Genomic DNA, 57,671 nt, shown 5'->3' with positions numbered 1-57,671 from the left:
ATTACACAGGCTACGGGTACCAAAGAGGGAACTTATACAGTTAAGCTTAGCGCAAGTGATGGAGCACTGACTGGTTCCAGTCCGATAACCTTTGATCTGGCTTCACCACCAGATAAACAGCCTCCAGCAATTGGCCAGGTGACTGCGGTTCAGGATGTTAGTAATAACAGTATCGTGGTTTTGTCTGGTGAGGCTATTCCCGATCCTGTGCATGGTGAGGCAGAAGAATTGAAGTTGAACTACACTTGGGCTGTGAAGCAAAAGCCTGAGGGTTCCGCGGATATTTCGTTTGTGGATGGTGATAAGACATCGGCCTATGCGCGTGTAAGTAAGGCAGGCACTTACGTGTTTACTTTCAGTGCGGCAGATGGAGACAAGAAAGCCAACAAGGATGTAACTCTTGAGATTAAGGAAGATACAGCTGATGTTTACCGGGCACTCAGTGTAGTGACCAAGAAGGATATTGCACCAGAACTCCCAAGACAAATTTATATTCTGTCAGAGGAAGGTTACGCAGAGCAGGGTATCACTTGGGATGCTATTGATCCAAGAAGCTATGCTAGTCCAGGCCAAGTTGAAGTCAGAGGCAACGTCAATGGTAGTGTTCTAGAGGTTTGGGCTACTGTATATGTGGTGGATACAGGAATACAGAATGCTGCTCTGACAGCTAAAGCTTCTGCCAGTTTCTCAGGTGGCGACGGATACCCGGAAGCGATGAATAACGGTATTGAACCTAGGAGCTCAGCAGATTTTTCACCGAACCGCGGTGCCCCCAACAGTGCATGGCATAACTGGGGAAGAGAAGGAGATCCGGCATGGGTGACGTATGAATGGGATCAGCCATTCCTGGCCACTTCAATGGATGTATATGTATTTCAGGACAACGGCGGCAACTTCCGTCCGAAGGATATACAACTTATGGTTCGCGGTGCAGATGGGAAATGGTACGCCCCGCGGGACATAAAGGGGCTTGGCAATGAACTTAATAAATACAATACAACGACCTTTGAGCCTCAATATATTACAGGTGTCCGTATGGACATGAAGCCTTCCGTTAATGGTATCGGTATTCTGGAGTGGAAGGTAAATGGTTATACTGGCGCTGTAGAAGATAAGTTAGAACTGATCAAGGTCTATAACTATGTAAATACACTAAATGATTCGAACTTTATAGATCCTGGCCTGGCGCCCATTGAAGCGGCGAAGACAGAAGCTTCTGCTGTAATCAAGAATATGAATGCCACAAACAGAGAAATAAAGATAGCGCTGGAGAAACTGCTAACGGACTTACGTCTGCTGAGCCCGAGAGATGGCAATATGGCCTTCCTCGCCAATGCTTCTTCCAGCTACACGTCTCCTTGGGAGAGTCTGGCGGCAGTGAATGACGGAAAGAAGGAAGGCAACAACATCCCACATTGGGGAACCTGGGGTCATGAAGGCGTAGAGGAGTGGGTGCAATATGAATGGCCACAGGGTGCCTCCATCCGGAGTTCTGATCTGGTGCTGTGGTCAGACGCAGGTGGGATCAAGCCGCCTACCCAAATTAAGTATTCCTACATCCCAGCGAATAGCGCTACCAATGAATGGGTAACCGTAGGAACGATTACGGAAGGAATCAAAGTGGTTGAACATTCTCCCGCAGAATCCTCCAATCCGTACACGTTTGATCCGGCGCTGGAGGTAAAGGCACTGCGGGTTACCCTGACCAAGCAATCTCGGGCAGGAGATAATGGTGTTGGCCTATGGGAATGGGAAGTTCTCCAGGCCTTATCCATGCCTGATCGTGAGGCTCCAGTAACACCAACCGGGGTGGCTCCGTCCATGCCCGGTGGAGATGACGGCAAACTAATTGGTGTTACAAGTGAATGGAGTATAAAAAGGAAGGCGACGAAGATTATACTACAATTGCAACAACTGAGGTTACAGGCCTCTCCGCAGGTAAATATTATGTCCGGTATATGAAGACCGATTCGTTGAATGCCAGCCTGGATAAGGAAGTCGTTATACCAGAAGGGCAGATACAGGAGCAGGCTGCACCAGATGCGAGTGGGTGGGTAATCTCACATGCCAATACGGATACCGAGACGAAAGGTAACATTGAGGGTTTAAATGATACGATGGAATACCGGAAGCTCGGGGAGGCGGACTATACGCCTGTAACAGGTACAACGATTAGCGATCTGAACTCTGGTAGCTATCAGATCCGGTACGCAGCGACAGTTAGCCTAAAGGCTAGTCCGCCGGTAAACGTAGATATTCGCAAAGAAGCCAAGGAAGACAGGGAGCCTCCAACAGCGGAAGGACTGATCATTACACCACCTACAGTGGCTGGCGGAAATGATGGCAGAATCGAAAATGTGACTGCCGATATGGAGTACCGTAAGACAGATCAAGGTGATTATATGCCTGTCAGTGGAACCAGCATTGAAGGCCTGGAGGCCGGAGGATACGAGCTTCGATACGCTGGAACAGATACGAGCAATCCAAGTCCTACCATTCTAATCGTTGTGCCTGACGGAACCAAACAAGAGCAGAATCCGCCGTCCAGTGAAGAGGTTAAAGCTGTAAATGTTAGTGCATCGGGTGTTAAGGACGGTAAGATCATTGGTGTAAGTCCTGCGATGGAATACCGACAAGATGGTAGTGAGGCTACGAGCTGGGATGCCATTACAGGATCAGAGGTTAGAGGTCTTGGCAACGGAATCTACGAAGTGAGATATAAAGAGACGGCAACTCATTATGCGAGCCAATCCCTTACTGTCGTTATCAACAATCCAGTTGTCAATCCAGAACCACCGACGGAAATACCGCCGTCAACAAATGCACCTGTGTCAGTCACCACACCTACTTCGACTCCTACTCTTACTGCGACTCCTGAAAACATAAAAGTCGAAGGTAACTTAATTAAGGTTTTGGTACCAAAGGTAGATACGAAAACCGGTGTAGCGAAAGGAGCACCCATCCGGCAAGAAGATATGAATACGGCTCTTGATCATGCGCAAGCGAATGGCAGCAAAGTTAAAACGATTCTAGTGGAAATACCGAAAGCAGAGGGAGTCAGTTCCTATGCAGTTGAGTTTCCAGCAGCAGCAATAGCCGCTGATCATGGCAACATGAAGATAGAGATTCATACGGGATTTGGCACTGTTACCGTGCCTTCCAATACGCTGAAGTATGTATCAGGTATGAAGAATATAGAACTGGTACTGAGCGGGTTAGATCCTGCAAAGCTGCACTCAGGTGTAAAATCAGTGACAACCAGCAAGCCTGTTATTGCATTAACTGTCCGCGTAGATGGAGTAGAAGTAGTAGCCCTGAATACACCAGCTGAAATCAGAGTGCCATATACTCCTGATGTTGAAGAATTGGCTAATTCCAGATACCTTACCGTTTCATATGTGGCTGCGAACAGTACGTTTGTACAGCTACTTGATGGCAAATATGACAGCGAACTACAAGCTATGGTCTTTACAACTGCAAAAGCAGGTGAATATGCAGTTGTGTATACTAAGAAGCACTTTAATGACGTCATCAAGGATTCGTGGTATGCGCAAGCTGTTGAAACAATGGCGTCCAAAGGATTCATCGAGGGAACATCAGCTACAAGCTTTAGTCCTAGCCAACAGGTCACAAGAGGTGAGTATCTAGCCTGGCTAGTAAAGACACTGGGGCTTAAAGCGGAGGTTAACACCACATTCGGTGATATCGAGCGAACGGATCTCTATTATGAGGAAATTGGCATCGCCAAAGCACTCGGAATCGCCATGGGCTCAAATGGTAGCTTCTATCCGGAAACGGAAATTACTAGACAAGATTTGGCTGTGCTGACCATGCGAGCTTTGCGGGCAGTGGAGAAAACCGAGCAAAATAGTACAGCAGAGGATCTCAAGAGATTTACAGATGCTGTAAAAGTAGCTAATTACGCCGTGAATGATATGGCTGCGATGGTTAATATGGGCTTCATCAATGGGCGAAGCAATGCCACCTTGAGCCCTAACGTAACGACAACCAGAGCAGAAGCTGCTCAGGTTCTGTATAAGATTTTCTTGCAATTCTAATCACATAGAACGATCTTGATCCTGTTTCTTATAGGGTCAAGATCGTTTTATTATTCAGGGAAGGTTGTTTTTAATCAACAAAACACGTGTAATAAATGGTTCGACTACTTTGAAAGCAATATCTTAATGTTTGGCTCTATTTCAAATGGTTCAGTTGTTGTCTCATATCTACCTTGAACCTGACCGTTACGATCGATCAAAAACTTCGTGAAGTTCCACTTAATCCCGTCACCCATATATATATCAGGGAACTTCTCGTTTAGAAAATTCTTCATCCATTCCCCGCTGGCGGTTTCAGTATCAAAACCTTGAAATGGCGCTTGCGCTGTTAAAAACTGATAAATTGGATGGGCGTTTTGGCCCCTAACTTCAATCTTTTCGAATAACGGAAACGTTAACTTAATCAGATTCTTACAATAAGCTTTCACTTCCGAATTATCCCCAGGTTCCTTCTCATTAAACTGATTACACGGAAATGCGAGAATTTCCAAACCATCTCGATGGTACTTTTCATACAACTGCTGAAGAGACGTAAATTGACGAGAATAGCTACATTTACTTGCGGTGTTAACAACAAGTAGAACTTTCCCTTGGAATCTTGTTAAATCAGCTGTCGTACCATCTATGGTATGGATTTTCATATCATAGAAAGACATCTGAATCATCCTCCTTATATATTCAAATTGTTACATACCCATCTTAATCCGAATAAACCCCATTGGAGAAATATATAATATCAATTACTTACATAGGTAAAGCCTATATCGAAATATCGCATTTACTTGGCTCATTTTCGATTGAGGAACGTATGTTCTTTTCATGCGAGGTATATGGGGTTCATAATACTAACGTAACGGAAACGGAGATATGCTTGCTTAATTAAATAATGAAGATTTTTCTATTTTACAAGCAATTATAGATAGCTTAATTGGGAGGAGTATGTATGCCATTTTGTAAAGTTAAGAATGCCAATATATATTACGAGGAAACGGGTACAGGTAAACCGATTATAATGATACATGGTTTTTCACAAGACCATCGTTTATATACAGTTTATTGAAATACTCGTCCCAAACCAAGATTATCTCATTGCAGGCAAATCATACGGTAGATATATTACAAGAGGTGTAATTAATAAACATAAGGATCGTATTGGTGGCGCTGCACTGATTTGTCTATTAATTATTCTCGAACACCAGAGAAGAGAAGTTCCCGAGCATTTGGTTATACATAGTGATCGCGAATTTATGGACACCTTAACTGAAGAGCAAATAAGTAATTTTAGCGCAAATCAAGTCGTTCTCAATGAATATAATTGGAAAAGGTATTCTGAAGAGATCGTTGAAGGTTGTGAGATCGCTGACTACGATTTTCTTAACGAGCTTAAAAAAAACTATGGATTTTCCACAAATGTAGATGAATTAGTTTTTGATAAACCAACAGTATTTACACTCGGGCGACAAGATGCAGTCGTTGGTTACAAAGACGCTTTTAGAATATTAGACAATTTCCCTAGGGCAACATTTGCCGTTCTAGATCGAGCTGGCCATAATCTTCAGATTGAACAGGCTCTATTATTTGAGTCACTTATGTGTGAGTGGCTTGAAAGAGTAACAGAGTTTGGATTTTAATTTTTATGATATTCCATAATACTAAGAGGAAACGTTAGTGAAATATAATAGGGATCGTTGCATTTTAGGCTTCTTCCTTGTTTTTATTTGCTATATGTTCTGCAAATGAAGATGGAATATTTAATGATAAGATTCGGGGAAACATCTTAATTAATACAAGGTTCCCAGAGTATCTAGCCGGAAATTATGGGAGATTCATTGCTAGGATGTCATCAAATGTGTCTGAAGTAAAGCAAACTTTTTCAGTCAGTCCGGTACACTGCGAACCTTTCGCCAAAATAATTTGTTTAAATTGAGTTTACATTGTGGCTTTATCATGAGGGGTGTCTTGGAAGAGTTCTATGATTTTTATAAAGAATGATGGGGAGGGGGAGTATGATGGGAACTACCTATACGGATATATCATTCCATGAATTACAAGCGAAGTTGAATAAAAGAGAGAACCTGAAAATATTTGATGTTCGCACAGCTAAAAGTTTTGGACGCGGCCATATCAAAGGATCAATCAATGTTCCCTATTCAGCATGGTCGACTATACCAAGGATTTCGGCAGAAGAAGAGGTTGTGATCATCTGTTATTTCGGCATGGCAAGTTCAAGGGTGTCAGAGCAATTAGCCGAGTCCCATGATAAAGTGTTTAACTTTAAAGGTGGAATGGCTCAATGGCAAGGCGAGATAGAGACGGAGACGATCCGCCATAAATGGAATACAGAGAGGATTTATACGTTGGTTTTAGGATTTTTGTTTCTGTTGTCAGTGCCTATATCGTTCTTAAATTCTTGGTGGGGGTTGAGCTACTCAGCGATCGTGGCAATAGTAGTGCTTCTCTCTGGTATCACGAACCATATCTTTATTACGAAATGGATTCGTTCCTTCGGTTTCAAGTAACAGATCACTTTAGTTACTCCAAGAATATATAAAAAGGAGAGCTGTATGAAACCTTCTCAAGTTAATCGATCGCAATCAAAACAGCAAAAAAAGTGGAGAGACTTGGTCATTGGGCTGAATGAAAAGATTCCTATAGCGGATGGACGTTACATGAGAGGGATCTATTTGGACAATGCAGCTACCACGCCGCCATTTAAGAGTGTTTTGAAAGAGATAGAGCGATTTGCGCCATGGTATTCCTCTATTGGCCGAGGGCAGGGGTATAAGTCTGTGCGTTCAACAGAGATCATAGAACAAGCTCGCTCCAATTTGTTGAATTTTGTAGGTGGGAACGAAGGTAGCCATACGGTTATTTTCACCAAGAATAGTACAGAGTCCATCAATTTACTCTCACATATTTTGAATCAAGTCGTGGATAAACGCTATATTTTAGTATCCGAAATGGAACATATTTCGAATGACTTACCTTGGAGAAATAACTATGAGGTCGAATATATTGCTGTTCATGATGATGGTCAAATAAAATTGGAGGATTTAGAATTAAAACTTTCGGCATTACAAGAGCAAGTCGCGTTAGTCTCCATAACAGGAGCCTCCAATGTAACAGGCTGCATCAATCCTATTTACGAGGTGGCTGAACTTACGCATCGCTATGGTGCAAAAATTCATGTGGATGCAGCACAGTTAATTCCTCATGAAACGATCCAAATGAAGCGACTGAATTCGGCAGAAAATATTGATTATCTTTCCTTTACAGGACATAAATTGTATGCTCCGTTCGGCACGGCTGTTTTAATTGGAGAGACCGAAGTATTTAATGCTGCACAGCCGATGCTGCAAGGTGGGGGCACGGCTCAGATCGCTTTGAGATCATCGGTTCAATGGAACGGGGCACCCGAGAGGTTTGAGGGTGGAACGCCTAATGTGATGGGTATCGTCGCATTAAATACAGCAATTCGTACATTGCAGCAAGTTAATACGGAAGCGATACATGAATATGAGAAGCAGTTAATGAATTATACACTTGAAAGGCTGCGCATAGTTGAGGGCTTAACCCTATTCAGTGCCTCGAACGATAATCAGCCACACGTGAGTGTGTTTTCGTTTACAATAGATAAGTTACACCATCAGGATATTGCTCAGGTTTTAGCGAATGAGTTTGGCATCTCGGTTAGAGCCGGATTTTTCTGTGCCTATTCCTATGTGCAGAAACTCTTAGACTTGAGTGATGAGAGGATCGACGAGCTCAGGGAGGATGCAACTCTTCCTTCACCGGGCTTGGTTCGAATTAGTTTAAGTTTTTATAATACATTTGCAGAAATCAATGACCTTGTCGAAGCGCTACAACAGATCGCTCACAAAGCGGAATATTATACGAAGAAGTATGAGAATGTACCAAAAGGGATTTGTGGTAGACCGAGATCAGATGGATAAACAGAAGCATCTATAAAGAAGGTGGAATGGAATGGCAACGTTATTAGTTGTGGATGACGATCCTTCAATTCGCGAGTTGGTTACAGTCATTTTGAAGCAGGAATATTTTATAGTGATAGAGGCTTCTGATGGGCAAGAAGCATTGGATATAGCTAAAGAGCATGAGATTGACATGGCCATCATTGATATTATGCTTCCCAAGGTGGATGGTTGGGACCTTTGCAAGGAGTTTCGTCAATGGTATGACTTCCCTATCTTAATGCTGACAGCAAAAGGGGAATCCATTCAGAAGATAAAGGGCTTTAACCTTGGTGCAGATGATTATATGGTGAAGCCATTTGAACCACTTGAGCTGCTATTAAGGATAAAAGCCATTCTTCGAAGATATCAAATCAACCAGTCTCATACCGTGCAAATCGGTGAGTTATGGATGAATAAAAACACATATGAGGTGTCATTAGGCCAGAAAAGCTATACCCTGCCGTTGAAGGAGTTTAATTTGCTTTTTAAATTAGCAGAGAACCCTGGTCGGACGTATACGAGAGATCAATTAATTGAATTTATTTGGGGCATGTACTTTTCGGGTAATGATCGGACGCTGGATGTACATATTAATCGACTTCGGGAACGTCTGAAGGAACAATCTTCTTTTCAAATAAAAACCATTCGGGGATTAGGTTATCGTTTAGAGGTGTTATCGTGAATAAAAAGATATGGAAACATCTTGTTATGGTTGTAATTTCATTACTCTTAGTCAGCTTTCTAGTTGGCTATCTGCCATACGTGCTAACCTCATTTTTGTACAAGATGTGGAAGTTCAATCCTTCCGATTGGCTTGCAGCAACGATTAACGGGCTGCTCGGTTTTATTCTGGCGATGATACTCATGTCTGTGCTAATGATGTTACTTCGCCCCCAAAGAGATCGGCGATTACAGCCTATTATTGATAGCATGAAACGTATCAGCAGTGGTGAATATGATCGCGCACATCTGAACGAGAGCAGGATCAAAGGCTATTCGATGTCCTTTTTATCAAGGAACGTTAATCGAATGGCAGAGGAACTGACTTTACGAGAAAAATTAAACCAGGAGTTTATTTCTAACGTGTCTCATGAGATACAGTCTCCACTCACAGCAATAAAAGGCTTTACTCATGTTTTGAGAAATCCTGAGCTAACGATCGCGGAGAGAACTCATTATCTTGATATCATCGAAAGAGAAAGTAATCGACTGTCCAACCTAAGCACGAATATGCAAAAGCTGTCGTGGTTAAAAGAATTGAACTTGGATATGAAGATCCAGAACTTTCGTCTGGATCAGCAATTAAGAGAAGTTGTATTAACGATGGAATATCATTGGAGTCAAAAAGACATTGAGTTATCCGTCCATCTGCAAGAGACTCAATGCCTGGCGAATGAAGAATTGTTAAACCAGGTTTGGATGAATCTACTGGATAATGCTATTAAATTCACACCGAATGGTGGACAAATACGGATCGACTTAACTAATACACACAGAGGACTGGTTGTGGAGATTAGGGATAATGGAATCGGTATGACAGCTGATGAACAAAACCGTATATTTGAACGGTTCTATAAAAGTGACCGCTCACGTAATCGAGAAAAGAAGGGCAGCGGTCTTGGACTGTCTATTGTCCAAAAAATCGTAGAATTACATCACGGAAAAATATCCGTTTCAAGTGTACCCAATGATGGCACAACGTTCACAGTCCATCTTACGAATGGAGAGCTAGAAACAAATGAAAAGTAGCAAGGGTCTAATGATTACGCTATCTGTTATTGCTGTCATGTGGATTTTGCATACAGCCTCCAAGAACTTTATGGTCGACCCATCCTTCTCGACGTTCCTTTCGAACAAGGATATTCAACTTCCGAATATTGATTTATGGTTCGTTATGATTCGAATGCACATTGTTTTGGCCATTGTGGCTTTGCTTACCGGCCCATTAGGTCTTTCAAAAAGGATTCGGATGAAGAAACCCATGCTGCATCGCTGGAATGGACGAATCTATGTCTTATCCATCTTGTTCAATATCATTCCAGGTTATTATGTATCATTTTATGCGAGTGGAGGATTTTGGAGTGTCACTGGCTTCTTAGTCTTGAATACATGTTGGTTTCTAACTACGATGAATGGTTATCGGTATATACGAAAAGGACAAGTCAAACAGCATCGAGATTGGGTTCTTCGGAGCTTCTTTTTAACCTTTGCGAATTTGACAATCTATATCATTGTCGCCATTGTTCATAATGGTGTGGGTCTTCCATATGGTTTATCTTATACATTTGCCGTTTGGTTGGCCGTTATTCTCAATTTGTTATTGGCAGAATTGGTCATAAGAAAATCGAGCATCTAAGGATAGCGATGAAGTCAACTATGTAACGAACGGAGACAACTAACACAATGTGAGTACTGTCGAGGGACAAGAACATGATGCCATTGAAGTCGCTATTTTAGCGGCTTTTTTATTTTATCGGTATAAGTTGTAAAATGGGAGTTTCCGATATCCACAGGATAAATTGTTTCTTTTTAGTGAAATCACATGGCCATTTAATAAGTGTTGTATCGAATACAGCAACTCATAAGTGGTATGATGGTGTGACTGATGTCCCTACGAAGGTCATGTTTGATTTCGTTTGTAAAGCTGCAGGCAGAGAGTTAGCTAATTCTAATAAAACGAGCTAATACAGGTGGGACACGCTTACTTTCCCAGTCCGGAAGCGTACGCTGGCTTTTTAAAGGAATAAGACAGCATGATATATGCACTGAAAAGAGGAGGGCATGCAAAAATGGAATTCAAATTTGGGAACACTGCCATTCTTATTCCCCTTTACAGATATTTAAGGAAATAAATTCTTGTCCCAAACTAATGAAATGACAAGAGCATCGTAGCTCCGATCAGATAAACAACGAATTGAAACATGATAACAGTTTCATTAAACTAACGGGCAGGATAGTCTAAGATTATCCGAGGTGAACCGTATCACAAATTAAAAAGGAAGTAATGACCCAAGATTGGCAAGCAAAAATCTAAGGCAGCCTTGCGCGAGATTATTCATGAGACTGCCTAGATTTGTGAGGTTACATGCTATAATTGATGCCTTCACCAGCGCCTGTACGGGCGTTGATGTAGACGCGAGAAACGCCTTCGATCCCTGTGATGGGAAATGCATATACGAGCTTGTCGTTGTGGATTTCCAGTTTTGGCTTACCGGAAACCTTTACTATTGAGCTAAGCTTCATGGAAGCTTGCTCCATTGTCAGCTTCGGGTGAAGCTGGAAGGTTTTATTATAATGGTAGAAATAACGATATGCATCAAAGCTCTTCAACGCACCATTACGCGAATCAAATTGCCATACAACTTTCATCTGCGGAATGGGAACGTGCTCCCGAACCGGAATATACGTGAGATAAATGGAGGTATCATTTAACTTTTTCGCTACTAATGTCATCCTTTCGTCAGACCAACGCGACATCCAGTTGTCGGCAACTGCGATAGCTTGCTCGAAGTCCATAGATTGCTCTACAGCTGCTTCATTAGAGATCGAGCCGTTGCTTGTTACTTGCAGCACGTGACCGCTTTTACTCAGCGTTGCAGTATAGGAGCTGGTTGATTTCCCATTGTTGTCCGATAAATTGAAATCCATGACTTCTCCGTACTGGGGGCTACTTCCGCCAGAGGACATGTGGACGAATTGCTTACCTGCGCCTTTATTCCATGCCTCGCCCATGAAAATTTTTGCTTTGGCCGCAAGCTCTGTTGCCTTATAAGTGGTTTCACCAGCGAACACGGTTCCAGGCTTCGGAGGTATGTAAGGATTCTGGTTGTACAGGAACTCGTTAAAAGCTTTATTGCCATACGTAGAGACCGAGTCGAGTTGAGACAAGGCCTCTTCCATTTCGGTCGAGACCTGTTGTACATCTGATATAGAGGAATCAACAGATTTATGTCTCATTTGTTCGATATACGGCAGAGCGGTCTTTGCAAACTTTCTCAGACGCTCAATTTGTTCTAATTGATCCGCGTTGAGTGAAATTTCCTTTTCACTGGCTGGATATTCCAAATAACGGCTGGCATCCGTGATAAACGACTCAAATGACCAAATTTGAAAGTTCATTGTAACGGATCCGATCCTTACATATTGCAAGATATAATTGGCGTTTTCAATCGCAGATTGAAGTGCTAATTGACGATCTGTAATTGAAGATGCTGCCAGGGACTCCGCAAGCGCATAGTCAAATTCTCGCAAGTAGATCGACTGCATATGCGACCAGTATTGCGTATTGCTCTGTTGCTGCTGCTCAAATTGTCGATTACTCTGATGCTCTGTAAAGCTGAAATACGCGCCCGCTAATGTCGTCACACAAAGCAGACTAATGATGGATTTGCTGAGAACGTTCATGTCAATTAAAACTCCTATCTTTGTCTTCATAATGCTTATAAACTTTAACAAAGATGAGAACACAGTTTAATGAGTAAATTTTACCAATACAAATCGTTAGTCTAAGGAACCGTGTTTTAGATACTTAGGAGGAACTATGAATCTGTGATAGGGGGATAGGGATGAGAAGGCTTGAGTCTGGAATGTCAGTAGACAGCGAATGGTTTACTGATATTGTCAGGTATGAACACGAAACGATAAGTGGATCGACCATAATAAACTCGAATGTGGGCTCACCGATATTTTGGAGCTGTAACCTGCAGCATCTAGTATTTGATACCTGCGATCTTACGAATGCGAGATTTTTTGCCGGTAGTATGATTGATCATTGTACATTTAATCGTTCCGACTTGCGCTCAGTTGGCATTGCCCAAGACGAAGCTATTTTCATCAATTGCGAATTTTCCTCCTGCGATATGAGAGGCATGACATTGGAGAATGCTACGTTTATCGACTGTACTTTTGTTAAATGTAGATTCAATGACCGGATTTTACAAGTGGCAAAAATCATCAATTGTTCCTTCACGGGTAAGCTAGTGGATATCACGTTTGAGGGAAATGGCAGACAAAAGCTAATCGCCAATTTTGAAAACTGTATCCTTGATGGTGTTCGATTTGTGGGCTGTGACCTGACACGATGTATTCCACCAAAATCCAAAAACCATCTGTATGTTGAACAGGTATCTGCACGTGTGAAAAATGCTTTGACGAAGATTGAGGATGACAACAATCTATCTGACGATGATCGGAAGGTACTGGTACGCAGTCTGCGCAAGCTTGAGCAGATGGAACAGTATATTTTCAACACGGCACATATGAAGATAATATATGGTGATGTTTTTGTTGAGCGATTTTTCAGTAGTCTGGAATGTAACAATGCGTAAACCCCAAAAATAGAAATTATATGTGATAGTGCCGGAAGAAGTGATGATTTGAAAGGAGTTCGCTAGAGAACATACTCTCACAGATTACTGCATGGTAGTTGAACGGTGTATTGTCATACTACTTTGAAAAGAAAGAGCACCAACTGCTGTAACTCTGCTGATGCTCTATTTCATACGCACATAATCCACATCCGCCTTGGTTTTATCTGGTACGAGAATGCGCAACAATAGAGCACCCATCGTGGTGCTTTTTCTTTTCCCATCATCTGGCGGAATGAGAGCCATTCTTAGCTTCATCATATAAAAGCGTCCGATTGCAGGCTGGATAAGCTCATATTGTTCCCTTTACCGATTAGATGGCTCCCCTACCTTGTTGGCTCGGCATAAGCACGGATCTCAATAAGCTCCGCATATCTGGTGCCATGTGTGGCCTCAATGGTCATCCTAAGCGCTTTTGCATGCACAGGTACATCCAGAGAATGGATGACTTTTCTTCTGCGGTTTTCCTTTACACATACGATTTCGATCCATTCGCCAGACTGAGCCAAAACCTCGACTTGATAATCGCTTATAAGTTCAGGCATGACACGGGATGTCGTGTGATGGTGATGCAAATTGACGAGATCCTCGTTCACATCATCATTGAACGTCAAGTGCACTTCAGCCAAGATTTGTGGATCTTCCCACGTCAGTTGCACCCATTCCGGCGTGCCTGGCTTCATCCGCTGTGACATCCACTGCTGCGGCCCGCCGAAAGGACGATGATAACCGTTTATCGTATGATTCGCCGAGTAAGCATCACTCAATGAGAGCGTACGACAGCAGAATGGCTGGCGTGCCAGCCCTTGCATGGACCATAATACGACAGGTTGATCCGTGGCGTGATCCTCAAGATTTTTGGACACGTGATTTTCTTCTGTTTTGAAGAAAATAAGTACACCACTGTGTGCTTCAGTGGAATGGTGGAGTGAGATGGATGTATTAGCCCGGAAGATAATAAATGCATTCTGCGGTTCTTCCGGTCGCCATTCGAGTGGAAGCTTCACCCACTGAACGCTTCCCGTTGTAACGTTAACGGTCACCGTAACTTGTAACGTATGCGGCACGTAATTCTCCTTACGCCCTGTATCCCACAGCTCTACCGTTAGTTCGGTATCGCTGGATGCATCCAGTAGCAGCTCTAAGCCGCTTAGCATTGGATGCACAGGTAGCAGCAGGGCGGCATCCGTATCCAGCGGATACATCTCGCCAGGCTGCTCTATAGCGATGCTCGTCAGCGTGCTGGAGGCTGTAGCCTTGGCACGCCGAGCCAGATCCAGCTCATCGTTGCTTCGCACGCCAATGATGGAAGCATCCTGTCGCAGCAACGTCTGCTGCAGCAAGGCAAGATGCCTCGCGTACAGCTCGCGCGGCGGCACATCCATGGTCGCGCAAAGCGCCGCGCCCGTACCTGCGGCTTCGCCAATGACAGCGCATGTTGCCATAACGCGGGTCGTGCCGAAGGCGACATGCGATGCGCTAATGTCGCGTCCGGCCATGAGCATGTTCCGTACATTCACGGAATACAACGAGCGGAACGGCACATGATATACGCCATCGGCATGCATATGTTTCGAACCGCTCGCCTCCGCGTACATACCCTGCGGGGGATGCAGGTCAATGGACCAGCCGCCAAACGCAACGGCATCTGGGAACTCACGCTGGCTGATAATATCGTTCTGGGTGAGCACATAGTCACCCGTGAAACGGCGGTACTCTCTTTTGCCGGGCAGAGAACCGATCCACTCCAGCGTCATATGCTCTGCATCGAACTTGCCAGAATTCTTGATATAGTCCCAGATGCCGTAGATCACAGCCCACAGTTCATCACGAATCAACTCATTATCATGAACGGTGTCATGTTCACCACCCCATTCAATCCACCAGTAATGACAACCTGAGTCCCCGCTGCGTATGACCCGGCGAATCGGAATGCTAGTCTGAGTGATATCCTTGGCAAAAGAGGGCGGGATATAACGGATAGGTGCACCAGTATCCTTGGTATAGAAGAGAAGTGTACTGCCCAGCGTGATCTGATCGGCCACCTCTGGTGCCCATTCTTCACCATATTCGCTGCGGGCTTCCCGACCTAACGCAAACTTGGCTCCAGCTAGGAAGCCCACCAATCCATCCCCCGTACAGTCGATATAGATCTTACTTTCGAATCGCATTTTGCGCTCAGAACCCATCATCCATCCAGTAACGGAGGTAATCATGCGCTCATCTTCATCTCCTGTGGCCTCTACTTCATGGACATCCGTATTCAGGTATAGACGGATGTTGGATTCTGCTCGAACGGCTTCCAGAATGATTAAGTCCCAGAGATAAGGATTACCCTCCGGATTGCGATACTGATTCTCTACAAACAGTTCGCCCATGATGCCAGTCTCGCGGGCATAGCGGTTAATGCCGTGCGCTGTAGCGCCACAGACCCATACGCGTACCTCGCTGCTGGAATTGCCGCCGAGTACGGGACGATTCTGCACTAGCGCGACCTGTTGGCCGAGTCGTGCCGCGGATATAGCTGCGCATACACCAGCAAGCCCGCCACCGATGACGGTGATATCCGGTTTAACAAGTTCGTGCTTCATAAGAACACCTCTCTCTTGGAATATGGAGGAGCCTAAGCTCGCAATTCATATCTATAATTTCATATTAGTTCTATATATTTACTTTTTAAATACACTATATTATCATCGAGCATATACTTTATTTCACATCAAAGGCAGGTGTATCATGGACCTCCTGAATCACATCTACTGGAAGAAGAAAGCGGAGTTTGCCTTGGCAGAGGATATATACGACGCTTGGGTAGTCTTTGCTGTGGAAGAGGGCGTATTTCGTTATGAGATTGGGGGGCAGACGGGAGAGGCGGGTTTTGCTGATCTGGTGTTATGTCCGCCCCGCATGCTTTTTCGCAGAGAGACGGTAACCCCGCTAACGTTTCACTATATACAGTTTCGTTCTAACTCCTTAGAGGATGAAAATCTTCTGCCGCCGGTCGGAAAATCCCTAATTAATGATACAAAACGCCTGGCTTCAACGTATGCTTATCTGCGTCAGGCGAGTGAAGACAATGATGGGGATTCAGCAAAATGGAAAACTCATTTGATGATGGATTTGTGGCAGTTGTTTCAGTGGGAGCACAGACAGAACAAGTTGATGCAACGAAAGTTTACGGAAGATGCTCTGATGGCTGAAGCGGCGGTTTTGCTCGAGGAATGGGCAGGAGATGCGGTCAGTCTTCGAACGTTGGCAGAATACTTGGCTTTGAGTCCAGTCCAACTAACCCGGCGTTTTCGTGATGCTTTTCAAGAAACACCTTCGGATTATCTGAAAGCGATTCGTCTAAAAAAGGCTAGGGACTTACTGGCCGATAGTGGTCTGACCCTTACCCAGATTGCAGAAAGATGTGGATATGAGAACGGATTTTATCTGAGTCGGGTGTTCTCATCCACCATGGGGATCAGCCCTTCGGAATACCGGAAACGACATCAGGTGTAAGAAAAGAATCCGATCTGTTTCTTGCTTGTACGAATAGAACATATCTACGCATTTCATTTCGATACGGGCAAGGGAGTATCACAAATTCATGCAAATCATTCGACTTCGGCTATAAATTGTAGGTAGGTGCTATAATGGGTTCATTAATTGTAGGGGAGCGAGTACAAAGGAATGAACATGCCACACTGGAAGAGATTATTGCCACAGCGGCTGAGGTACCAACTGTTCGGTGCTTTTGTGGTGTTGATTCTCTTGCCGTTCAGTGCGTTGAATGTCTACAACTATCAGCAGATTGAATCGCTGGTCGAGCAGAAAATCAGCGAACAGAGTCATGAACAACTGGTACAGATGTACCGTTCTCTGGAGGATCAGATGAGCATTGCTTTCAAAACGCTCATTTTTCTGGAACAGGATTCGGCGGTAAGAAGTGTGCTAATCTCTCCAGACAGTCGTACTCCTCTTGAGAACAAATCGCTCGTGGAAGAGAAATTCAAGATGATCAACAACAGTTTCTTTCTATATAATCCTTCAGTCTACTTTACTCTATTGGATTTTCATGATAGCGTTTACACTTCGTATTTACCCCAAAAAGCGTTATCTTATGATCCCTATTTAGAGCAATTCAGCAAGCGTCTAGGCGAGATCCCTCTGGTAAAGGGCGGTACAGATTCGGCTCTGTTTCAACAGGAAGAACTTTTTTATCGCTGGGATGCCCGAGATACGAACTATGTGTTGCGGGAGTTATCCTCCAGCCCGTACTTATTGTCACTTTATGCTTACATGAAAGATAGCGGAGGCCAACGGTATGGGCTGGCACGAATTAGCATTGATTACTCTTACTGGTTTCAGACCCTGTCGAAGGATTCTCAGAGTAATCAGGAATATTATCTTATTACGGGGAGTGGAGAGACCATTGCCCGTTCCACCAAAACTGCTGCCCTCTCCTTCGAGGTCACTCGTGAAATTGCTCGCCATCCGGCAGAGGCTTATCTGACCGATCCAGCTTCAGATACACTAATTAACTATGTGTATATCGAATCACTGGACTGGTATATGGTCAATCGGATTCCGCTTTCGATCCTCTTTACAGAGATATCCGAACTCAAACAGCGTTACTTTCTGACTTTTTTCGGGTTCACAGGAGCGTTTGTACTGATGGCTTTTATAATCTCGGCGACGTTCACGCGCCCTTTGTCCCATCTACAGAAACAAATGAAGGAGGTTGTCCGCAAAAACCTCAAGATTCGTATTCCCGAGGGACATAGCCGTGGCGAAGTGTTAGAACTAACACGTACGTTTAATACCATGTTGGACGATGCTAACCAGATGATTGCCAGACTCAAGACGGAGGAACGCCAGAAGGAAGCGGTCCATTTTCATATGCTTTTGGCTCAGATGAATCCGCACTTTCTCCTGAATACGTTGAATACCATGAAATGGAGTGCGATCCGCAGCGGGAATGAGGAAATCTCCGAGATGTGTGTTTCCCTGGGAAAATTACTGGAGGTCAGCCTGAATTCACAGGTCGAATTGGTATATCTTAAGGATGAGATTGAGTTAGTTCAAGCTTACATTCATATCCAGCGGGTTCGCTACCGTGACAGCTTTGAAGTGACTTGTGAATTGGACGATACACTGGAGTATGCGCTGGTGCCCAAGCTGAGCTTGCAGCCGCTGGTAGAGAATGCGATTCATCACGGTGTCGGACCACTAGAGCAGCTTGGTCAGATCTGTATCCGAATTTACAGGCAAGACACAGGAACACTGATGCTTGAGGTGGCAGACAACGGAATTGGAATTGAGGAATCACTGCGTTTGCAGGTAACCCGGACGCGTCCGGGAATTGGCCTATCTAATCTCAGGGAACGATTGAGGTTATTGTTCAAGGGTCAAAGTAAACTTGAAGTGATCCATACCTATCCGGGGACACTAGTGAGATTCAGCATTCCTTTTTTATTGTCAACGCCTTATGTAAAGAAGCAGTCTGACTAGCCGACTGGAAAGGGGAATCTGGAATGTGGAAAGTACTGCTTGTAGAAGATGAGGTATTTGTACGTGAGTCGGTGCGTGAAATCATTTCCTGGGAAGAGTTGGGCTTCACAGTCATCGGGGAGTCCGGTAATGGTACCGAAGCACTTGCAATGATTATACAGGATGTACCCGATCTGGTGCTGACCGATATTGTCATGCCGGGTATGGATGGTCTTGAATTACTCAAACAGACACGTCAGGCTGGGTTAAAAACCAAATTTGTGATGCTTACCTGTATGGGGGAGTTCGAATATGTACGTCGTGCGATGGAATACGGAGCCTCAAATTATATTCTGAAACTGTCCATGAGTGTGAATTCACTGCGTGATACTCTACGTAAAGTAAGTGCTGAACTGGGAGATTCGGCTGAAGTCCCTACAAAGGCTAATCATCATGAGGTGTCGCCTCCTGCAACGGTTCTCACACCAACACCTGCTTCGCCATCTCTTACGACTTCTCATGCAGCCCTAACTGAGACTGATCTTCCATTCACACCTGTTCGTGAGCCGATGGTGAAGCATCCGGAGATTAGCAAGATTATTGAGTATATCGGTCAGCATTACGACCAGGACATTACCGTCAAATCCATGTCACGATTTGTGATGATGGGTGAGAATTATGTCAGTGCTTTGTTTAAAAAGAAAACGGGTCATACACTGATTCATTATCTGCATGGGGTGAGGATGGAGAAAGCGACTGAATACCTGCGCGAGACGAATCTTCCCGTACAGGAGATTAGTTACCGAGTGGGATTCGGAAGCGATAATTATTTTATCAAAATCTTCAAGCGTTGGACCGGTTGCACACCCAGCCAGTATCGCCACCGCTCGTGACTCACAGCATGAGTAGAAGGAATATGTGTACCGAGTGCTCAAGCAGGAGGAGATAAATCCGTATTTTTGTTCAATCCGAATCATGGATATGTATCTTATGAACTGCGCATGATCCCTGCTACGATGTAACGGAAGGTACATTCACTTCAATTCAGGGAGGTCATGTGACCAGATGAGAGCCAAAAGAGGATTAACCGGATTGATCGTAGGCGTGCTGATGTTGGGCTTGCTTGCCGGCTGCGTAGGCAAAAGTGAGACGAACGGTGGTGGAGATAACGGAGGCGGATCTGCCGCAGGAAAGGTGAAGTTGACCATGTGGGGCGCGGTGCCACCTGAGAATGGTCCACAGGAAGTGGTGGATACCTGGAATGCGGAGAATCCAGATATTCAGGTGGAATATGTACGGTTTGTCAATGATGACGATGGCAACTTGAAGCTGGATACGGCACTGTCCACAGGGCAGAATGTTGACCTGTATGTCAACTATACCCTCACGAATCTCGATAAACGCATCAAGGGCGGGACAGCATTGGATCTAGGCGAGTTCACTGATTATAATATTGATGAGAAAATGGGAGAAGATGCAGCATCCTGGAAAGTAGATGGCAAATATTATGGGATGCCGACCAAGAAAAATGCAGCTTTCTTCGCTTTAAATATGAAAGCGCTTGATCAAGCGGGACTGAGCGTACCCACAGCCTGGACTTGGGATGAAGCCCGTGAATATGCGCTTAAGCTGAAATCTTCTGGTTTCAAGTATGGATTGGTACAGCATACTGCTTCCTATGTAGACCCGCTTGATTCTGTTCTGGTGAAGAATGGTTATGTCAAGGCAGACGGCACTTCCAACCTCGATGATCCATTGGTCACCAAATGGCTCGAGACGTTGAATGGAATGATGAAGGAGGATGCAACTACGCCTCCACTCGGCGAGCAATTGACTTCTAAAATGCCAGTGGAGAACATGTTCCTTGGCGGCGAATCTGCCATGATTAATATTGGCGAATGGCTGATCCGCACTTCGAACAACATGACCGAGTTCCCTCGAGATTGGAAAATCGCCTTTGCACCTGTACCGAGACTGGTTGCACAGGAAGCGGATATGGTGAAAAGTGGAGGTCTCGGTGACTTAATTGCCATCAATTCCAAGTCGAAAAATAAAGAAGCCGCATGGGAGTTCCTGAAATGGTATGCTGATGGGGGAATGATGCCAATGGCTGCTGGTGGACGTCTGCCTTCCTCGAATGCGGTTGATCAACAGACTGCCATTGATCATCTGCTCGGTGATTATGCTGAATCTTATGACAAAGAGTCACTGGAATTCGTGTTATATGGTGACGAGACACCTACGTTTGTCCGCAGCATTGCACAAGAAGTGGTCGATCTGCGTGCACAGGAGTATGAAAAGTACTTCCTTGGTAACCAAACTGCCGAAGTTACTGTCCAGAACATGGTCAAACGCCATAATGATTGGTTGAAGCAGAACCAATAGAGTGCAAATGCACTTAGAGCAAGAGCCGTCCTCTCGTGGGGCGGCTTTTTTTGTGAAATAATTTGTTTGGCATACCAATTAACATGTGTTCTGTACAAAGACCTCAATGAATTCATTCAAGTCGTTGGTGCCAATAGAACAATTCCGTGTTATTTCCCTCTCGGAAAATATGGCTGAAATACATATATCTGTGATATCAGGACCATGGTTATGTTCCTTAAATGTTGCAGGACATCTTGTTATGCTTGAGTCAAGAGAAATGCAGAACAGAGGTTAAGGAGTGGGAAGAATATGCATAAATCCTGGATGAAACGGCAGAGCAGGCTCGGGTATCTGTTTATTGGGCCTAATATGATTGGCGTGCTGTTGTTTTTTATTATACCGGCTATCTATTCGTTCTATCTCATGTTCACCGATTACAAATTCATGAACCCGGAGACCCATTTTGTAGGATTGGATAACATCCGGCGAATGTTGAATGATGAGTTGTTTGGCGTGGCGCTGCGGAATACATTTATATTTCTATTAGCTGTTCCGATATCAATGGGTTTGGCGTTTATCGTGGCGGTGGCGCTGAACAAATCTGTGTACTGGCAAAAAACACTGCGTGCGCTTTATTTCATGCCCTACATCACCAGCGGTGTAGCCATCGCCTTTGTCTGGATGCTGCTGTTCCAGCCGACATCGGGACCCATTAACGGCTTCTTGCGGGGAATCGGTATTACGAATCCACCGGGTTGGTTATCGACAACCGAATGGTCGATGTATGCGATTGATATCATCTGGATCTGGTTCATGCTCGGTTACAATATGATTATATATCTGGCAGCTTTGCAGGAAATTCCGGAGGAATTGATTGAGGCAGCCCGTATAGATGGTGCCCGCCCGTGGCAGACAATACGCAGAGTCATATGGCCACTTGTTAGCCCGACAACTTTTTTACTGCTGATTACAGGACTGATCATGACTATCAAGAACTTCGGCATCATTCAGGCCATTACTCAGGGTGGACCTGGAAACAGCACAACAGTATTATCACTCTTTATCTACCAAAATGCATTTCGCTATTACGAGATGGGTTATGCCGCCGCTATTAGCTGGGCACTCTTTGCCATCATCATGATCTTCACCGTGCTACAGTGGCTCGGCCAGAAACGTTGGGTTCATTATTAAGGAGAGGAGGGATCATCATGGAGAAACCAAGTGCCTCGAACGCGCAGCCCACAGCTCCGCATTCGCCTAAGATCCGTATGGAGTCCTTGACCCAGGTTGGGAGGATTCTACTGACACTTCTGATGTCCGGTTTTGCCTTGCTGATGATTATGCCGTTCATCTGGATGATCAGTACGTCATTCAAATCTGCTGCGGATGTCTTCACCTATCCCATCCAATGGATACCCTCCAGCCTGAACTGGGAGCATCACATCAAGGTCTGGAGCGGAGTGGATACCTTTGCAACATATTACCTGAACTCGTTGAAAATATCGCTAATTAGCACCATTGGAGCTGTATTTCTCTCAGCTTTTGCAGCCTACGGTTTCGCACGCATTCAATTCAAAGGCCGGGAGACACTGTTCCTGATCTATCTATCAATGATGATGGTGCCGCCACAGGTGCTCTTTGTACCTAAGTTCCTGATGTTTGAATGGGTGGGGATATATAATACGCATTGGGCCTTGATCCTGCCTGGATTATTCACTATCTTTGGTGTATTCATGTTGCGGCAGTTCTTCCTGTCGGTGCCTTCAGAGATCTCAGAAGCTGCATTCATTGACGGTGCCGGTCACCTGCGTATATTCTTCAGGCTAATTCTGCCTCTGGCGAAGCCTGCACTAGCTACACTAGCGATCATCGATTTCTCATGGCATTGGAATGATTATGAGAATGCGCTCGTGTTCCTGATCGACAAAGACCTATACACCGTGCCACTCGGACTGCAGAACTTTATTCTGGAGAACAATGTGGACTACAATGGCATGATGGCCGCTGCCACGGCAGGCATTATTCCGATGATTATCGTCTTCCTGGTGGGTCAGCATTATATCATCCAGGGCGTGGCTGGAAGCGCCGTAAAAGGTTAAAGCTAATATCGCTGAGATGTAGTATTAATACAACCCTTTTGCTGAACGAGGCGATTCTCGCGGCTAGACGGACGACTTACTGTTGAGCTAACAGAGGGACTGAGAGAATCTTAATTTGTTGTGGAGGAAAAATATGGATTACAATTCACGGAAGGAAACGGAGTTTGAGACAATACGTTTACGTAACGATACCATAGCGGCGGGTCGTCGTCATACCGTTGGTCTTAAATCTGATGGAACGGTAACGGTAGTCGGTGATAATAAATACGGTCAATGTAATGTAAGCGCTTGGTGCCGTATCGTCGCAGTCGCTGCTGGTAATGTACATATGGCGACAAACACGGGAAATGCCCATACCGTTGGTCTTAAATCGGATGGGACTGTAACAGCCGTAGGTTGGAATAAGCATGACCAGTGCAATGTGAGCAAGTGGAGCGATATTGTAACAGTTGCAGCAGGTTGGTGCCGTACTGTCGGGGTAACATCAGATGGGTTGGTGGTTGCGGTGGGCCGCAATAATGAAGGTGAATGCAACGTAAGCAGCTGGCGTGATATTGTAGCAGTCACGGCGGGTGACTGGCATACAGTAGGGCTAAAATTAGATGGAACGGTAACAGCGGTTGGTAACAATAAGTATCGGCAGTGCAGCGTAAACGAATGGAGCAGCATATCGGCTGTTTCGGCAGGTTATCTTCACACTGTTGGGCTTAGATCGGATGGCACGGTAGTGGCTGTGGGTAGAAATAATCATGGTGAGTGCGACGTAGGCGGCTGGCGGGATATTGTAGCAGTTGCAGCGGGGAGTTATCATACCGTTGGTCTTAAATCTGATGGCACGATGGTCGCGGTGGGTTTGAATAAACATCACCAATGCGATGTAAGTGGTTGGCATGACATTAGGGCTGTTTCGGCGGGGTGTGCTCATACTATTGGTCTTAAATCAGATGGTACAATGGTTGCGGTGGGTAATAATGATCATGGGCAATGTGATGTAAGCGGATGGAGCAGCATCCAACAGTAAGCCGATTGAGTGAATGTACGGGTTGAAAAAATACGATACTTCTGACAAAAAGGTACCCACCTTACGGCGGATACCTTTTTGTCGAGATCAATTAAATATTACCTGCTGGGAATTTCGTTCTGTGAGCTTTCGTGTTCCTCCAGCAGTCGTTTCAGCTTTTGGCGCTGCCGTTTTTCCTTCTGACGGCGCTCTCTGTCCTCAGCCTGTAAAGCTTTAAGTAAGGATACACACATACCGATAAGGACAACGGCGAACGGCAGCGCGGCCACAATGGAAGCTGTCTGGAGACCGCTCAGTCCCCCGCTGAACAGCAGTACTACCGCGATGGCAGATTGCATGATTCCCCAGGTTAATTTCACTCTTGTACTCGGATCCAACTTGCCATCTGAGGTCAGCATGCCCAGCACAAATGTAGCGGAATCAGCCGACGTAATAAAGAAAATCATGATCAGGAGTGTAGCGACTACCGCTAAGATTGTGCCCAAAGGCAATTGCTCCAGCATAAGGAATAAAGCGGTTGTTGTATCTTCTTTGACGGCTTCCGCCAGATGGGTAGCATTGAACAATTCCATATGAAGTCCTGTACCGCCGAAGACGGAGAACCAGATAAATCCGAAAAGGCTTGGAATTAGCATGACGTAAATTACAAATTCCTTTATAGTTCTTCCTCTGGATACCCTTGCGATAAAAGTACCTACAAATGGAGCCCACGAGATCCACCATGCCCAGTAAAATAACGTCCAAGCTCCAATCCATGCTTCTCTTGAAAACGGCGTCAGTCTCAAACTCATGTTAATAATATTCTGCATGTAACTGCCTAAAGTTGTTGTGAATGTGTCAAATATAAAAGAAGTCGGCCCAGTTACTAATACAAACAACATCAAAAGTACAGCTATAACGAGGTTGGTGTTGCTCAAAACCTTAATACCTCTATCCAGACCAGAGGTAGCTGAGATTAGAAACAGTACAGTTACAACGATGATAATGACAACCTGGGTTATTGTTGAGTTAGGGATACCGAATAAGTAATTCAGACCCCCACCGATCTGAAGTGCACCCAATCCAAGCGAGGTCGCAACACCAAAGATCGTGGAAATAACCGCCAGAATATCAATGATCTTGCCAAGCCAGCCTGCAGCAAGTCGCTCTCCGATCAGAGGAATAAAGGTTGAACTGATCAGCCCTTTGTAGCCTTTCCGGAACTGGAAATAAGCAAGGGCTAAGCCGATGACGGTATAGATAGCCCAAGGGTGGAGTCCCCAGTGAAAAAAGGAATAACGCATCGAAAGTCTTGCTGCCTGCGTTGTTCCGCCTTCTGCTCCCTCCGGTGCAGATAAATAGTGGGACAGCGGTTCAGCAACTCCCCAGAAAACCAGTCCAATGCCCATACCAGCGCTAAACAGCATGGATAGCCAGGAAACCGTAGAATATTCTGGTTCATCATCTTCATCTCCAAGCCTGATCAAGCCAAATCGGCTGAACGCCAGATAAAAAGCAAAGATTAGGAAGAACAGTGTCGCTAGCAAATAAAACCAGCCAAAATTCTGAATAGAGAAGTTGTAAACCACGTTAGCCACTTCCGCTAGCTGATCAGGAGCGACGGCTCCCCATATTGCAAACAGTGCAACGATTATAATTGTGATTGTAAATACCATGAAGAGACCTCCGTTATGTAAGCTACAGGCAACTGTTTCTTAGTATGTGCTAGTCCAGCTCGCAATATTGCAAGAAAGCCAGCTGTTGATAAAATAAAACAAACTGCCGTGTAATGAAACACTTCAATTTATTTTGATCTCTTAGTAACCAATATAAAGCCTATAAATTTAAGAAACATAAGGACTTTAACAGAATAATTAGTATCAAGTACTATTATCAAGTGTTATAATTGGTATTCAAGTTAACTTTGTTCATAAATAAATGAAGTACCATACATGGCAACAAAGGAGTTTTATCAATGAAATTCAATGAATTTTTTGTTGGACAAACGTTTATAACAAAATCGCTTGAGCTCACGAAAGAGGATATCACAAGTTTTGCTACTGAATTTGATCCACAATATATGCATTTGGACGAAGAGAAAGCCAAAAAGGGAAGATTCAATGGGATCATTGCCTCGGGAATTCAAACCTTGGCGGTTTCTTTTAAACTTTGGATTGAAACGGGGAGTTATGGTGATGATGTAATTGCTGGCACCGCGTTTAATAATATCAAATTTATAAAACCCGTGTATCCTGGCGATGTGTTGTACAACAAGGTTAAAGTTATTGATGTGGAAGAAAAGAAAAACGAAACAGGTCTTGTAACGGTGAAGTTCTCTACCTTTAATAGTAAAGAAGAGCTCGTTTTTGAAGGAGATTTAACAGTTCTGGTCAAAAAGTAGTGTACCAAGTCAAGGACAAGCGGTTATTTCCTCATTAATTCATTAATCTGACAGTCAGGTTAGTTAAAATTACGGAAGAGAAAGTATGTATAAATTTCATATATTTACAAAGGAAAAAGATGTCATGTATACTTAGTGTTAAATTTCTGGTATGTGTGACTGGCGTAAACGTGGAGTGAACCACTAGGAAGCACATAATGTAAATGCCGTACGCCTGGGCAAAGTGTTTGATCTATAGATCAAACACTTTTTTTATTATTGAGGTAATGAGAGGATGGTGGCGGCAATGAAAATGGCGTTTGTGTTATTCGATGGAATGACAAGCATGGACTTAGCTGGATTTTATGAAGCTGTAACTTGGCTAGCGATTCTAAAAGCGAAGGAAAACGTATCATGGACATTCTGTTCAAACAAGGATGAAATTACAGACGATCGGGGCCTAAAAATGAAATCCGATGCGGTGTTACCTAATCTAGGTGATTTTGATCTAGTGTTTTTCCCCGGTGGATTATCAACTAGAATGCTTAGATTTGATGAGGATTTCATGGGTTGGGTTCGAACGGCAGAGAATGTACCGTATAAGATTTCTATGTGTACAGGGGCTTTGCTATTGGGCGCAGCAGGATTCCTGAATGGAAAAAAGGCTACTACAAACTCATCAGCTTATGATTTACTAGTTCCTTATTGTGCAGAAGTAATTCCAGCGCGTGTCGTGCGTGACGGTAATACGGTAACTGGTGCGGGGGTTACAGCTTCTATAGACCTAGGGCTTTATATGGTTGAAATGTTGACGAACACAGAGATTGTTCTTCAAGTTCAGCGGAAATTAGAGTATCCATATTATAAGGCTGGTAACATAAAAGATGTCTACATGCACACTTTTCGGTAGGAGGATAAGAAGAAAGACAATTCGCCTTTTTCAAGCACTGACTAATTCATCTCCAAGCCAACCCCTACCCACTCTCCCGATTTCTATGCTTTAATAAAATGAGCAGTAATAACAAGAAATGTTGAAAGTGGGATTCTATGAAACGACTAACGATTGGCCTGTTCGCCCATGTGGATGCAGGTAAAACAACTTTTGCCGAACAACTGTTGTACCATACGAACAGTATCCGGTCGCGAGGGCGGGTGGATCATCAGGATACGTTTCTGGACAGCCACGACATCGAGCGGGCAAGGGGCATTACCGTGTTCGCAGATCAGGCGGTACTAGAGTATAAAGGTGACAACTACTATTTAATAGACACGCCTGGACACGTCGATTTCTCCCCAGAGATGGAGCGGGCAATTCAGGTCATTGATTATGCCATTTTGATCGTAAGCGCAGTTGAAGGTGTCCAGGGTCATACGGAAACAGTCTGGCAGCTACTGCGGAAACATCAGATTCCAACGTTTTTCTTCATCAACAAGACGGATCGGATTGGAGCGGATGCAAGCAGAACGGAGGCGGATATACGTCAGCAGTTGACAGGGGAAGTATGTTGCATTACGGAGAGCTTCACAGACGGTATGATCGCTGAACCGCTACGTGAGGTCATGGCTGAGCGGGACGAAACCTTACTGGAAGCATTCCTGGAGGGGAGAGACGATTCTGGTTTCTGGTTAAAAGCCTTGCAGAAGATGATTGCGGATGGTCTTCTCTTCCCTTGTGCTCACGGCTCTGCGCTTCAGGATACTGGCGTCGTTGAATTTCTGGATCAGCTGCACCTGCTGACGACAACCACATATGACGTGGATGCTTCGTTCCAGGGTCGAGTTTATAAAATTCGGCACGATGCAGGCGGAGCGAGACTCACGTTCATTAAGGCACTGGGCGGTCGATTGAAGGTGAGAGAACAACTTAGTTATGAGAGCGGCGGGGTTCCATATGACGAAAAAATTACGCGACTCTTCTTGTTTAACGGCCTAAAATCGCAGTCGGTGGAACAAGTAGAAGCCGGGGATTTGTTTGCCGTTGCCGGATTATCCGCGACCGAGACCGGACAAGGTCTGGGGTCAATATCTGACAAGCTAACTTACGATTCGGAGCCGACCTTACAATCGAAAGTAATTTTCGACGATTCAATACATGTCCAGAAGGTGCTTGGTGCTTTTCGCACGCTTGAGGCAGAGGAGCCGTCTCTAAACGTCGTTTGGGATGAGAAATTGCAGGAGATTTCTATCCGCGTCATGGGATTGATTCAACTGGAAGTGTTAGAGCAGATTGTTAGAGAGCGGTTTGGCTTCGCTATCTCTTTTGGACAACCGGAAATTTTGTATAAGGAAACAATTCAATCGCCTGTGATAGGGTACGGCCACTTCGAACCGCTCAGACACTATGCAGAAGTGCATCTGCTAATCGAACCGGGAGAAAGGGGCATGGGTATTACGTTTGATAGCAGATGTCATGTCGATGATCTGAATGTCAGCTATCAGAATCTAATTCGGAGTCACCTTTACGAACGGGAGCATCACGGACTGCTGACTGGCATGCCAGTCACCGACGTGAACATCACGCTGATGAGGGGGCGTGCACATAAAGAACATACCCATGGCGGCGATTTTCGTGAGGCTACCTTTCGAGCATTACGTCAGGGTCTTGAGAAGGCAGACATTGTGCTGCTAGAGCCCTATTACGATTTCAAAATCAAAGTCACTCTCGATGAAATGGGCAGGGTGCTGTCCGATATTCAGCGTGCATCTGGTACCTTTAATCCTCCAGAGACAGATGGAACGCAAACAGTGGTCACAGGTAGGGTGCCCGTCTCAACCTTCATGAGCTACAGTGCGGAATTGGCATCCTTTACGCATGGACGAGGCAGTATACGCTGCGTGTTCAGTGGATACGACCGCTGCCATAACACGGAGGAAGTCATAGAGCGGATGGACTACCGCAAAGAGGCAGATCCACTGTATACATCTTCATCTATTTTTTGCGCCAAGGGAGCAGGTTACTCGGTGCCATGGGATGAAGCTGAAGCCAAAATGCACCTTGAATTAGAACCTCAATGATCTTTTAAGAAATTAAGCAATTATCGAGAGAAGTGAGTCTAATAATATGATAGAGCAAAAGGCATTACTTGAAGGTCGTAAGGAAGTTCTCGTTCATCCATCCAGGTTTAGATAAGGAAAGAGCCGCAATAAGCGCGGCTCTTTTGTGTATTGTTATTAATGTCCACCTGTATTGGTAGCCCAAACAGGACCTTTTCCAGTGGAGTAGAACACAACATTTCCATCGTCTTGAACAACCAATGTATCGCCATTCAGGCCTGCTGGTACATTACCTCCGTAGTGGGCGTTAGTCCAGTCTTGTATTTTTGAAAACCAAAACCAATGAGAATCGTTATAATCCGTTAATCGAAGCAAATTATTTTCAACTTTTAACACCTGAGGTGCTCTTCTGATGGTATAACCTGTGATAGGATCCCGCCATTCATATTTTGCACCACTCGTTTTTGTAGACCAAAGCGACTTCCCTTGTTTGTAAAGCACTAGATTCCCATCTGTCTGCATGATAAAAGTAAATCTTCCGTCATTCGATGTAAGTGATTGACCTTGTGAGAGTGTTTCACCTGCTGTAAGAGAGTTTTTCGCAGAAGCTGCCGAGACGAGAGAGATCTGAAGCATAAATAGTGCCATCAAGATGAGTACCGATTTTTTTGCGATTTTTTTCATAGTCGACTGCTCCTTTTACGATTTTTTTATTTCTAGTAAAATATAGCATGAAAATAATAGAAATCAACTCTTTTTTTGATATATTTTGTAAAATATTTGTAAAAGTCATTATCTGATCGATAAAAAGAGCAGTAAATGTCATTCCGAGAAGTAGACCACGCTCAAGGTTACGTAGTGGTTGACGAGGAAGGAACGGAGTTATGGTGTGGAAGTACACATAAAAAGAACCGTAAGTGCTCATCATCCATCGATGAATGCTATCGGTTCTTTTAGGTTTATCCTGTTTTTTCATGCCAAGGCAGCATCTTTATAAAATTCTAATGAACGACGGTATCGGTGTCCGCCTGTCTTTGTTAACGTCTTCGGAAGGCTCCGCCGCGTGCCAGAGCGAAGAAGATGAGTAGGGCAATAATTGAACCAACGATGGCTGGAATGATATGAAATCCGCCAATCAACGGCCCTCTTGCTCCTAGCAATTCCGTTCCTAACCAGGAACCGACAAAACCCGCAATAACGTTTCCAAGAACACCGCCCGGGACGTCCCGTCCAATCAAGTTGCCGCTTAACCAGCCAATAAGTCCACCAACAATGAGTACCCAGAGCAGATCCATGGTTTGTTCTCCTTTCTTCGGGTTTATTACAAGTTATGTTGGGCTCAGTGGAATAGACCTCATCTTTCAGTTGGTGGAGGAGTTTAAAGTATCTGTGCTAAGATGAACGTAATGATGGTTCAAGCTGGGAAACAGGCTATAAGGGGTGTACATTACATTGAAGAAAATACTTGTCATTGACGATGAAGTCGCAATTAGAGATTTAATTGAGCTCGTGCTGAGGCGAGAAAACTACGATGTGCAAACTGCAGAAGATGGTAAAACCGGACTGCAATTGCTGGATTCTTTTCAGCCAGACTTGGTGGTTCTTGATCTAATGCTGCCTGACTGCTCCGGATATGACCTGTGCAAAGAAATCACCGGGAAACAAGCCGTTCCTGTGATCATGCTCTCTGCCAAAAATGAGGTCATCGACAAGGTGCTCGGGTTAGAGCTAGGGGCGGAAGATTATATGACCAAACCCTTTGACAATCGTGAATTGCTCGCTCGGATCAAGGTGATTCTGAGAAGAAACGAGAGCAAGGAGGAATCAAGTGAAGGAATAGAAGCGAAATCTACACGAATTATTCATGAAGAGCTGACATTTGACCTAGAAAGCCGAAGGGTGCTGAAAAATGGTGTACCCGTGTCTTTAACGGCCAAAGAGTTTAAAATTCTGGAAACGTTACTCAAAAGACCAGATAAAATCTTTACTCGGGATGAGCTACTTCAGATCGGATGGGGATATGACTTTATGGGAGACAGTCGCAGTGTGGATATGACCATCATGCGATTACGGAAGAAGCTGGAGGATAACGCGGATGAACCGAAGTATGTCAGGACGATCTATGGATTTGGCTATCAGCTTGGAGGTGGCGAGGCCTGAAGTACGCAACCCGATTACTGCTGAATTATTTATTTTTCTCCGTGTTGTCCTTCGGCATCATCATATTTGCGGTCAATAAAGCCATCGACTACTACAGCTTCATTACCATTGAGAAACAGATGATGGAGAAGGCAGATCTATCCGAGCTGTCCTTTCGTGAAGTGCTGGCACAGCATAGATCATCGTCAGGGGAGCCGCAGACCAAAGAAATTGTCAGACTTGCTCTGGAGAAGCTGAAAGCTTCAGGCAAGGAAGTGCGTATCTATGACAGCTCCAAGCAGTTAAAAGGCTTGGCTGTAGATGGTATTATCATTAATGATGGCAAACCGTACATTTTTGAAAAAAATATTGAGAAAGCCCTGAGCGGCAGCTATGCATACACCGTAACGGATGAACATCTGCTTTATTTTGCGACGCCTATTCAGAATCAATTTTATGAAAACGCTTATGTGTATGAGTTCGTGGAGGACATTTCTTACTTTTATGCGATTATGGATCAGATCCGTTATATCCTGTTTGTGGGTGCGGGTGGATTTATTGTACTGATTACGTTATCCAGTCTATGGATTGCCCGCAACACAACCAAGCCGATTAAGCTGTTGCTTGGTGCTGCTCAAAGTTTCTCCAGACAGGAGTTTCGGAGAGTTCATCTAAACCGGAAGGATGAGCTGGGCATGCTGGCAGATGGGCTGGATTCCATGGGACGCCAGCTTCATGATTACATTCAGTATCAGAAGCAATTTGTCTCCAACGTATCGCACGAGTTAAAAACACCTTTGGCAGCCATTCGTGGTTTCTCTCAATACTTAGTTGAAGGGGAGAACGAGAACAAGGAGTTGCAAAAAATCTATGCTCATCTGCTGCAGGAATCGGATCGGCTGACGCGCTTGATTAATGAACTGTTGTTGCTATCCCGATTCGACAAGGCTGGTTCTGACGAACTGGAAGTAGAGAAAACGGAAATGAACGAACTGATTCAGCAAGTCGCATTGAATATGGAAGCTAAGGCGAACGATAAAGGGATCAAAATCATGGTTATAAAGACGGAGGGAGACCCGGCATCTGAAGGTCTGACAAGAGTCTACGCCAACGTGAATCCTATGCTGATGTCCCACGCAATCGCTAATCTTATGGATAATGCTATTAAATATTCAGGCAGTCATTCGCAGATTGAAGTGGAGATGGAACATACGCCAAGTGAGGTGATCATTCGGATACGTGATGAAGGCATAGGTATTGCAGGCGATGAGCTGGAACGAGTGCAGGAACGATTTTACCGTGCAAAAAATGCGAGTACAGCGAACGGTTCAGGTCTTGGACTTTCGATCTGCAAAGAGATTGTAGAGCGGTTTAATGGATATATCGACACGGAAAGCGAGTTAGGAAAAGGGACTACTGTCACGATTGTGTTGCCTCGCGCGTAGAATCAGCACGTCATTCAGGAGTGTTACAAGACTGATACAATTCTGTTATGAGACTAACAAATGCTTTTTCTATAATCACTTCATAAGAAGAAATCACACATTTATGGAGGGATCAAGATGAAATTAACAAAGAAAACTGCAGGTTTTGTAATGCTGAGTATTTTATTAACGATGACGCTAGCGGGCTGCCAGTCCAATGGTGCCAAGACGCCAGAAGCGGCGCAGAACTCGGCTGAAAATAACACGTCGAACGAACAGGCTAAAGGCGAAGAAGCTTCCAATTCTACTGCACCTGCTTCAGAAAATGCAGAAGAACAGAGTACTGAAGCAATCAAGGAAGGTTCGATCGAGAAGGAAGGTAATGTGGTGCTGAAGGAGCTTGCTTTTGTCTATAATGAGCACACCATTGCAATTTCGGATACAGCGAATGAAGATCAGATGGAACAGATGCTGGGCAAACCGGATAACCTGAAATCTCATACGTATAGTGCTGATGATGGAACAAACATGGATACCTTAATCGGTTTTACAGAAAAGGTTTATACGTATCCTGGTCTGGAGATTAAAACAATCAGTATACCGGAGGGGAAACAAGACTCCATCTTCCATATCGAAATTACAGATCCTAAGTACACGACAGTGCGTAACATTAAAGCAGGAGATAGTCTGGATACACTCAAAAATGCCTACCCTGAGGGGAAACTGCTGGGTAATGGAGCCCCCGATGAGGAGGATGACTTCCGCTATGAGCCTTCTAATTATGTGGATGTGATGTCGTTTCATATCAAGGATGCCAAGGTGGAGAGCATTCAGATCTACAGCCTGCTAGACTAATATGTAGTGAGCGATGTTGGTCAAACATTTTTTTTGGAGCATCCTTCTGGGTGCTTTTTCTTTTGCCCTCTTGAAACGAGATGTGAACTGTTTCAAAGCGGTTCAGTTAACGTTGCTTGATGATTTGAAAGATATCTTAACAAATTGAATGATTTTACAATAGACGAAATTTGTGAAATGCTGCAATGTTTTAGAAGACCAAAACATCAATTCATAACGATGGAAAGGCACACGAGTCCACGACTTGAAGGAGGCATGTACATGGTTTTAAGACAGAAGCGCGGCTTAAAAAACCAGGTCAAGTGTATTGTCATGTTTATGTTAATCGTTAGTCTCGTTGTAGTGGATTATCCTCATCCGGTATCAGGTGAGGCGTCTGTGAACGAGAATACAGCAGCAGGATATCTGCCAACGATTTATGAGGAAATTGATGCAAGCGGTTTCAAGCATCCTGGAATTGGACTTACTAAGGACATTCTGGAGAATATGCGCACACAGGTGCTTGCAGAGCAAGAGCCCTGGTACAGTTATTTTAAACGAATGACTGAATCTGGAGCAGCAGCTAGAAATGTTACATCCAGCAATCGTAGCAGTTCGGATCCGACAAAACCTGGCAGCGTGGATTTCAATAGCCAATCCTTCAACTCCAAATTTATAGCAGATAGCTTAAAGGCCTACACACAGGCCATCATGTACTATGTAACAGGTGAACAGGAGTACAGAGCTAATGCGATGGGCATTATCCGAATCTGGTCTCAGATGGATCCGGCCAAATACAGCTATTTCAATGATTCGCATATTCATACCGGAATTCCACTGAATCGCATGGTGACAGCAGCAGAGATTTTAAGATATACCAGTAGCACTACACAAGAACTGGAGTGGACAGATCAGGACACAACGGATTTTAGCACTAATCTCATCTATCCGGTCATTGATACATTCCAGCATCACAACGGATATTTTATGAACCAGCATCTGTATCCCCTCCTTGGAGCCATGTCTGGATATATCTTTACAGGAAACCGTGACCGTTACAATGAGGGCGTAGAATGGTTTACCGTGAATGAGAGCGCTGTGGATCAAGGACAAAACGGCTCGATTAAGCAGTTATTTCGACTGGTGGATACTAACATTCTGACAGGTGAGGCAGTGGTTCCACCGAGAGTGCAGCATGTGGAGATGGGTAGGGATCAAGCCCACGGTGCGGGAGATATCACCAATGTGGAGATCTTGGCTCGCCTGTTGGAAGCGCAGGAAACCAAAGTCGATCCAGTCGTTGGAACGGTGTCCACGGCGGAAAATGCGGTTAATGCCTACGAATATCTCGATCAAAGGATATTGAAGGCAGCTGATTATTTTGCACAGTTCATGCTGGGTCATGATACGCCATGGACACCGGTTGCGGCTCATACAGATGCCAACGGCAATCCAACAATTATCTATAAGGAGCTGGCTGAAGGGTACAGAGGACGTATCGGCGGCAATGTCTATGGCCTCTATTATTATTACAAATATGCGGCAGGTTTAGATATGGAGGAGGAAGCTCCCTACTATGCCGATATGTTTAAGAAGCGGCTGCCTTTCTATTGGGAATCTCCAGATGGGGGCGCTGATTATTGGATGTTTATCCCTGCAGAAGCAGCGAGTGAAGGTGCAACAACACTTCCTAAAGTATCGGCGAATGCAAATTGGAATGAAATAGAACACCGGGCAACAAGTCTAGATTCCCATTCCGAGATCAAACAAGAGGGGGAGACATCCTTTGTAGAGATTACAGCGACGGAGGAAGGCAGTCGTATCTCCATCGTCAGCACCAGCACTCCCGTTAAAACCATAGGACTGCGAATACGAACCACGGGTACAGCCAAGCTCGTGATCAATGGGTGGGAAGATGCTCCTTTAATGTTGCCGAACACCCGGGGAGAATGGAAATATGTAACTTATACGATGCACCATCTGCGAGGGCTAAGTGATTTGACCTATTTCAAAATTCAGGGATCGGGCACTCTGGTGGATATGGATCACATCCATCTTAAAGCAAGTGAACAGCTGACACCACCTGTCTTTAACGAAAGCGGAAGCTCTCTAGACCTATATTCATATGTCGGGTCAGATGCTGCATTGCAGTACGATTTCTCTGCCACAGATGCAGGCGCAGGTGACAACGTCACCTACCAGATTGATCATAAGCCTGAGGGTGCTATGTTTGACGAGAGTACGGGTGCTTTTTCGTGGAAGCCGCAGCATACCGGGATCTATACCATAGTGGTAGGAGCGACCGATGGAACCACGATCACAGCTAAAGAAGTCCTTATTTTTGTCAGTGCTGACCGTTCATCTGCTGTTGCTGCAGTGATTGCCCCCTATAACCCGGAGATTAGCTATATCTCTGAGAGTTTGGCGCATTACAATCGCGTATATGCTGATATTATGAACGTAATCACAACAGCTTCGGATGACGAATTTTTGCAAAAGCTGATGCAATTGAGAGCTGCGGTAGTGAATCTTCAGGAATTAACACCGCAGCTTCAGGATGGAAGTATAGATTATTCCAATATGCTGGCTGCCGCAACGTTCTACAATGAAACACTCAATTTATTGGATAATTACGCAGGAAGCTTTGCATTCTATGGTAACGCCATCAATTTAACGCACACGATGGATTTTGGACCGGATTATAAAGTGAGTGCAGATGCCTTCTCCCTTCAGGTAAGGGCGAGCTTTCCTGAGCGGATTGGCGGTACTGCTGTTTTTGGCTCCAATGATAATGAAAGCTGGACACGATTAACTCCAGAGTTAACCGTCGTTTCTGAAGATATGCAGACACTGGAGGTCAGTGAAGCACACAAAAATACGCCCTTCCGTTTTTTCAAGATTCAGATGATTGAGCCATCGAGTACCATGCTGGAGTTGTCCGAATTGAGAATATTTGGAGAACGACATGAAACGAATAATAAAATTCAATCACTCTCAATAAGCTCTCCAGAGAGCAATCAGAACCGCGTTGATACAGGCAATACGATTGTGCTTACCTTTGAATCGACTGAACCGATTCATGATGTGCAGGCTGTAATTCAAGCTAAGCAGGCAACGGTGCATTCAACGGATCACCTGAACTGGACGGCATCGGCCGTCATGGACAATCTTGCACCTACAGGGCCTATCAAGTTTGCCATTGACTATAAGACGGCTAATGGGCTGTCGGTAGGTCCTGCCATCTTCACGACCGATCAGTCTTCCCTGTATTTAGTAAACCAATCCAAGCTCCTCGATGTGACCAGACTCGCCACCGTAACAGCTTCAGATAAACAGTATGGTACAGGCGGACTGAGCAAAGAGCAGGTAGGCTATCTATTGTTTGATGGCAATACGGGCACTTATGGCGATCTGGTTACTGGAGCTGGAGCTTACTATACGGTTGATTTTGGGCCTGATGTATCGGTTACGCTGAGCGATATCATGCTGATGCCTAGAGCCTCCTATCCTGCAAGAATGAATGGCGTTGTCCTGCAAGGTTCGAACGACAATAATAGCTGGACGAACTTGATTTCAGCTGTGACAGGAACAGCTGAAGGTAAGTGGACTTACATTGGCGGGGATAGGATCGTCGAGCATGATGCTTACCGATATCTGAGAATTTACAATAGCGCTGCATGGAACGGAAACGTGGCAGAAGTGGAATTGTACGGACAATATGATATTCGCAGCATCGATTCCAAAGTAGTTAGCCCGGAAGGATATACGAAGGGAAGCTATTACGAATATATGCAAGAGGTTGAGCGAATTCGAGCACTCTTTAACAATCCCGCATCGGATCGCCCTGCTCTGCTGCAGGAGCTGTACTTGGCTCAAGAGCAGCTGGTTTCTCTAGTTTCGCTGCCTGCACAGAAGATTAGCATAACACCTTCCATGGTGACGGCTTCCACGCCAGTCTATCAGAACAAGGGAACCAAAGAACAGAATGGTTGGCGTGCCATGGACGGCAATGTTGACACGTTTACCGATACCATGGATGCTGTGTCATGGATTGATATTGATTTGGGAGAGGATCAGGCCGAATCATTATCGAGCTTCAAGTTCTATCCGAGAAATGGTAAGGCTTCAGAGATAACGCGAGTTAACGGAGCTACTCTTCAGGGTTCTAATGATGGTACGTATTACACCGATTTGTATACCATCAGCGGGATCGGTAGCGTCCAATGGTATACAGCCCCCATAACCAATGATACATCGTTCCGATATCTGAGGTACTATTCACCGGGCGGCTATGCCAATGTGGCCGAACTGGAATTGTACAGCAAGCCCACTGACCCAACGTTGCTGGTAAAGCTTCTGGAACAAGCGGGTACATTAGATGGGGAAATCTATGATGAGGCTAGCTTCACAACTATGCTGGAAGCCAGATTGATGGCCACAACAATAGCGGAAGATGCTGATTATACCCAGGCACAGATTGACTCCGCAGCTAATGACTTGCTTCAGGCCATAAAGAACCTGGTGATCAAGACGGTAACGAACGATGAAGGATGAACGGTAGTGTTGTTCCAGAATGAAAATTAGTAAGAATTTAACGAAACCCTTGATGTAAAAGAAAGCAAGCGTTTATGTCCCGAAGCCCTTGAATAAGGAGGCTATGGGACATTTTTTTTATTGTAATGTAGTAGATCGGTGCAGATCAGCTACATGGATGAAAGAAATTAGAATGAAGTGAAAGATTTTATACTGGATTTTAGAGAATGATTTTGATAGCTTAAGCAATATGAATAACTATAGCTGACCTCAATTATGATAGCGCATACATTGTTGTAGAGACGGGATCGCACACTGAGGAGCGAAGTAACAGGGGGTGGATGTAAATGCCTGAATATAGAAAAACGATCTTTATCAAATTTATATTGTCATACACTGTTCTGTCCGTGATGTTGATCGGCATTATGGGTGGATATTGGTACACCCAGGCTAATGAAATGATGGAGGATGAGATTGCCAAAGACAATAAAAACCGTCTGAGCTCTGCCAAGGATTATATCGAGCAGACGATATTGAAGAAGTATGAAGACAATCTACAGAATAAAGCACTATCCATTCGATTTATTCAGAATAATTTCAACTTGAATCTATTGTTAACGAAGAGCTGGGAAGGAAATTTGAGTCGAATTGCCTCCTTCCGGCAGGAATTGGAATTCTACAGGATTGAAAATGAAGGGCTAACTAATGTTACGGTTTATTTTCCGGCTAATCATTATGTCGTAGATGCCAGCAACTTTCATATGAAGAGTGATACATCAGAAGATGCTGAATTCATCCTTAAGCTGAACGAAGTGAATTCTAAAGAATGGCTGTTTCGGACGTTGGCGGATGGTAGCAAGGTAATGACCTATGTGATTAAACTGCCCTACGAGACACCTGGCGTACCAACTATGGGGTATTTCTTCATGGATGTTGGGGTGGAGTATCTACAGACGGCAGCATCCCGAATCTTGAGTTCCTCTGCAGACCAGCTGTATATTTTCAACTCTTCCTGTCAAGAGCTGCTGCACACCGGGCAATATAATGAGGCGCTCAGTGGGTTATTGCAGAATACCATTCACAACCAGCATAGTGGAGAACAGATTATTGAAGGAGCGGAAGGCAAAGCCGTGCTGTCTTACCTGGAGTCCGCCAACTCGCAGCAGGAATGGACCTATGCGATGTATCGTCCGATGAACTCATTTGTCCTGTCATCCGAACAGTTGAAAAACAGCCTTGTAATTAGTTGCGGCGTAGTTGTGTTATTCGGTCTGTTACTATCGTTCTTTTTCTCCAAGCAGCTCTACATCCCGATCAAGAGACTGATGATGCAGATCAAAGGTTTGCATACATCAAGTGCCGTCACGTCCTTGGGTAATGAGTACGCATTCATCGGTAACACCTTTCATCTGATGGAGGAAAAGATCGTAAACCTGGAGACCCAAGCTAAGAAAAACCACATGAAAAACCTCTTACTTGGCGTAAGTCTAGAGATTGAAGCGGAGCAATTCATTCAACCGGGATATGATTATTGCACCGTCTATCTCCGAATTCCGGAAGAGGGCAGTGCAGGGTTGAAGATGCATTATGAAAAGATGAATCGGTCTTTCCATAGCATATTTGTTCCAATTAATGAGAATGAGGCGGCTATGATTTATTGTATTCTTCCTGACGAACAAGACGCAGAGAAGCGTATCCTAGCCGAGTTGCAGGAGCTTCAGCGATCTACGGAGTCTGTTTCTCGGTTTGGAGCGGCAATGGGAAGTAGGGTAGAACACCCAGAAGCACTCGCTGATTCGTATCAGATGGCCAAGCAGGCAAGTAGATATCATTTTTTATACGGAAAAGATTCAATCGTTGCATACTCCAGCGTGCAGGACATGAACACAACCCCTTATCTGTTTCAATACGATCATTTCAAGAATGCATTACAGGCGGGAGATCAGGAGGCGGTTGCTGAGTTCATTAATCATTTTCTGGAGGTTCTTCAGGATGGTCACATGCAGATTGAGACAGCAGAGCTCGCTGTGCTGCAATTAATAATGCAATTGTATCAATCGGTGCTTGAGCTGAAATTACAACACTTTCTACCCCATTCCAATATCTTTGATGAATTAAAAAAGGATACACTGATCGATACGGTGGAAGGCATACGTAGACTATGCATGCAGATTACTGAACATTTGAAGTATGCGGGCAACCATGCACATACGGATGTCATTCGAACTTTGAAGGTATACATTGCAGATCATCTGCATGAAGAGTTATCCCTTCAGATCCTATCGAAGGAAGTATCGCTAGCCCCTGCTTATATTTCTACCCTTTTTAGTGAAGGAACCAAAGAATCGTTTACGGAATATGTAACGCGGTTGCGACTGGAAAAAGCAGCAGATCTACTGCGTGATCAACCACGTCTGTCGGTTTCAGTTATTGCAACACAAGTCGGATACCGGAATCCACAGTATTTTCACAGTAAATTCAAATCACGTTATGGCGTAACGCCTGTACAATATCGGAATTCACAGCTGGCAACGCTGGATTCTTTGTCTCTGGATAAGGAATAGGGCAGCAAAGATAGAGATAGAAGGTAAGGCGGTGCATATGGGCTGTTGTTTGGAACATTTAATGAATGTTATCCAAGCAGCAGTCATTTTTTATGAATTCATTAGATTTTATAAGAAATCCTGAAAGAAATCATAAAGAATCGAAAGAACTTACAATAGAAAAAGCGCTTACATAACACTAAGATTGGAGTGTGGACATGAGCAATTTTGGATGGTTGGAAAGGAGCAGTTATCATGAACCCGGTGCACAATCCGGAAGTGGACGGCAAGAAAAGTATCTTTAATGAACAGCCGTCAAAATGGGCAGCAACTTGGAGGGAATACAAGAAATGCAGATATCTTTTTCTTCTTCTTGCTCCGGTGCTGATGTGGTATGCCATCTTTGCATACGGACCAATGTACGGGATCCAGCTGGCCTTCAAGGATTTCAGAATCATGGATGGAATCTGGGGCAGTCCATGGGTCGGCTTCAAGCATTTCGAGTTTTTATTCTTTCAATCTCCTGATTTTTTGCGGATTCTGAAGAATACGATCTTCATCAGTTTTTTGCATATTCTGTTTGGATTCCCTGCACCGATTATCCTTGCGCTATTAATTAATGAGATTCGTTCAGGTGTTTTCAAGCGGGTAGCACAATCGCTGACTTATCTGCCGCATTTTTTTTCCTGGGTCATTCTTTCAGGGATTTTAATCACACTGTTGTCTCCATCATCTGGTGTGGTCAATTATCTGCTCCAGCTTGTGGGTTTGGAGTCGGTCTATTTTCTGGGAGATCCGAATCATTTCCGTTCAACACTTGTCATCTCGGCGATTTGGAAAGAAGTTGGCTGGGGTACGATTATCTATTTGGCCGCACTTGCGGGTGTTCAGCCCGAGATGTACGAGGCCGCGGTGATGGACGGAGCGAGTCGCTGGAGGCAGACCCTCAGTATTACACTTCCGACGATTATGCCAGTCATTGTACTGATGTTCATTCTGCGTATTGGCAATGTGCTGGATGCTGGCTTTGACCAAATTTTGAACCTTTACTCCCCTGCAACCTATAGTGTGGCGGATATTCTGGATACTTACGTTTACAGGGTGGGCTTACAAAACTTCCAGTTTAGCATGACAACAGCAGTCGGTCTGTTCAAGAATGTGATTGCTTTTGCGCTAGTACTGGCAACGAACTATATGGCTAAAAGGTTTGGACAGCAGGGGCTCTTCTAAACAGAATAACCAGATTGGAGGACAAGGCAGTGAAGTATAGCAGGGGCAGTAACCTGTTTCAGGTGGGTTTGATTATGTTCATGATAATCTTATGTATTGTCATGCTGTATCCGTTTGTGCATATGCTTTCGATCTCATTTAGTACACCGGCAGAAGCATTGAGATTGGGGATCCATCTGTATCCCCAGCAGGTATCCTTTTTTGCATGGGAGAAGGTACTGGGAAGTCAGGATATCTGGATGGGATTCGGAAATACGGTTTTTCGTACGGTGGTGGGAACGGTATGCTCGATTCTGTTCATGTCGTTAGGGGCGTATCCGCTATCTCGTAAATATTTACCGCATCGTAATGTGTATACCATGATCATTGTATTCACAATGTTCTTTAGCGGCGGGATGATTCCAACTTATTTCTTGATTAAATCCCTGGGAATGCTGGATTCACGGCTCGTGTATATCATCCCTGGATTGATCAGTACGTTTTCTATGCTGATTCTGCGTAATTTCTTTCAGAACATACCTGATGAGCTGGAGGATTCGGCCAAAATTGATGGAGCGAACGATCTGCGTATTTTGTTCCAGCTCGTACTTCCGTTATCGATGCCTGTTATCGCCACCTTATCACTATGGTCTGCGGTAGGACATTGGAATGCCTGGTTTGACGCAGTGTTATATATTCAGGATCCTTCCAAGCAGGTGCTTCAGACCTTTCTGAGACGAGTGGTCATCACAGGAGAGAATCTATCCATGTTCGCAGCAGATGTGAAGGGCTCGGAACTGGGATACCAGGAACCCATAAAAGCCGCTACACTCATGTTCACCGCACTACCCATCATTCTAGTATATCCATTTTTGCAAAAGTATTTTGTGAAGGGAACGATGGTAGGTTCGCTTAAAGGCTAAGAGGGATCCATTCAAGCTGCCTCAAGGCGTCTTGATGCAAATAAGAAGAATCGTTAGATCACAAGGAGGAATTCAGAGATGAAACAAAAGAGATTATTAACCGGTATGCTAGGCATAGTGTTATCTGCTTCATTATTAGTAAGCGGTTGCAGTGGTGGAGGGAGTACCGACAACAGTACAGAAGAAGGTTCCGACAAGGGCACGGAGAAGCCGATAGAAATCTCAATCGCAAACAACTGGAATATCCCAAAAGCCGATAACAATTATGTTCAGAAGTTTTTGGAAGATAAATTTAATGTGAAGTTCAAGAATATCTCCTTCGAAACGGCTACCTGGAAAGAACAATTTAATGTCATGCTGGCGTCCGGCCAGATTCCAGACATTATTTCGGTAGATGGCACTGTAGGCGATGTGGTGCAATGGGCGGATCAAGGTATTCTTGCGAGTGTATCCCAAGAGGAAATTAAGCAATATATGCCTAAATACACGGCGGACGTGGAAAGTGTTGATCCGAATGCCTGGGATCCAGGGACGTACAACGGTAAGAACTGGGGAGTTCCCAAAGTATGGGGAGAAGGTGCAACAGGGTTTATTCCGGCCTACAACGGACAATGGCTCAAAGCTATTGGTTACAATGAACCGCCAAAGAATCTTGCCGAGCTTGAGGATGTGCTGACCAAATTCATGAATGACGACCCAGACGGTAACGGTAAAAAGGATACGTATGGCTTGACCGGACGAGGTAAGGATGCTCAGGCACAGCTGTTCAATACGGTGTTTGCAGCTTACGGAGTAGCTCCGTACCAGTTCAAGCTAGATGCGAATGGCAAAGTAACTTATGGCGCGATTACAGAGGAAGCTCGCAATGCACTGAAGCTCTTAAATAAATGGTATAAGGCGGGCATTATTGATCCCGAGTTCATCACCGATGGCAACAGCGAGATTCAAACCAAATTTGTCAGTCTGCGAACGGGCATCATCGAGACAGGAATGTGGCACCATCTGTATGATGATGGATATTTTGGGCTGATCTCCAAAGATAAAGGCATTGAGCTTGTTCCCGGTGTTCCGTTCGCTGGACCGGACGGCAAGAAGTATGCGATGGCTAACGGAGCCTTGCAGCCTCCATTGTTGTTTGGAGCACAGCTGGAGAAGGATGATGCCAAACGAATCAAGATTTTGCAAATTCTTGAGTATGTCACAACGGATACGGAAGGCTACTTAACGACGGTGTTTGGCGAAAAAGGAAACTCCTATAACCTGGAGGGCGAATTGGCAGTTGTTACGGAAGCCGCGGCGGGTACCGAGTTAATGAGTGAACTGGGTGCGGGTTTCTATAATCCATTCGGTGCCAAAGTAAGTTCCATGATGAAGCATCACTATTCTCCTGAGAAGCTGGCTTTTAAAGAGAAATTGACTAATGTTGAGGATGTTACAGTCCTGACTGATCTGATGCAGTCCACGGTTATGACGACAAAAGCCCAGTATGAGGCAATTTTAAATACATTGCAGGCTCAATATTATATTAAAGCAATCTCGGGTGAAGCCAATACGGACAAAGACTTTGATGATTTCCGGTCACAGTGGTTGAACTCGGGAGGACAGTCGGAACTGGATGAGGCTCAACAGATCTATGAGGAGCGCAATAGATAAAAGAACTTTTCAGAGATGAAGGCACGATCGTTAGCAGATGAACTGGGAATGGTGCTCGTCTGCTAACCTGCTCATCTCTAGGGTTAGAGGAGGACGTATATGCAGACTGTTAATACCGAAGTAGTGGTTTATCCAGCCCCGATTGGTGCCGTAGTTAACTCAGACTTCACTGTGAAAGTTCGTAAGCCGCACGGAGAATGGCATCCCTTGTCTAGCTACAATGTGAAGGTTGATATGCATGATGTCCGCAATGCATCGATGGTCACGTTCGATTGTAACGGGCCGGTAGAACTGCATATTGTGAAAAATGCAGGAACTGTTCAGGCGGCGGTTGTCCGCCCGATCTCAGCAGGCTTAAGCTGTGCGTTGGAAGCAGACCACATATCGCTTCATCTAGACGGTCCGCAGCAGCTATCCTTAGAAGTGGATGGAGACCGATTCCACAATCTTCATATTTTTGCTAATCCGCTGGAGCAAGATATCCCGCAAGTTTCGAATGAGGGTGTGCTGCTGCTAGCCCCGGGAATGCATCATTCGGCAGACATGCTGGAGACTTTGGCACGTGCGAGTTCAGAGGTGAGAACCAACGTGATCTATTTTCAACCCGGTATTCATCATTTCGATACATCTCGATTAGAGGTACCTTCCCATACAATCATCTATATCGCAGGTGGTGCAGTTATCTATGGAGGATTTATCTGTAACCGCGTGGAGGATGTGGTCATTCGAGGAAGGGGAATATTGTATATGTCTGATTTTGAGAAAACGACCTTTTATCGCGGGGTAGAAATCAATTATTCCCGAAATATATCCATTGAAGGCATAACATTCATCGACCCGCCACATTATACAGTCCTGATCGGGCAATCCGAAGCTATAGATATTTGTAACATCAAAACGTTCAGCACTCGAGGCTGGTCAGATGGCATTGACATGATGGCCTGTTCAGATGTGAACATTGATAATGTATTTCTGCGTACTTCGGATGACTGCATTGCAATCTATGCCTCTCGGGGCGAATATCAGGGAGATACCCGGCGAGTTCGAGTTAAACGTTCGATCTTATGGGCAGATGTGGCGCACCCAGCCAATATAGGTACACACGGTAACTATGAAGGAGACGGAGATGTAATTGAGGATATTGTACTCAGCGATATTGATATTCTAGAACATCACGAACCACAGCCGGACTACTGGGGATGTCTAGCGATCAATGCTGGAGATCATAACACGGTGCAGAACATACTGTATAAGAACATCCGTATTGAACCTTTCGAATTAGGCGAATTGTTCAATGTGAGAGTGCTACAAAATCCAAAATACAATCCCGCTCCCGGTAAACGGATCCGCAATGTTCTTTTCAAAAATATTGAGTATAACGGATGTTGTCTAAATCCTTCCCACATTGAGGGCTACGACAAAGCACGCAAGGTAGAGAATGTAAGATTTGAAAATGTGTTGGTGAATGGCGAACCTTTATGTAAAGACAAGGATCTTATAGTTGGAGCCCACGTCGCTAATGTTAAGGTCAACGATTATAAGTAGTATTTGGCTATATAGATATTAAACTGAAAGCAGGAGAATAGCCATGTTAACCATTGATAATTCAAATATTTGGCTTCAAGGAGTCGTTCAACGTATAATCGAAAAAATGGACTGGGTGAGTGAGAAATCGAAAGACAAAATTCCTTACACGACCATCAATGGAGTACATGATGACAGATCAGTCCAGAATCCAAGCGGGACACATGCTGACGGAATCAATTGGTGGACCAATGGGTTCTGGGGTGGTATGATGTGGCAAATGTATCATGTAACGGGTCAGGAGAAATACAAAGAGTATGCGAACCTCTCTGAAGATAAATTAGATGCCGGGCTGCAGCAGTATTACGGATTGCATCATGATGTGGGCTTTATGTGGCTGCCAACCAGTGTTACAAACTATAAGCTCACCCAAAATCCACAGTCCCGAAAACGAGCGCTACATGCAGCCAATCTTCTGGCAGGTCGCTATAATCTAGTAGGGGAATTTATACGAGCGTGGAACGACTTACCTGAAGAGGACAGTCGAGGTTGGGCGATTATTGATTGTATGTTTAATATTCCGCTCCTTTATTGGGCTACTGAAGAAACCGGGGATCCTCGTTTTATGCAGATTGCCCTGAAGCATGCAGATAACGTAATGAAAACCTTTGTACGTCCGGACGGATCGGTTCATCATATTGTTGAATTTGACCCGTTTAATGGGGAAGTTGTCAGAACGCATGGAGGACAAGGATATGAGGACGGCTCTTCTTGGTCCAGAGGTCAGACGTGGGGACTTTATGGTTTTATGATGAGCTATATTCGTACGGGCAAAGAGGAATACCTAAATACAGCAAAGCGTATTGCTCATTATTTTATCGCAAATATTCCAGATGATGGAATTATTCCTGTTGACTTTAGGCAGCCAAAAGAACCTGCATACGAAGACTCCACGGCCGCAGCGATTGCTGCTTGTGGACTCATTGAAATATCTAAGGCTGTCGGGCTGCATGAGAAGGCGCTCTATCTGAATGCTGCGATCAAACTCTTGAAGGTACTCGATGAGGCTCGTTCAGACTGGACGGAGAGCTGTGACTGCATCTTAGTGAATGGATCGGCGGCTTATCATGCGAAAGAACATCACCAGTCCATCATTTATGGAGATTATTTCTTTATTGAAGCGATCTTCAAATTAAAGGGAAAAGATCTGTATCTTTGGTAAGCAAACATCATGTGACATAGTATATGAAACGCTAGGGGCTGGATGCCAATCAAAAAAACCGTAGCATTGTGCCCGCCCATTCCTTCTGAAGGTATAGGCGGGTTTTGTTTTGATTAAGATTCATATTAAGGCAGGGCTAACTACTGGAATACATATTTCTAGTTTGGTAGTGCGACATTATATATCAGATTGATCCTATTGAAGTTTGATTAGAAAAATATTCGGTCAATGCGCGATAAAACACTTTGGAAGGTGTGTTCAATACATGTTTTTTGTGCCGGACGATGCCGTGAACGAAGGTGACTTGTCGAGGCAGGGGGAGCGAAATGACGCTGCCTTTTGCAAGTTCTTGAGCCATCATGATCTTAGGTACAAGAGCAACACCAAGTCCGCAAGTCACGACCTGCCGTACAAGTTCGGTACTTGCAAATCCAGTCGAACGGAATTCGGAGGGTAGACCCATTTCGCTTAACAGTTTGAGTCCTTCCGTATGATATACGCAGCGGGAACCGAAGCCGATCATCTGAATTCCCGAATTATTTTCCCATCCTTCGTTTTCGATCAAATGAGCCAGATTTCGGGAGGCGACGACGATCATTTCCTCTTCGATCAGCGGCTCAAAAATTAAATCGTCTTTTTTGGGATTCATCGGTACGATTCCAAAATCAATGACATGAGACTGAACCTGTTCGACAATATCCGCTTGAAATCCCGTTTCTAGTAGCAGATGGATTTCTTTATATTCCGTGAAAAAAGAATGCATAAAATTGGACATTCGCGTGACCAAAAATGATTCCAACGATCCCAAACGCAATGTGCCACGAGGATGATCCAGATTTTCTAATGCTTCTTCGAGTGAATGACCCAACTGTACAAATTTTCGGGCATAAAGCGCAAACTGTTCGCCCGCTTCAGTCAGTTTTACGCCACGGGGAAGTCGGTGAAATAGTTTTTGGTTGCAGCTTTGCTCCAATAACTGGATCTGTGAAGTAACCGTCGATTGCACATAGCCCAGCTTCTCTGCGGCACGGCTAAAATTCCCTTCTTCCAATACGGCCAAAAAAGTAAGCAACGACCGTCCTTCCAAGTTCTCCAACATGATTCTTCCTCCCAGGTATCGAAAAAACAAATGGATTCTATCATATCTTTTCGTTTTTAAAATGGATAAACCGATGATAACATGAAGAAGTTCTCAAGCCAACAATATCTTCAGGGAGGATCCATCGTGATGAGGAGAAGCGAATTTCGATTCATTTCTTATTCTCAGGGGATTCGAAACACGTCAAGAAATGCATAACGGTCGCTTGTATTGCTATATCCGTTCTCTTTTAGAACAATGTTTGCTGACAAGTGTGTGTAAAGGTTCTTGGGTTTACGGAAGAATGGGATTGCTCGACGGCATGGTCGCAACGAGCCGCAAAGCTCAAAGCTTTCATTACGGAGGTAGCCCAAATCATGGAATGCGACCACTTATGAAGTCTACCGTGACGATATAGAGTGGAATGCTTAACTATAAGGGGGAAATTATAATGTTGCATACAGCTAATGGTCATTATGTTGAGGTCGAGGAAAATGTCACTCTTTATGTAGAAGATGTTGGCGAAGGGAAGCCTGTTGTATTTGTACACGGTATGCCTGTCAATCATCGGATCTACGAGTACCAGCAATCGGTACTGCCTCAACATGGTATCCGTTTTATCGGAATCGATCTGCGAGGATACGGACGTTCCGACCACCCGCTGAACGGATACACTTATGATCGGATGGCAGACGATATTAAAGCAGTGATCGACCAGCTTAATCTTAATGACGTTACACTGGCCGGTTTTTCTATGGGCGGCGGCGTTGTAACTCGGTATATGGGCAGACATCGGGGATATAAAGTTTCCAAATTGATGCTTTTCGGAGCCGCGACGTTGAGTAAACTTCCAGAAGAAGCGGTACATGGATTGATCGCCGGACTTCAAGCCGATCGGCCACAAACGCTGACGAATATGTTTAAAGGGTTTTTCCACACGATGCCTTCCCAAGGGATAGAAAACTGGTTATGGCACATGGGGATGAAGGCGAACGTTCATGCGACGATCGAAACGGTAAAATCGATCGGCAGCGAGGATCTTCGCTCCGATCTTGAAGCCATCCGTGTCCCGACACTGATGCTGCATGGGGTTCACGATCAAGTGTGTCCATTCGTAGCCGCTGAACAAGCTCATGAAATCGTATCGACGTCAAAACTTATTCGTTTTGAAAACAGCGGACATGCCCCTTTCTATGAGGAAAAAGAAAAATTCAATCGAGAAGTTATTGAGTTTGTATTAGCCTAAAATAAAACGAATCTTTTTCGCAATTCTTTTTATCCATTTGGACTTGTCGGTTTTATGCGGCAGGTCCTTTTAGTTATCTATCGAATCTGTTTAGTAGAAACTTAAGTCTAAAACGGTAGGTATGTTTAAAGTACTAAGGTGAGATGATATAAAAGTAGCCATAACTATTTCATAAGAAAAAGGTGTTCGTATTGTTGGATCACTTCATCATCCTCTTTAGAAGTATACCGACAAATAAATAAACACTGTATAAGATTTCGTAATAAGGGGAGAGTAGTGAAAAAAAGGTGGAAGAAAATGTACCGTTTATTCACTATTGTGACGTGTTTTTTCCTCTTGTATGGAACAACTTGTCTTGCAATTGGAACAGAAATAACCGATTCTTCTCTTATAAATGATCTTCAAAAGGGAGGATACACACTTTACATCCGTCATGGAGATGCAACTGTAGGGGAAGATCAACAGAGTATTGATCTAACGGATTGCACAACACAAAGGAACCTGAGCGCTAAGGGCAAGGAAGAGGCTGAGAAGTATGGCATCGCAATTCGAAAACTAAACATTCCTGTCTATATTCCCGTCGAAGCGAGTCCACTATGTAGAACACTCCAAACGGCTCAGATTGCTTTTGGTGATCAAGCTGTAAAAGTAAATGATTTCTGGTTGGATATATATAAACTTAGTCAACATCCAACGAACGAAATTGTAGAGCGTACTCTTCAAGCATTTACAAAGCAAGTCGAACAAACGCCTCCAAACCAGTTTAACAGAGTCATTATAGCTCACTCCTTCCCACCAGGCATGGAGCTGGGACAGCTCTCCAATATGGAGACTGTGATTATAAAACCGCTCGGGAATGATAAAGGTTATAAGATGGTTGGAAAATTGACACTTGAAGATATGTTAAGGTTAGCTGGGATGTAAAAGAATTAAAAAACCAAGTCTTACCATCAAAAAGGTCGTTAGTATATAACGACCTATTAGTGCTGTATGAAAAGGCATAATCTATGAATGGGTTATGACTCAGCTTATTTTCATTTGATCAACTTCATCGATATCTAGGTTCACAATTACTCCTTTCTTTTCCAAATTTATTATGACTTGCTCCGCTTGCTCATTCAGAGGATTATTGCCCAGATCTACTTCGGTTAAATGAGGAATCGTTTCAAGCACAGTAATATTAAAAGCAAACAAAATACGATGTTTTCTGATTTTTAATAAGCGAATAATCTATGCGGGGAGCATCAATCGAGTTTATACTATAGCTATGATTTTCGAAAACGGTTTCTTTTGTCTTGTAAGCGATTACCCATATTGACGATATCATTTAAAAGGGGACATTATCATGATAGCTGCACTTAATCTGGAGGGAACCTGGAAACTCCAACTCGATGAACAAAAGGTAGAACGTGGTTTGAATTTTTCAGATGTTATAACATTGCCGAACACAACATCTCATGCGGGTAAGGGAAAGAAAAATGAAAATGTGTTAATCGGTGCACTGACAGATGAATATCTATTTGAGGGGTATGCATGGTTTTCACGAGAGATCGAAATCCCAGAGCACTTGGTTGACAAACGTTGCTTTTTACACCTGGAACGAACGAGAGTTACGACAGTCTGGATCGATGGCGTAGAATTAGGGACACAGAACAGTCTGAACACACCTCACCGTTACGAGATTCAGGCCGGGCTAACCGCTGGAACTCATACAATTACGATTCGAGTGGACAATACCGATTATCCAACCAAAGGGGGTCACCTTACGTCCGAGGACACACAGACAAATTGGAACGGAATTACAGGGAAATTAGAACTTCAATTTTTTGAGCGTGTTTTCCTCGATAATATTCAAGTCTATCCCGTCCTAGCCACTCGATCTTTTGAGATCAAGGCGTTGCTTGTCGGTGAACTGCAAGGCTTGAAAATTGTGGTATCTTCTGTTGCAGTCAGTGCAGATCCGGTGTTTACAACGGAGGAACAGATTTTCACCCCGGCTATGCAGGAGATTCAGCTGAGGTACAAGATTGGCGAAGATGCCATGTTATGGAGTGATGATGAACCTAATCTGTACAAACTTCATATTCACTTGCAGGATCAGAACGGTAATATACTAGATTCTAACCAAGTATGGACGGGACTACGGGAATTCCGGGCGGCTGGAGACAAATTCACCATTAATGGTCACAAAACGTTTCTTCGAGGCAAACATGATGGGCTGATCTTCCCACTAACAGGATACGCGCCAACAGATGTCGATGAATGGATACGCATTCTTGCTATCTCCAAATCTTATGGCATCAATCACTATCGTTTCCATACCTGTTGTCCTCCAGAGGCTGCTTTTATTGCAGCGGATCTGCTTGGTATCTACATGGAGCCTGAACTTCCTTTCTGGGGAACGAGCTTTGGGGAAGCAAGGACAAATTGAATTCGATCCTGAAGGAATACAAGGCATATGATCATCGCCATCTTTACACCGAAGGTTCCAATAACTTTCAGTTTGTGCCGGATATTCTGGAGGAAAGCGAATTTTTCTGCGGAGTACGTTTCTCCAAAGACCGCCTGTTCAGAGGATCGTATGCGATGTGTGATGCTCCGCTTGGTCATGTGCAGACCGATCTGCCTAACACGTTGAAAGATTATGATTCGAACATTGTACCGGTGCAAGCAAGCGATGCTGATTCTTCTGCTCAAACGCCGGAAAAAGAGATTCAGATTCAATATGGGACAGGCTCCAAAACGGTGCAGGCCGAAGCCGGAAGCGACCAACTTGTCTCACATGTACCGATCATCTCACATGAAATTGGACAGTACGCCACATTTCCTAACTTCCAAGAGATCCACAAGTATACGGGTTCTCTGAAAGCGAAGAACTTCGAAGTGTTTCAAGAGCGTTTGGAAGCTAAAGGGCTGGGACATTTGGCGGAAGACTACTTCAGAGCCTCCGGTAAACTCGCTGTTCAATGTTACAAGGAGGAACTGGAAGCCGCTTTTCGTTCGCAGCAACTAGCTGGGTTCCAACTGCTGGATCTCCAAGATTTCAGTGGGCAGGGTACAGCGCTAGTAGGTGTATTGGATGCATTCATGGATTCTAAGGGTATGATTACACCTGAGGAGTGGAGAACGTTTTGTTCCGATGCTGTGCTGCTAGCGAGATTCCCCAAATATAATTATCAAGCTGGTGAATTGTTCGAAGCACGTCTTGAACTAAGTTACTTCAGGAGACAAGCATTGGATGGATATCAACTGAAATGGGTACTTCAAAGCGAGCAAATCGAAGGTGGCATCCTTATGGGGGGTGAAGTTAATCTGCCAGCATTCCATGGAGAAAATGTTGTGAGTATCACGGATCTCCGTATTCCTATCCCTGAAGTCTCCGATATGACCCAAGTGCAAATGAGATTGTCTATTCCGGGTACAGATATTCATAAGTCTTATGACCTGTGGATTTACCCGAGCCAACAGGAAGTGGATCTAAGCAGTTTGAATCTATTTACCGAACTCTCGGAACAGGCGCTGGCGCTCCTAGAGCAAGGAGAAGATATTCTACTTTTCCCGAATCCTAAACAGATTCAACACGCGGTTCAAGGTTTCTACAGCACGGATTTTTGGTCTTATCCCATGTTCCGATCAATATCGGAACATATGAAAAGAGAAGTTCCCGTGGGTACAATGGGCTTGTTGATTCAAAAGGATCATCCCGTCTTCGAACATTTTGTCACAGAAGAGTATTCGACTTATCCATGGTGGAGCATCGTTTCCGCGTCGTCATCCATCATTCTGGATGAGCTAAAAAAAGACCTGCAACCAATTGTGCAGACCATTGATAATTTTGAACGAAATCATAAGCTCGGACTGTTGATGGAGTGTCAAGTACGGAATGGAAGAGTACTGATGGGGGCGATGAATCTAGATAGTCTAATGGCAACGCTGGAGGGAAGACAGTTGTTGTACAGTTTCCATCGTTATGTACAGAGTGCAGCATACCAGCCAGCTATACGTCTAGAAGTAGAGGAGCTTCGCCAGTTGCTTAACTAAGGTATCGGGAAAAAATATATCCAAACGAAAACATGTGAAAAAACGAGTCACCATAAGGTGGCTCGTTTTATTATTGATTATTGCGACAAACCTTCTGTGACTTTGTCGATGTTCCATTTTATCATCGTAATGTATGTGTCGCCATCTTCGCCTTTTTTGGCGAGGGAGTCTGTAAATATTTTGGAGTGAATAGGTGCTCCTGTTTCATTAGAAACGGTTTCCATCGTTTTAGGGTTAACGCTCGTTTCAACAAACAGAGCTGGAATTCGATTTGTTTTAATAATATCGATAATCCGGTTCATTTGTTCAGGAGTACCTTGGTTATCTGTATTGATCTCCCAGATATAGGCTGCCTCAAAACCGTAAGCCTTGGAAAAGTACTTGAATGCACCTTCACTCGTAACTAAAATCCGCTTTTCTGCAGGCACTTTCGCGATTTGATCTTTGGCGTATTGATCAGCTTCTTCTAATTTGGCAACGTAGGCCGCTTGATTATCCAAGTAGTATTGCTTGTTATCTGGATCTTTCTCTATAATTTGCTTTGTAATGACATCTACATACTTAATTCCATTTTGAATATCAAGCCAAGCATGTGGATCTTCCTGCGTTTCTTTTCCTTTTTCACTAAGATACATTGGTGTCACTTCTTCAGATACGACGAACGCTGCATTTGTTTTGTTGGTAACCTTCAGCAGATCCTGGAACCAACCTTTGCCGGTTTCTAGATTAAGTCCGTTATAGAATACCAGGTCGGCCTGAGAGACTTCTTTTGTATCCTGTGGCAATGGGTCATACATGTGCGGATCTGTTCCGATTGGAACCATACTGTATACGTCCGCTTTGTCGCCTGCCACATTCTCGACCATATCTGCAATTACAGAATATGTGGCTACAATCTTTAGTTTTTCATCTGGAGTAGTTGATGCCTCCGTACTATTGGACTTCGTTTCAGAGCATGCAGACAACACGATCATTAGAGCAAGAAGAACGCCGATTACTTGTTTTTTCATTGTGTTCTTAATCCTTTCTTAAAGAAATTGTTTTTGGGAGATAGAATAAATGAAATCGCAAATCCAGTCATGCCGACAAGGACAATCGTTGCACTCGTCGGTAAATTAAATTCAAAACTAAGTATGACACCGATTACTCCGGATAACGCACCGTATACGGATGCGAGCACAATCATGTGAACTAGCTTATTGGTCCACAGATACGAGGTAGCTGCCGGAATAACGAGCATTGCGATGACTAGGACAATACCTACCTGTGAAAGAGAAGACACTGTGACGATTGATAACAGGAGCATCAGTAAGTAATGATAGAAATTTATATTTAATCCATTTGCTTTTGATACAATCGGGTCAAACGAGCTAATGAGCAGTTCCTTGTAAAAGAGTGATACAACACCGATAACAACTAACATGATGATGAAGGATTGTGTTAACTCGGATTGCGGGACGGCCAAGATATTACCGAATAGAATGTGTGTTAAGTCGAGACCACTCTTGGCAAACGTGATGAGAACAATCCCTAATGCGAAGAATGAACTTAAAATAATACCGATGGACGTATCGCTTTTTATGGTACTGCGGTTGGTTATGAATTGGATGAGAATTGCTGCGAGCAAACCAAACAATGAAGCACCCACCAACATGTTAATGCCTAAAATATACGAGATGGCAACTCCCGGAAGTACAGCGTGTGACAATGCGTCACCCATCAGAGACATTTTTCGAAGCACGATGAAGCTACCAAGAACACCCGAAACAATCCCCAAAATAATCGCTGACAATCCAGCGTTCAGTGCATACACCGGGATATCAAGCCATGTTGACAACAGATCAATCATTCTGAACATCTCCCAATCCTCGAATTTGAATCGTGCCCAGTGACGTACCATAAGCTGATTGTATGTTTTCCGTAGTAAAGGTACTGGACACATCTCCAAAAGCAATCAATTTTTTGTTGAGAATGATGACCTTGTCAAAATACTCTTCAACCTCATGTAAGTCATGGTGAACGATCAATATGGTTTTTCCTTGCTCCCGAAGTTGTTTCAGAAGATTTACAATAATTTTTTCGCTTACAAGGTCAATGCCGACAAACGGCTCATCTAGGAAGAAAATATCTGCCTGCTGGGCGAGTGCCCTTGCGATAAATACCCTCTGAAGCTGCCCCCCCGATAAATTACTGATTTGTTTATTCGCTAAGTCTGAGATGTCTACCAATTCCATACAGTGATCCACGTATGCTTTTTCTTTTTTTTCAGGTCTGCGGAACAGTTTCAATTTGGGGTATGTTCCAGTCAGAACAGTATCCCTAACTGTAATGGGAAAAGTTAAGTCCACTTCACTTTTTTGAGGTACGTACGCGATATTTTTTCTCTCTTGAGTAAGTGCTGTTCCGTTAACTCGAACGATCCCTGTACGTTTTTTGATAACACCAAGCAAGGATTTAATAAATGTTGATTTCCCCGCACCATTAGGTCCAATGATACCAATGGTATATCCTAGCGGAATATCCATCTCTATATTTTGAAGTGCTGGATTACCGAAGTAATCCACATTAAGCTGACTAATTTGTATCATTGGTTCTCGCCCCTTCATATATCGCCTATAGCAAACTCTATTTCCTTAGTGTAAAAAATATTCCGATGCGCTAATTTGTTTCCTTTGGGAAACTTTGTTTTCCTAATCAATATATGATTGTGTTAGGCATTTGTCAACAGTAAAAATACATTTACAATAAAAAAAGAAGAATAGATATCGGAGAGCCATCATTTATTCAAGAAGCGGAAAGTTGAGAAATAGAAGGAGAAAGAGATCGACACGAAGAAATGTGTAGGGTGATTCGCAAATTAAAGCATAACTAAGGGGGAGCGAATGAATAAAAAGTGGATTGTTATGATCGTGATCCTAATTATAGGAGCGAGTACTTTTGAATATATATCATTAACCACGAACAGCACAATGGTCAAAACTAAGGAGGCGCAAGCTCCTTCAGAAAAAACAAAAGATTCGATGGACTACAACGCCATAGGAGATCTTTCCAAAACCCTTTCTTATAAACGCCTGTTAGCAGCTGCAGATGAATGGTATGTTGCTCCACATGGGCCAATTAATCCAGATGATGCTGGTAAGGTTGCTGACAATGAATTCCCTGAAATTCAGCCGCAATCTTTAACTGAATTATTGGTTGAAATGGCTGCAATGTATCGAGGGGAGACACCGTTTACGCAGGCACGTATCGTTTCTTTTACGTATTTTTCTAGTATTGAGCCGATATCAAGTGAGATTAAAAAATACGGATTATTGCCAATTCCAGACATAAGCGACGCAGATAACCAGGATGTTCGTGTAGCGGATATAGAAAATGCATATACAAGTTTCAAAGCATATGTGAATAACGTCAAGGGTACTAAATCATGAGACTAATAGGGTGATGAAAACGAATCGTATTGGCAGACAACGACAAATTCCTAGTGAAGTCACTATTAAACTGTACCCTATGTAAAGGACATTTCTAAAAAAGACCTACATGGCTTGAAGAAGGTGATCTCTGTATTCTACAGGGGTCATCCTTTTTAAGT

Annotated in this window: 44 protein-coding genes, 1 pseudogene and 1 riboswitch (1 of these 46 running past the window's edge); of the genes and pseudogenes, 34 read left to right on the top strand and 11 right to left on the bottom strand. The window is 44.1% G+C overall.

Annotated features, from left to right (window positions below; translation table 11 throughout):
- A protein-coding gene (locus J2T19_RS03540; protein WP_307213249.1) for a DUF5695 domain-containing protein crosses the window boundary here: on the top strand, positions 1–1,962 show its final stretch. It extends 2,160 nt beyond the left edge of the window; 1,962 of the gene's 4,122 nt are visible here — the last part of the coding sequence; its start codon lies off the left edge, out of view; the stop codon is at positions 1,960–1,962.
- Complete coding sequence (locus J2T19_RS03535; protein WP_307213247.1) at positions 1,866–4,058, top strand: S-layer homology domain-containing protein; 2,193 nt, start codon at positions 1,866–1,868, stop codon at positions 4,056–4,058. Before J2T19_RS03540 ends, J2T19_RS03535 begins: the two co-directional genes overlap by 97 nt.
- 104 nt (positions 4,059–4,162) lie before the next feature.
- Here the strand turns inward: J2T19_RS03535 and J2T19_RS03530 are convergent, their stop codons facing one another.
- Positions 4,163–4,714 (bottom strand): glutathione peroxidase, encoded by a 552-nt coding sequence (locus J2T19_RS03530; protein WP_307213245.1) that lies wholly within the window; start codon positions 4,712–4,714, stop codon positions 4,163–4,165.
- Positions 4,715–5,001: 287 nt separating this feature from the next.
- Between J2T19_RS03530 and J2T19_RS03525 the strand changes: the two are divergent.
- The 6 genes and pseudogenes from J2T19_RS03525 to J2T19_RS03500 all read left to right on the top strand — a co-directional run bounded on the left by J2T19_RS03525 (position 5,002) and on the right by J2T19_RS03500 (position 10,388).
- A pseudogene (locus J2T19_RS03525) lies at positions 5,002–5,689 on the top strand (alpha/beta fold hydrolase).
- A 378-nt stretch (positions 5,690–6,067) separates the two neighbouring features.
- Positions 6,068–6,577: a rhodanese-like domain-containing protein gene (locus J2T19_RS03520; RefSeq protein WP_307213243.1), complete on the top strand. Its 510-nt coding sequence runs from the start codon at positions 6,068–6,070 to the stop codon at positions 6,575–6,577.
- Positions 6,578–6,622: 45 nt separating this feature from the next.
- Positions 6,623–8,011: an aminotransferase class V-fold PLP-dependent enzyme gene (locus J2T19_RS03515; RefSeq protein ID WP_307213241.1), complete on the top strand. Its 1,389-nt coding sequence runs from the start codon at positions 6,623–6,625 to the stop codon at positions 8,009–8,011.
- Between the two features lie 31 nt (positions 8,012–8,042).
- Positions 8,043–8,714: a response regulator transcription factor gene (locus J2T19_RS03510; protein WP_307213240.1), complete on the top strand. Its 672-nt coding sequence runs from the start codon at positions 8,043–8,045 to the stop codon at positions 8,712–8,714.
- Positions 8,711–9,781 carry a sensor histidine kinase gene (locus J2T19_RS03505; protein WP_307213238.1) on the top strand — a complete coding sequence of 357 codons (1,071 nt, stop codon included), beginning with the start codon at positions 8,711–8,713 and terminating at the stop codon, positions 9,779–9,781. The genes J2T19_RS03510 and J2T19_RS03505 overlap by 4 nt, the downstream gene beginning before the upstream one ends.
- Positions 9,771–10,388 (top strand): DUF2306 domain-containing protein, encoded by a 618-nt coding sequence (locus J2T19_RS03500; RefSeq protein WP_307213236.1) that lies wholly within the window; start codon positions 9,771–9,773, stop codon positions 10,386–10,388. The genes J2T19_RS03505 and J2T19_RS03500 overlap by 11 nt, the downstream gene beginning before the upstream one ends.
- A gap of 725 nt (positions 10,389–11,113) precedes the next feature.
- Here the strand turns inward: J2T19_RS03500 and J2T19_RS03495 are convergent.
- The gene (locus tag J2T19_RS03495; RefSeq protein WP_307213234.1) at positions 11,114–12,436 is read right to left on the bottom strand and encodes a hypothetical protein; all 1,323 of its coding nucleotides are present in this window, start codon (positions 12,434–12,436) and stop codon (positions 11,114–11,116) included.
- Between the two features lie 161 nt (positions 12,437–12,597).
- Here J2T19_RS03495 and J2T19_RS03490 point away from each other — a divergent pair, with 161 nt between their 5' ends.
- A complete protein-coding gene (locus J2T19_RS03490; protein ID WP_307213232.1) occupies positions 12,598–13,359 on the top strand; it encodes a pentapeptide repeat-containing protein in 762 nt (253 codons plus the stop codon).
- 165 nt (positions 13,360–13,524) lie between these two features.
- Here J2T19_RS03490 and J2T19_RS03485 read toward each other — a convergent pair whose 3' ends face one another.
- Both J2T19_RS03485 and J2T19_RS03480 read right to left on the bottom strand, forming a co-directional pair.
- Positions 13,525–13,659 carry a hypothetical protein gene (locus tag J2T19_RS03485; RefSeq protein WP_307213230.1) on the bottom strand — a complete coding sequence of 45 codons (135 nt, stop codon included), beginning with the start codon at positions 13,657–13,659 and terminating at the stop codon, positions 13,525–13,527.
- 65 nt (positions 13,660–13,724) lie between these two features.
- Entirely contained in the window at positions 13,725–15,989 is a 2,265-nt protein-coding gene (locus J2T19_RS03480) for an FAD-dependent oxidoreductase (protein ID WP_307213229.1), read from the bottom strand.
- A 145-nt stretch (positions 15,990–16,134) separates the two neighbouring features.
- Here J2T19_RS03480 and J2T19_RS03475 point away from each other — a divergent pair, with 145 nt between their 5' ends.
- From J2T19_RS03475 to J2T19_RS03445, 7 genes are all read left to right on the top strand, one after another.
- Positions 16,135–16,902, top strand: coding sequence for a helix-turn-helix domain-containing protein (locus J2T19_RS03475; RefSeq protein WP_307213227.1), 768 nt, complete (start codon positions 16,135–16,137; stop codon positions 16,900–16,902).
- A gap of 171 nt (positions 16,903–17,073) precedes the next feature.
- Positions 17,074–18,894 (top strand): sensor histidine kinase, encoded by a 1,821-nt coding sequence (locus J2T19_RS03470; RefSeq protein ID WP_307213225.1) that lies wholly within the window; start codon positions 17,074–17,076, stop codon positions 18,892–18,894.
- Between the two features lie 23 nt (positions 18,895–18,917).
- Complete coding sequence (locus J2T19_RS03465) at positions 18,918–19,766, top strand: response regulator transcription factor (RefSeq protein WP_307213223.1); 849 nt, start codon at positions 18,918–18,920, stop codon at positions 19,764–19,766.
- Positions 19,767–19,938: 172 nt separating this feature from the next.
- Positions 19,939–21,258 carry an ABC transporter substrate-binding protein gene (locus J2T19_RS03460; protein WP_307213221.1) on the top strand — a complete coding sequence of 440 codons (1,320 nt, stop codon included), beginning with the start codon at positions 19,939–19,941 and terminating at the stop codon, positions 21,256–21,258.
- 291 nt (positions 21,259–21,549) lie between these two features.
- The gene (locus J2T19_RS03455; protein ID WP_056691145.1) at positions 21,550–22,431 is read left to right on the top strand and encodes a carbohydrate ABC transporter permease; all 882 of its coding nucleotides are present in this window, start codon (positions 21,550–21,552) and stop codon (positions 22,429–22,431) included.
- Positions 22,432–22,508: 77 nt separating this feature from the next.
- Positions 22,509–23,339: a carbohydrate ABC transporter permease gene (locus J2T19_RS03450; protein ID WP_307214015.1), complete on the top strand. Its 831-nt coding sequence runs from the start codon at positions 22,509–22,511 to the stop codon at positions 23,337–23,339.
- A 133-nt stretch (positions 23,340–23,472) separates the two neighbouring features.
- A complete protein-coding gene (locus J2T19_RS03445) occupies positions 23,473–24,360 on the top strand; it encodes an RCC1 domain-containing protein (protein ID WP_307213218.1) in 888 nt (295 codons plus the stop codon).
- Positions 24,361–24,458: 98 nt separating this feature from the next.
- On the opposite strand, the gene J2T19_RS03440 is transcribed toward J2T19_RS03445, so the two are convergent.
- The gene (locus J2T19_RS03440; protein ID WP_307213216.1) at positions 24,459–26,015 is read right to left on the bottom strand and encodes a glycine betaine uptake BCCT transporter; all 1,557 of its coding nucleotides are present in this window, start codon (positions 26,013–26,015) and stop codon (positions 24,459–24,461) included.
- 299 nt (positions 26,016–26,314) lie between these two features.
- On the opposite strand from J2T19_RS03440, the gene J2T19_RS03435 reads away from it, so the two are divergent.
- From J2T19_RS03435 to J2T19_RS03425, 3 genes are all read left to right on the top strand, one after another.
- Positions 26,315–26,740: a MaoC family dehydratase gene (locus J2T19_RS03435; RefSeq protein ID WP_307213214.1), complete on the top strand. Its 426-nt coding sequence runs from the start codon at positions 26,315–26,317 to the stop codon at positions 26,738–26,740.
- Between the two features lie 145 nt (positions 26,741–26,885).
- Positions 26,886–26,967, top strand: a riboswitch (ZMP/ZTP riboswitch).
- A 59-nt stretch (positions 26,968–27,026) separates the two neighbouring features.
- Complete coding sequence (locus tag J2T19_RS03430; protein WP_307213213.1) at positions 27,027–27,629, top strand: DJ-1/PfpI family protein; 603 nt, start codon at positions 27,027–27,029, stop codon at positions 27,627–27,629.
- A gap of 137 nt (positions 27,630–27,766) precedes the next feature.
- Positions 27,767–29,734, top strand: coding sequence for an elongation factor G (locus tag J2T19_RS03425; RefSeq protein ID WP_307213211.1), 1,968 nt, complete (start codon positions 27,767–27,769; stop codon positions 29,732–29,734).
- 156 nt (positions 29,735–29,890) lie between these two features.
- Here J2T19_RS03425 and J2T19_RS03420 read toward each other — a convergent pair whose 3' ends face one another.
- Both J2T19_RS03420 and J2T19_RS03415 read right to left on the bottom strand, forming a co-directional pair.
- A complete protein-coding gene (locus tag J2T19_RS03420) occupies positions 29,891–30,397 on the bottom strand; it encodes a hypothetical protein (protein WP_307213209.1) in 507 nt (168 codons plus the stop codon).
- Positions 30,398–30,750: 353 nt separating this feature from the next.
- Positions 30,751–31,008 (bottom strand): GlsB/YeaQ/YmgE family stress response membrane protein, encoded by a 258-nt coding sequence (locus tag J2T19_RS03415; protein ID WP_307213207.1) that lies wholly within the window; start codon positions 31,006–31,008, stop codon positions 30,751–30,753.
- 157 nt (positions 31,009–31,165) lie between these two features.
- Here J2T19_RS03415 and J2T19_RS03410 point away from each other — a divergent pair, with 157 nt between their 5' ends.
- From J2T19_RS03410 to J2T19_RS03365, 10 genes are all read left to right on the top strand, one after another.
- Positions 31,166–31,873: a response regulator transcription factor gene (locus J2T19_RS03410; RefSeq protein WP_307213205.1), complete on the top strand. Its 708-nt coding sequence runs from the start codon at positions 31,166–31,168 to the stop codon at positions 31,871–31,873.
- Between the two features lie 41 nt (positions 31,874–31,914).
- Positions 31,915–33,297 carry a sensor histidine kinase gene (locus J2T19_RS03405; protein WP_307213203.1) on the top strand — a complete coding sequence of 461 codons (1,383 nt, stop codon included), beginning with the start codon at positions 31,915–31,917 and terminating at the stop codon, positions 33,295–33,297.
- 117 nt (positions 33,298–33,414) lie between these two features.
- Positions 33,415–34,131 (top strand): hypothetical protein, encoded by a 717-nt coding sequence (locus J2T19_RS03400; RefSeq protein ID WP_307213202.1) that lies wholly within the window; start codon positions 33,415–33,417, stop codon positions 34,129–34,131.
- A gap of 261 nt (positions 34,132–34,392) precedes the next feature.
- A complete protein-coding gene (locus J2T19_RS03395) occupies positions 34,393–38,664 on the top strand; it encodes a discoidin domain-containing protein (RefSeq protein WP_307213200.1) in 4,272 nt (1,423 codons plus the stop codon).
- Positions 38,665–38,990: 326 nt separating this feature from the next.
- Positions 38,991–41,207, top strand: a complete 2,217-nt coding sequence (locus tag J2T19_RS03390) for a helix-turn-helix domain-containing protein (RefSeq protein WP_307213198.1) — start codon at positions 38,991–38,993, stop codon at positions 41,205–41,207.
- 234 nt (positions 41,208–41,441) lie between these two features.
- Positions 41,442–42,416 (top strand): ABC transporter permease, encoded by a 975-nt coding sequence (locus J2T19_RS03385; protein ID WP_307213196.1) that lies wholly within the window; start codon positions 41,442–41,444, stop codon positions 42,414–42,416.
- A gap of 74 nt (positions 42,417–42,490) precedes the next feature.
- Positions 42,491–43,318, top strand: coding sequence for a carbohydrate ABC transporter permease (locus tag J2T19_RS03380; RefSeq protein WP_307213194.1), 828 nt, complete (start codon positions 42,491–42,493; stop codon positions 43,316–43,318).
- 78 nt (positions 43,319–43,396) lie between these two features.
- Positions 43,397–44,971 (top strand): extracellular solute-binding protein, encoded by a 1,575-nt coding sequence (locus J2T19_RS03375; protein WP_307213192.1) that lies wholly within the window; start codon positions 43,397–43,399, stop codon positions 44,969–44,971.
- Between the two features lie 99 nt (positions 44,972–45,070).
- A complete protein-coding gene (locus tag J2T19_RS03370; RefSeq protein WP_307213189.1) occupies positions 45,071–46,516 on the top strand; it encodes a glycosyl hydrolase family 28 protein in 1,446 nt (481 codons plus the stop codon).
- Positions 46,517–46,559: 43 nt separating this feature from the next.
- Positions 46,560–47,717 carry a glycoside hydrolase family 88 protein gene (locus J2T19_RS03365; protein ID WP_307213188.1) on the top strand — a complete coding sequence of 386 codons (1,158 nt, stop codon included), beginning with the start codon at positions 46,560–46,562 and terminating at the stop codon, positions 47,715–47,717.
- A 184-nt stretch (positions 47,718–47,901) separates the two neighbouring features.
- Here the strand turns inward: J2T19_RS03365 and J2T19_RS03360 are convergent, their stop codons facing one another.
- Complete coding sequence (locus J2T19_RS03360) at positions 47,902–48,816, bottom strand: LysR family transcriptional regulator (protein WP_307213186.1); 915 nt, start codon at positions 48,814–48,816, stop codon at positions 47,902–47,904.
- 430 nt (positions 48,817–49,246) lie between these two features.
- On the opposite strand from J2T19_RS03360, the gene J2T19_RS03355 reads away from it, so the two are divergent.
- The 4 genes from J2T19_RS03355 to J2T19_RS03340 all read left to right on the top strand — a co-directional run bounded on the left by J2T19_RS03355 (position 49,247) and on the right by J2T19_RS03340 (position 54,082).
- Positions 49,247–50,041, top strand: a complete 795-nt coding sequence (locus tag J2T19_RS03355; protein WP_307213184.1) for an alpha/beta fold hydrolase — start codon at positions 49,247–49,249, stop codon at positions 50,039–50,041.
- Between the two features lie 276 nt (positions 50,042–50,317).
- Positions 50,318–50,965, top strand: a complete 648-nt coding sequence (locus tag J2T19_RS03350) for a histidine phosphatase family protein (RefSeq protein ID WP_307213182.1) — start codon at positions 50,318–50,320, stop codon at positions 50,963–50,965.
- Positions 50,966–51,386: 421 nt separating this feature from the next.
- Positions 51,387–52,472 carry a beta galactosidase jelly roll domain-containing protein gene (locus J2T19_RS03345; RefSeq protein WP_307213180.1) on the top strand — a complete coding sequence of 362 codons (1,086 nt, stop codon included), beginning with the start codon at positions 51,387–51,389 and terminating at the stop codon, positions 52,470–52,472.
- On the top strand, positions 52,469–54,082 hold the full coding sequence (locus J2T19_RS03340) for a DUF8487 domain-containing protein (protein WP_307213178.1): 1,614 nt from the start codon (positions 52,469–52,471) through the stop codon (positions 54,080–54,082). The genes J2T19_RS03345 and J2T19_RS03340 overlap by 4 nt, the downstream gene beginning before the upstream one ends.
- A 77-nt stretch (positions 54,083–54,159) precedes the next feature.
- Here the strand turns inward: J2T19_RS03340 and J2T19_RS03335 are convergent, their stop codons facing one another.
- Genes J2T19_RS03335 through J2T19_RS03325 form a run of 3 tightly spaced genes read right to left on the bottom strand, consistent with a single transcriptional unit; the run spans position 54,160 to position 56,667 of the window.
- A complete protein-coding gene (locus J2T19_RS03335) occupies positions 54,160–55,092 on the bottom strand; it encodes a metal ABC transporter substrate-binding protein (RefSeq protein ID WP_307213177.1) in 933 nt (310 codons plus the stop codon).
- On the bottom strand, positions 55,089–55,931 hold the full coding sequence (locus J2T19_RS03330; protein WP_307213175.1) for a metal ABC transporter permease: 843 nt from the start codon (positions 55,929–55,931) through the stop codon (positions 55,089–55,091). Before J2T19_RS03330 ends, J2T19_RS03335 begins: the two co-directional genes overlap by 4 nt.
- Positions 55,924–56,667, bottom strand: a complete 744-nt coding sequence (locus tag J2T19_RS03325; RefSeq protein WP_370874808.1) for a metal ABC transporter ATP-binding protein — start codon at positions 56,665–56,667, stop codon at positions 55,924–55,926. The genes J2T19_RS03330 and J2T19_RS03325 overlap by 8 nt, the downstream gene beginning before the upstream one ends.
- Positions 56,668–56,964: 297 nt before the next feature.
- Between J2T19_RS03325 and J2T19_RS03320 the strand changes: the two genes are divergently transcribed.
- A complete protein-coding gene (locus tag J2T19_RS03320; protein WP_307213171.1) occupies positions 56,965–57,510 on the top strand; it encodes a hypothetical protein in 546 nt (181 codons plus the stop codon).
- Positions 57,511–57,671 lie beyond the last annotated feature (161 nt).

Source organism: Paenibacillus tundrae, from assembly GCF_030812775.1.
Classification (GTDB): Bacteria; Bacillota; Bacilli; order Paenibacillales; family Paenibacillaceae; genus Paenibacillus; species Paenibacillus tundrae_A.
This window is presented reverse-complemented; position numbering and strand designations above follow the sequence as displayed.

Bases quoted from the DNA above. Each gene is read 5' to 3' on its own strand.
- J2T19_RS03330 (WP_307213175.1), bottom strand. From the start codon at position 55,931: ATGATTGATCTGTTGTCAACATGGCTTGATATCCCGGTGTATGCACTG.
- J2T19_RS03485 (WP_307213230.1), bottom strand. From the start codon at position 13,659: ATGATGAAGCTAAGAATGGCTCTCATTCCGCCAGATGATGGGAAAAGA.
- J2T19_RS03450 (WP_307214015.1), top strand. From the start codon at position 22,509: ATGGAGTCCTTGACCCAGGTTGGGAGGATTCTACTGACACTTCTGATG.
- J2T19_RS03460 (WP_307213221.1), top strand. From the start codon at position 19,939: ATGAGAGCCAAAAGAGGATTAACCGGATTGATCGTAGGCGTGCTGATG.
- J2T19_RS03495 (WP_307213234.1), bottom strand. From the start codon at position 12,436: ATGAACGTTCTCAGCAAATCCATCATTAGTCTGCTTTGTGTGACGACA.
- J2T19_RS03365 (WP_307213188.1), top strand. From the start codon at position 46,560: ATGTTAACCATTGATAATTCAAATATTTGGCTTCAAGGAGTCGTTCAA.
- J2T19_RS03385 (WP_307213196.1), top strand. From the start codon at position 41,442: ATGAACCCGGTGCACAATCCGGAAGTGGACGGCAAGAAAAGTATCTTT.
- J2T19_RS03480 (WP_307213229.1), bottom strand. From the start codon at position 15,989: ATGAAGCACGAACTTGTTAAACCGGATATCACCGTCATCGGTGGCGGG.
- J2T19_RS03445 (WP_307213218.1), top strand. From the start codon at position 23,473: ATGGATTACAATTCACGGAAGGAAACGGAGTTTGAGACAATACGTTTA.
- J2T19_RS03530 (WP_307213245.1), bottom strand. From the start codon at position 4,714: ATGTCTTTCTATGATATGAAAATCCATACCATAGATGGTACGACAGCT.
- J2T19_RS03520 (WP_307213243.1), top strand. From the start codon at position 6,068: ATGGGAACTACCTATACGGATATATCATTCCATGAATTACAAGCGAAG.
- J2T19_RS03320 (WP_307213171.1), top strand. From the start codon at position 56,965: ATGAATAAAAAGTGGATTGTTATGATCGTGATCCTAATTATAGGAGCG.
- J2T19_RS03415 (WP_307213207.1), bottom strand. From the start codon at position 31,008: ATGGATCTGCTCTGGGTACTCATTGTTGGTGGACTTATTGGCTGGTTA.
- J2T19_RS03375 (WP_307213192.1), top strand. From the start codon at position 43,397: ATGAAACAAAAGAGATTATTAACCGGTATGCTAGGCATAGTGTTATCT.
- J2T19_RS03400 (WP_307213202.1), top strand. From the start codon at position 33,415: ATGAAATTAACAAAGAAAACTGCAGGTTTTGTAATGCTGAGTATTTTA.
- J2T19_RS03470 (WP_307213225.1), top strand. From the start codon at position 17,074: ATGAACATGCCACACTGGAAGAGATTATTGCCACAGCGGCTGAGGTAC.
- J2T19_RS03510 (WP_307213240.1), top strand. From the start codon at position 8,043: ATGGCAACGTTATTAGTTGTGGATGACGATCCTTCAATTCGCGAGTTG.
- J2T19_RS03490 (WP_307213232.1), top strand. From the start codon at position 12,598: ATGAGAAGGCTTGAGTCTGGAATGTCAGTAGACAGCGAATGGTTTACT.
- J2T19_RS03380 (WP_307213194.1), top strand. From the start codon at position 42,491: ATGTTCATGATAATCTTATGTATTGTCATGCTGTATCCGTTTGTGCAT.
- J2T19_RS03515 (WP_307213241.1), top strand. From the start codon at position 6,623: ATGAAACCTTCTCAAGTTAATCGATCGCAATCAAAACAGCAAAAAAAG.
- J2T19_RS03440 (WP_307213216.1), bottom strand. From the start codon at position 26,015: ATGGTATTTACAATCACAATTATAATCGTTGCACTGTTTGCAATATGG.
- J2T19_RS03535 (WP_307213247.1), top strand. From the start codon at position 1,866: ATGGAGTATAAAAAGGAAGGCGACGAAGATTATACTACAATTGCAACA.
- J2T19_RS03435 (WP_307213214.1), top strand. From the start codon at position 26,315: ATGAAATTCAATGAATTTTTTGTTGGACAAACGTTTATAACAAAATCG.
- J2T19_RS03395 (WP_307213200.1), top strand. From the start codon at position 34,393: ATGGTTTTAAGACAGAAGCGCGGCTTAAAAAACCAGGTCAAGTGTATT.
- J2T19_RS03390 (WP_307213198.1), top strand. From the start codon at position 38,991: ATGCCTGAATATAGAAAAACGATCTTTATCAAATTTATATTGTCATAC.
- J2T19_RS03430 (WP_307213213.1), top strand. From the start codon at position 27,027: ATGAAAATGGCGTTTGTGTTATTCGATGGAATGACAAGCATGGACTTA.
- J2T19_RS03355 (WP_307213184.1), top strand. From the start codon at position 49,247: ATGTTGCATACAGCTAATGGTCATTATGTTGAGGTCGAGGAAAATGTC.
- J2T19_RS03425 (WP_307213211.1), top strand. From the start codon at position 27,767: ATGAAACGACTAACGATTGGCCTGTTCGCCCATGTGGATGCAGGTAAA.
- J2T19_RS03475 (WP_307213227.1), top strand. From the start codon at position 16,135: ATGGACCTCCTGAATCACATCTACTGGAAGAAGAAAGCGGAGTTTGCC.
- J2T19_RS03360 (WP_307213186.1), bottom strand. From the start codon at position 48,816: ATGTTGGAGAACTTGGAAGGACGGTCGTTGCTTACTTTTTTGGCCGTA.
- J2T19_RS03465 (WP_307213223.1), top strand. From the start codon at position 18,918: ATGTGGAAAGTACTGCTTGTAGAAGATGAGGTATTTGTACGTGAGTCG.
- J2T19_RS03370 (WP_307213189.1), top strand. From the start codon at position 45,071: ATGCAGACTGTTAATACCGAAGTAGTGGTTTATCCAGCCCCGATTGGT.
- J2T19_RS03455 (WP_056691145.1), top strand. From the start codon at position 21,550: ATGCATAAATCCTGGATGAAACGGCAGAGCAGGCTCGGGTATCTGTTT.
- J2T19_RS03500 (WP_307213236.1), top strand. From the start codon at position 9,771: ATGAAAAGTAGCAAGGGTCTAATGATTACGCTATCTGTTATTGCTGTC.
- J2T19_RS03420 (WP_307213209.1), bottom strand. From the start codon at position 30,397: ATGAAAAAAATCGCAAAAAAATCGGTACTCATCTTGATGGCACTATTT.
- J2T19_RS03345 (WP_307213180.1), top strand. From the start codon at position 51,387: ATGATAGCTGCACTTAATCTGGAGGGAACCTGGAAACTCCAACTCGAT.
- J2T19_RS03335 (WP_307213177.1), bottom strand. From the start codon at position 55,092: ATGAAAAAACAAGTAATCGGCGTTCTTCTTGCTCTAATGATCGTGTTG.